This is a genomic window from Blastococcus sp. TML/C7B (assembly GCF_016612845.1).
Classification (GTDB): Bacteria; Actinomycetota; Actinomycetes; order Mycobacteriales; family Geodermatophilaceae; genus Blastococcus.
This window is the reverse complement of sequence record NZ_JAEOAA010000002.1, coordinates 1190524-1247770: the sequence shown is the minus strand read 5'-3', so window position 1 is coordinate 1247770 and position 57247 is coordinate 1190524. Positions and strand designations below refer to the sequence as shown.

Genomic DNA, 57247 nt, shown 5'->3' with positions numbered 1-57247 from the left:
GCGCCTGGTCGAGGACCGGTCGCTGCGGCCGAAGGCGGTCGAGGAGTTCCTCCGGGCCTACGCGCCGGTGACCATGGCCCGCCTGGTCAAGGAGGACGTCGAGCTCGGCGGCGTGCAGATGAAGAAGGAGGACTGGGTCCTGCTGCCGTTCCCGGCCGCCAACCGCGACCCGGAGCGCTTCGAGCGGGCCGACGAGGTGGTCATCGACCGCGAGGTGAACCGGCACGCGGCCTTCGGGCTGGGCATCCACCGCTGCGTGGGTTCGCACCTGGCGCGGATGGAGCTGACGGTGGCGCTGGACGTCTGGCTGGACCGCGTCCCGGAGTTCAGCCTCGAGGACCCGGCCGCCGTCCGGTGGTCGGCGGGCCAGATCCGCGGGCCCCGGGCCCTGCCGCTGCGCATCGGCTGACGGCTCGTCCCTCGCCCGGAGGGGACGCTCACGTGGTGGGCGCCCCCTCCGGGTGGAGCGGGTGGCCGCGGGGGAGGAGGAACCCTGCATGAGGAGCGCGGACGACCACGCCGAGCCCCACCCGGCGGCGGGCGGGGCGCCCAGCCGCTTCCCCCTCGCCGACCCGGCCGGTCTGCCCCCGGACCTGGCGGAGCGCTACGCCGACGTCGAGGAGCGGTCGGGCTTCCTGCCGAACGTATTCGCGGCGCTGGCCTGGCGGCCGGACGAGGCGCGCGCCTTCTTCGCCCTGAACGACGCGCTGATGGACAAGGACACCCCCGGTCTGTCCACCGGTGAGCGTGAGCTGATCGTCGTCGCCACCAGCGCGGCCAACGACTGCGCCTACTGCGTGGTCGCGCACGGCGCGATCGCCCGGATCCGCACGAAGGACCCCACCCTGGCCGACCTCGTCGCGGTCGACTGGCGGAAGGCGCCGCTGGAGGCGCGGATGCACGCCGTGCTCGACGTCGCCGTGCGGCTCGCCGTCGAGCCCGCATCGGTCACCGCTGCGGACCTCGACCGGCTCCGCGGCCACGGCCTGACCGAGGACGACGTCTGGGACGTGGGAGCGATCACCGCCTTCTTCGGGTTGTCGAACCGGCTGGCGCACTTCGCCGCGATCCCGCCCAACCCCGAGTTCCACCTGCTCGGCCGGCTGCCCCGCTCACGCTGACCGGGACCGGTGCTGCGCCAGGCGCTCCTCGCTGACCTGCCGGTTGCCCGGCCCCGCTGTGATCTCGGCGACGCTGGCTTCCGGGCTCAGGTCCAGCCGTCGTAGCAGTTGGGCGTTGGACGCCACGACGACGGTGGACAGGCTCATCAGCAGCGCCCCGACCTCCATCGGCAGGACGAATCCGACCGGGGCCAGCACGCCGGCGGCCAGCGGGACCGCGATCAGGTTGTAGCCCGCACCCGCCCACAGGTTCTGCTGCATCTTGCGGTAGCTGGCCCGGGACAGCCGGATCACCGACACCACCGCGCGCGGGTCGGAGGAGGCCAGGATGACCCCGGCCGAGCCGATCGCGACGTCTGTGCCGGCACCGATCGCCAGACCCACGTCCGCGCGGGCCAGGCTGGGTGCGTCGTTCACGCCGTCGCCGACCATGGCGACAGCGCGACCCTGGGCCTGCAGTTCGGCGACCTTCCCGGCCTTGTCCTCCGGTCGGACGCCGGCGAACACCTGGTCGATGCCGAGCTCGGCGGCCACGGCGCGGGCGACCGGCTCGGCGTCCCCGGTGATCATGACGACGTCGACGCCGAGCGCGTGCAGCGCGTCGACCGCCTGCCGGGACTCCGGCCGGATCTCGTCGGCCAGCGCCAGCGCGCCGGCGAGCTGCCCGTCGACGAGCACGTGCAGCACCGTTGCCCCGTCCTCGGCCCACGGCCGGCTGGCGGGCAACGGGGACAGGTCGTGCTCGGTCAGCAGGTGGGGGCCGCCGACCGCGACCGTGCGCCCGCCGACGGTGGCGGTCACCCCGACCGCGGCCGACGCGCGGAACTGCGTGGCCGGCGGGATGACCAGCTCGCGTTGCCGGGCGGCGGCGACGATGGCGCGGGCCAGCGGGTGCTCGCTGTCGGCCTCCGCGGCGGCCGCGAGGGCCAGCACCTCGTCCTCGGTCCGGTCGACGCCGGCGATGTGGTCGACGGCGGGCTCCCCGCGCGTGAGCGTTCCGGTCTTGTCGAACAGGACCGTGTCCACGGTGCGCATCCGCTCCATCGCGCCGCGGTCCTTGACCAGGACCCCGCCTCGGGCGGCCCGCTCGGTGGAGATCGACACCACCAGCGGGATGGCCAGGCCCAGCGCGTGCGGGCATGCGATCACCAGGACGGTGACCGCTCGGGTCAGCGCGGACTCCGGCGTCCCGTTCAGGCTCCAGACGACGGCGGTGATGATCGCGGCGACGAGCGCGAACCAGAACAGCCAGCCGGCGGCCCGGTCGGCGAGCAGCTGCGCGCGGGTGGTGGAGGACTGCGCGTCGGCGACCAGCCGCTGGATGCCGGCCAGCGCGGTGTCCTCGCCGACCGCGGACACCCGCACCCGGATCGCGGTGTCGGTGGCGACGGTGCCGGCGACGACGGTGTCACCGACACCGCGGCGCACCGGCGTGGACTCGCCGGTGATCATCGACTCGTCCACGTCGGCGGTCCCGTCCACCACCTGCCCGTCGGCCGGCACCCGCCCGCCGGGCCGGACGATGACCACATCGCCGACGGCGAGCTCGGCCGGCGCCACGGTGACCACCTCGTCGCCGACGACCTTCTCCGCCTCGTCGGGCAGCAACGCGGCCAGGGAGTCCAGTGCCGAGGAGGTCTGGGCCAGCGAGCGCATCTCCAGCCAGTGGCCCAGCAGCATGATGACGATCAGCAGCGCGAGCTCCCACCAGAAGTCCACGTCGTGGGCGAGCACGCCGGCGGTGGAGCCCCAGGAGGCGAGGAAGGCCACGGTGATGGCCATGCCGATGAGCAGCATCATCCCGGGCTTGCGGGCCCGGATCTCACCGATCGCACCGGTGAGGAACGGCCGCCCGCCCCAGACGTAGATGACCGTGCCCAGCACGGGGGAGACCCACTCCAGGCCGGGGATGTCGGGCAGCGTGTAGCCGACGATGTCGGCGAACATGTCGCTGAGCAGCACCGTCGGCACCGCCAGCGCCAGCATCAGCCAGAACAGCCGGCGGAACATGGCCACGTGGTCACCGCCGTGGCCGGCATGGCCCGCGTGACCGTCGGGGACGACCTCGGTGGCGCGTAGCGGGTCGGTGACCTCCGGACGGCCGTCGCCGGTGGCGACCGGCAGACCTCGTCCGTGCGTCGGCCCGTGGTGGTCGTGGTGGTGGTCGTGGCCGTGGCCGGGCGCATCCGGCTGCCCCGCGTGGCCGCCCGGGCGACTCGTCGGATCTGGCATGGCCCTCTCCTCTGCTGTGCCCTCCGCCACCGGCCGGCTGCCGTGCCCGTTCACGGCCCGGAGAGGCGGCGCTGGTGGCCTCGTACGGCGCCGAACTTATACCCCCCTGGGGTATTTTTCCAGGGGGTAGGAGGCGGATTCCAGGCGCCGCCGGGAGGCGGGCCGGTCGAGACACGGGGGGCAGCCACCAGTGAGCGCTTGCCGGCTGCACCGGCAGGAATGGCGCGGGTGCGACGAGCGGCGGTGAATCCGCCGCCGGCTTCCTGGGCGGACCGCCAGCCGGGCAGCAGGTCCAGGATCTCTGCCCCACCCGAACGGACCGGCCAGGGCGACGACCCCGTCGCCGCTGCGCACGGGGGCGGAACGGGTGGAGGCCCTGGTCAGCGAACTGACCAGGGCCTCCACCGTGTGGGGTGAGTGACGGGGCTCGAACCCGCGACACCCAGGATCACAACCTGGTGCTCTACCAGCTGAGCTACACCCACCATGTCCGTCCTCCGCGGGCGAGCGCGGAGGGGAACCGGCGCAACGATACCGGAGCGCTCCGCGGACCCGACGAGGCCCGGGGAGCGGCGTTCCTCACGCCTCGTCGGCGACCGGCTCCTGCTCGCCGGCGAGCAGCGCGGCGAACCCGCCGACGACCTGCTCGGCGGCCTTCTTGGCCTCGCTGCTGGTCGGGCCGGGGGTGGCGACGAACACCGTCCGGCGGTAGTAGGCCAGCTCCCGGATGGACTCGATGATGTCGGCCAGCGCGCGGTGCGCCAGGCCCTTCGCCGGCTGGCCGAAGTAGACGCGGGGGAACCAGCGGCGGGCCAGCTCCTTGACCGAGGAGACGTCGATCATCCGGTAGTGCAGGTGGTCGTCCAGTTCGGGCATGTCGCGGGCGAGGAAGCCGCGGTCGGTGCCGATCGAGTTGCCGCACAGCGGGGCGGTCCGGCGCTCGGGCACCCACCGCTTGATGTAGGCGAGGACCTGCTGCTCGGCCTCGGCCACGGTGAGCGTGGAGGCGCGCACCTCCTCGGTCAGCCCCGACTTCGCGTGCATCTCCTGCACGACGTCGTTCATGCCGTCGAGGTCGGCGTCGTCCGCACCGATGATGAGGTCCAGACCCGGGTCCAGGACGTTGAGCTCGGAGTCGGTGATGACCACCGCGACCTCGATGAGCTTGTCCTTGACGAGGTCCAGCCCGGTCATCTCGCAGTCGATCCAGACCAGGTGCCCTGCGCTGTCAGCCACGGCGACCGACAGTACGCAACGCCCCCGACAGGGGCCCCCGGGCGCCGACCGCGTCGCGCCGGGCGGGGCGTGTGATTCGCGCGGGATCCGGCGCGGTCCCCGAGACCGCCCCGTGATGTGACGTAGCGTCGGGGAGGCCGCGATCCGGCGACCGTCGCCGGCGACCGGCGCTGCAACCCCGCCCACCCACCGCCCGGAGGACGACCGTGCTGCCCCTGACCCCGCTGCCGCCGCAGACGGACGGGGAGCGCGCCTTCTTCTCCGAGCTCGTGCGCTGGGACACCGGCAACGCCGTCCGGGGTGCGGTCGTCGCGGCGATCCCGTTCTCCGACGGGCCGCTCCAGCGCCGGCTCTCCGACGCGATCCTCTTCGTGCCCGAGGGCATCGCGGTCATCCGCGTGGCCGAGGTGGCCCGGCAGTCCGGTGTCGTCAACGCCTCGCCGGAGGGGCCGTGGACGATCGGGCCCGCGGGCACCGGGGGAGCGGTGCTCCAGCTGGCCGGCGGCGGGTCGACGCCGCTGGACGGGCTGATGCGCGCCGGGATGGAGACCGCCGTGCGGTTGCGCCGGGCCGGGCTCGAGCCCGGGCGGATCGCCCGGCTGACCGTGCTCTCCGGCGACGTCGACGGCCTCCTGCCCGCCGACGGCGACCTGGGCGAGGGCGACCAGGTCGCGCTGCTCGAGACCCGCTCCCTGCTGCTCGGGTTCGCCCGCGCGAGCCGGTACACCGGCGTGGACAACCCCCGGCTCTGGACGACGGCCGACGTCCGCGCCGCGCTCGAGGCGCTCGGCCTGCAGGGGCGCGGGCCCTCGGTCGAGGAGCTCAACGGCGAGGGCTTCCCCTACTCGCCCTACGTGCTGCGCCGCCCGCAGCTGCTCACCCCGGCGGCGATGGCGGCCTCGCCCGGCTCCGCCGCCCCGACCGCGCCGGCAACCACGCCGGCCACCACGCCGCAGCCGGTGGCGCCCTCCCCGGCGGCGGGCCCGTCCCGCGCCGCCATCGACCAGGCGGTGGCGGCCTCCGTCGCCGCCGCGCACGCCGCGGCCGCCGCGACGGCGCCCAAGGACACCGTCGCCATCGATGGCCCGGCCGCGCCCGGTGGCGACACGGTGGCCATCGACGGCCCTTCGTCGTCCCGCGACACCGTGGCCCGCGACACCGTGGCCGTCGACGGCCCGGCCGACCCGCCCGGCGACGCCGGCATCGGCGGGCTGTTCGCCGCCGGCGAGCCCGACGCGCCGCCCGCGGCGCCCCGCACCAGCGTCCTGCCCGCCCAGCAGCCGGTCGCCCCGCAGGCAGCCGCCCCCGTGGCCGCGCAGCCGGCGCCGCAGCAGTTCTGGGACGCACCGGACCAGGCCGATGCCGGGACGCCGGGCCGCACCCGCCGCACCCTGCTCGTGCTCCTGGCCGTGGTCCTGCTCGTGCTGGCCGGGGTCGGCGTCGGGCTGGCGCTCGCCGGGCGGGACGACGGCGGCACCGGTGGCGCCGCCCAGGCGGAGCAGCCCGCGGAGGAGCCCGGCCCGACCGGTCCCGCCGTCGGCAGCGTCCAGGAGGTGGCGGGCGTGGCCTTCACCGTGGAGGCGGCCCAGGTCGAGGAGAGCTGCGCCGGGCACGCCTACGGCGAGATCGCGGCCTTCCTGCAGGCAGTCGGACTGCACGGGGCTCTCCCGTGCGCTGTACTCGGCGCAGGTCGGCGGGCGGGACGTCGTCGTCTCCGTCTCGCGGGTCCGCATGCCCGACACCGCCGCGGCGCGGGACCTGCGCGGCCGAGCCGACACCAGCGGCAGCGGCAACGTGAGCGACCTGCTCCGCGAGGGCGTCCGTTACCCCGGTGGCCCGGAGAAGCTGCAGAAGGCCGAGTACGCCAGCGCCGTCTCCGGCCCGACGGTCACCATCGTCGAGAGCGCGTGGGTGGACCCGGCCGCCGGCGGCACGGAGGCCGAGGTCGACCAGATCGCCACCGACGCCCTGTCCCTGACCACTCCGCCCTTCCTGGGCTGATCCGCGAGATCTGCACACTCGGGGTCTTCGCGCGCCGGAAAGCCCCGAGTGTGCAGATCTCGCGGCGGCGCTAGGCGGTCGCGGCGGCCTCGGCCATGCCGGTGAGCAGCGCGGCCATCGCGGCGCGGTCGAGCTGCCCCGCGCTGTGCGGGGTGGAGTTGATCAGCCCGAAGACGGCGTGCGCGCGGGCGCGGCAGGCGGCGGGGTCCGCAGTCGGGTGCAGCCGGGCGAGCACCCCGACCCACACCTCGACGTAGCGGCGCTGGAGCCGGCGCACCTGGGCGGCGTCGGCCTCGGCCAGGGAGCCGAGGTCGCGGTCGTGCACCGTGATCAGCGCCGGGTTCTCCAGCGCGAACTCGACCTGGAAGGCGATCAGCGCCCGCAGCTGCGCGCGCGGGTCCTCGCCGGCGGCGGCCACCCGCTCCGTGCCGCCGGCCAGCAGCCGCTCGCTGATCCGCAGCAGCATCTCGGCGAGCATCGCGTCCTTGCCGGCGAAGTGCCGGTAGATCGCCGGGCCGGTCACGCCCACGGCCGCGCCGACATCGTCCACGCCCACCGCCCGGGAGCCGCGCTCGGCGAACAGCTGGGCCGCCGCCTGCAGGATCTGCTCGCGCCGGGAGGGCCGGTCGGCGTCGGCGTGCAGAGCGGTGTCGCGCTGCGCCCCCGAGGTCGTCACGGCCGGATCCTACGGTCGGCGGGTTGGCCGCCGATCCGCACGCGTGTGGGCTGGCTCACGGTGTGAACGATGGTTAACCTGCTCTCGTGGACGCGCCGGTGCTCACCCGTTCGACGTCGCCCGACCCCGCGACCGCGGCCCGCAACGCCGCGGCGCACGCCGCGCTGGCCGAGGACCTGGCCGAGCAGCTGCGCACCGCGGCGCTCGGCGGGGGTGAGCGGGCCCGCGAGCGGCACGTCTCCCGCGGCAAGCTGCTCCCGCGGGAGCGGGTGGACGCCCTCCTCGACCCGGGGAGCCCGTTCCTGGAGCTGTCCCCGCTGGCCGCGCACGGCCTCTACGACGGCGACGCCCCGGCCGCCGGGATCATCACCGGCATCGGTCGGGTCGCCGGCCGGGAGTGCGTCGTCGTCGCCAACGACGCCACCGTCAAGGGCGGCACCTACTACCCGATGACGGTGAAGAAGCACCTGCGGGCGCAGGAGGTGGCGCTGGCCAACCGGCTGCCGTGCATCTACCTGGTCGACTCCGGCGGGGCGTTCCTGCCGATGCAGGACGACGTCTTCCCGGACCGCGAGCACTTCGGTCGCATCTTCTTCAACCAGGCCAACCTGTCCAAGGCGGGCATCGCGCAGATCGCCGCCGTCCTCGGCTCCTGCACCGCCGGCGGCGCGTACGTGCCGGCGATGAGCGACGAGGCCGTCATCGTCCGCGGCCAGGGCACGATCTTCCTGGGCGGCCCGCCGCTGGTGAAGGCGGCGACCGGCGAGGTGGTCACCGCCGAGGACCTGGGCGGGGGAGACCTGCACAGCCGGGTCAGCGGGGTCACCGACCACCTGGCCGACGACGACGCGCACGCCCTGCAGATCGTCCGTCAGATCGTCGGCACCCTCGGCCCGCGCGAGCCCCGGCCGTGGGACGTCGACCCGGTCGAGGAGCCGCTGCTGGACCCCGCCTCGGTCACCGAGGTGGTGCCACCGGACCCGCGCACCCCGTACGACGTCCGCGACGTCATCGCCCGGCTGGTCGACGGCAGCCGGTTCGCCGAGTTCAAGCCGCTCTACGGCCCGACCCTGGTCACCGGCTTCGCCCGGCTGCACGGCCACCCGGTCGGGATCATCGCCAACAACGGCGTGCTGTTCAGCGAGTCCGCGCTCAAGGGCGCGCACTTCATCGAGCTGTGCGACCGGCGGAAGATCCCGCTGCTGTTCCTGCAGAACATCTCCGGGTTCATGGTCGGCCGCGACTACGAGGCCGGGGGCATCGCCAAGCACGGCGCCAAGATGGTCACCGCCGTCGCCACCGCCCGGGTGCCCAAGCTGACCGTCGTCATCGGCGGCTCGTTCGGCGCCGGCAACTACTCGATGTGCGGCCGGGCGTACTCGCCCCGCTTCCTGTTCACCTGGCCCAACGCCCGTATCTCGGTGATGGGCGGGGAGCAGGCGGCGTCTGTGCTCGCGCAGGTGCGCCGCGGACGGCCTGGAGGCCCGCGGCGAGGAGTGGCCGGCCGAGGACGAGGAGGCGTTCAAAGCGCCGATCCGCGCGCAGTACGAGGAGCAGGGGCACCCCTACTACGCGACCGCCCGGCTCTGGGACGACGGCGTCATCGCCCCGGCCGACACCCGCACCGTGCTCGGCCTGGCCCTGTCCGCCTGCGCCAACGCGCCCCTCGAGGAGGTCGGCTACGGCGTCTTCCGGATGTGAGGGCAGACATGGCCATTTCTGCCCCGTCGAGAGGACGCTGATCGTGTTCGGGACCGTGCTCGTGGCCAACCGGGGCGAGATCGCCGTCCGGGTGATCCGGACGCTGCGCGCGATGGGCATCCGCTCGGTCGCCGTCCACAGCGATGCCGACGCCGGCGCGCTGCACACCCGGCTGGCCGACGTCGCCGTGCCGATCGGGCCCGCGCCCGCGGCGCAGAGCTACCTCTCCATCGAGCGGGTGCTCGACGCGGCGGCCCGCACCGGCGCGCAGGCGGTCCACCCCGGCTACGGGTTCCTGTCCGAGAACGTGGACTTCGCCCGGGCGTCCGCCGCGGCCGGCCTGGTCTTCGTCGGGCCGCCGGTCGACGCCATCGAGGCGATGGCCGACAAGATCCGCGCCAAGCAGACGGTCTCCGCCGCCGGCGTGCCGGTCGTGCCGGGCCGCACCGAGCCGGGGATGACCGACGCGCAGGTGGCCGAGGCCGCGGTGGCCGTCGGCTTCCCGGCGCTGCTCAAGCCGAGTGCCGGGGGCGGCGGCAAGGGCATGCGGGTGGTGCGCTCGGCCGACGAGCTCCCCGACGCCATCGCGGCCGCCCGGCGGGAGGCGCGCGGCTCGTTCGGCGACGACACGCTCCTGGTCGAGCGGTACGTGGGCAACTCGCGGCACATCGAGGTGCAGGTGCTCGGCGACACCCACGGCGCCGTCGTCCACCTCGGGGAGCGGGAGTGCTCGCTGCAGCGCCGGCACCAGAAGGTCATCGAGGAGGCGCCCTCGCCGCTGCTGGACGCCGGGATGCGCGACGCGATGGGCCGGGCGGCGGTCGAGGCGGCCCGCGCGGTCGGCTACACCGGCGCCGGCACGGTCGAGTTCATCGTCGACGCCGACAGGGCTGGGCGGGGAGAAGGCATGGACTTCTTCTTCCTCGAGATGAACACCCGGCTGCAGGTCGAGCACCCGGTCACCGAGGCGGTCACCGGGCTGGACCTGGTCGAGCTGCAGCTGCGGGTCGCGGCGGGGGAGCGGCTGCCGATCGCGCAGGACGACGTCGTCCTCGACGGGCACGCCATCGAGGCCCGGCTCTACGCCGAGGACCCGGCGCGCGGCTTCCTGCCGCAGGCCGGCACCGTGCTCGGGCTGGTGGAGGCCGCCGGCCCCGGCATCCGGGTGGACAGCTCGCTGGCGGTGGGCACCGTCGTCGGCACCGACTACGACCCGATGCTGGCCAAGGTGGTCGCCTGGGCGCCGACCCGCGAGACCGCCCGCGCCCGGCTGGTCGCTGCCCTCGGGCACACCGCCGTCCTCGGCGTGACGACCAACGCCGGGTTCCTGCAGCAGCTGCTCGCGGACCCGGACGTCGTCGCCGGGCAGCTGGACACCGGCCTCATCGAGCGGCGCGGCGAGGCGCTGACCGACGCCGGGCCGACGCCGGACGAGGTGTACGCCGCGGCCGCGCTGGCGCTGCTGGTCGAGGCCGAGCCGACCGGCGCCGTCGTCGACCGGTGGGACGTGCCCGACGGCTGGCGGCTCGGCGAACCGGCCTGGACGGTGCGCCGGCTGCAGGCCGCCGGCGGCGAGCCGGTGACGGTGCGGCTGCGGGGACGCTCGGGGGAGGCGCAGGTCGCGGTCGGCGACGGCGACGCGGTGCCCGCGAGCGCGGCCCGCGACGGTGACCGGCTGCGGGTCACGCTGGCCGGGCGGACGTCGTCCTGGGTCGTCGTGCACAGCGCGGGCACGGTGTGGCTGGCCGCCGGCGGGCGGTTGACCGCGCGTGCGCGAACACGAGCGGCTGGGGGCGCACGCCGAGGGCGGCGGGGGTGACGGCGTGGTGACCTCGCCGATGCCCGGCACCGTGACGGTCGTCCAGGCAGCCGTCGGCGACGAGGTGCAGGCGGGGACCCCGTTGCTCGTCGTGGAGGCCATGAAGATGGAGCACGTGCTCACCGCCCCGATCGCGGGCACGGTGACCGAGCTCGGGGTGACGGCGGGCCGGACGGTCGCGCTGGACGAGCGGGTGGCGCTGGTGACCCCGGCAGCCACCAAGCAGGAGGACTAGATGCTGGACTACCGGCTCAGCGACGAGACCGAGGCCCTGCGGACGACGGTGCGCGAGTTCGCCCGCGAGGTCATCGCCCCGCAGATCGGCGAGTTCTACGAGCGCGACGAGTTCCCCGCGCACATCGTGCGGCAGATGGGTGAGCTCGGGCTGTTCGGGCTGCCCTTCCCGGAGGAGTACGGCGGCTCGGGCGGCACCTACTTCGACCTGTGCGTCGCGCTCGAGGAGCTGGCGCGCGTCGACTCGTCGATGGCGATCACGGTGGAGGCCGGCGTCTCGCTGGGCGCGATGCCGATCTTCCGGTTCGGCACCGAGGCCCAGAAGCGCGAGTGGCTGCCGCGGCTGTGCGCCGGGGAGGTGCTGGGCGCGTTCGGGCTCACCGAGGCCGGCGGCGGCTCGGACGCCGGGTCGACCCGGACGACCGCCCGGCTCGAGGACGGCCACTGGGTCGTCAACGGCTCGAAGGCGTTCATCACCAACGCCGGCACCGAGCTCACCGGCCTGGTCACGGTCACCGCCGTCACCGGCACGCGCCCGGACGGCGGCAAGGAGATCTCGGCGATCATCGTCCCGTCGGGGACGCCGGGGTTCGCCGTCGGCCAGCGGTACTCCAAGGTCGGCTGGAACGCCTCGGACACCCGGGAGCTCTCGTTCGACGACGTCCGCGTGCCCGCCGAGAACCTGGTGGGCGAGCGCGGCCGCGGGTACGCGCAGTTCCTCTCGATCCTGGACGAGGGGCGGATCGCGATCTCGGCGCTCTCGGTCGGGCTGGCGCAGGGGTGTGTCGACGAGTCGGTGAAGTACGCGGGGGAGCGCGAGGCGTTCGGGCAGCCGATCGGGAGGAACCAGGCGATCCAGTTCATGATCGCCGACATGGAGGTGCGCGCCTCGACGGCGCGGCTGGCCTACTACCGGGCCGCGGAGAAGATGCTGCGCGGCGAGCCGTTCAAGCGCGAGGCGTCGATCGCCAAGCTCTACAGCTCCGAGGTCGCGATGGACAACGCCCGCTACGCCACGCAGGTGCACGGCGGGTACGGGTTCATGAACGAGTTCCCGGTCGGCCGCTTCTACCGGGACGCCAAGATCCTGGAGATCGGCGAGGGCACCTCCGAGGTGCAGCGGATGCTCATCGCCCGCGACCTCGGGCTGGGCTGACCCGGGTCCCTGCTCGTTCCGCGGTGCGGGTCGGAGATCCGCCCGTTCCCATTCCGAAACCGCTGGTCAGCGGCGAGCGGACGGCCCGCTGCGGTGTGCGTGGGGTGGATGGGGTCGGAGGAGCGGGCGGGTCGGAGTGGCGGGCCGGGACGCGGCACGGCACGCCTCGGACCCGTCCCGCGCAGCGCTAGCGTCGCGCGACGATCCGCTGACCTGGGAGAACATCGCACATGACGCACCCGCCCCGCTCGCTCCTGACCGGGCCTGCCGCCTCCCTCGTCCGACGCCGGTGGTTCTGGCTCGCGTTCGTCGCGGTGCTCGCGGTCCTCGGTGCCACGGCCGGCGGCTCCGCGCTCGCCGCGCGGGGTGGGCTGGCGCCCACGGCGCAGGAGAGCCCGGCGGGCGGCGGAGCAGCCGGGGCCGACGCCGTCACCTCGAGCCGGTCGGTCTCCACCCAGGGCAACGGCAACGGCGCCAACAACGGCAACGGTCCCGGCGCCAACAGCGGGAACGGGAACGGGAACGGGAACGGCCCCGGCACCAACAACGGGAACGGCAACGGGGAACGGGAACGGCAGCAACAACGGGAACGGGAACGGCCCCGGCACCAACAACGGGAACGGCAACGGGAACGGGAACGGCAGCAACAACGGGAACGGGAACGGCCCCGGCACCAACAACGGGAACGGCAACGGGAACGGGAACGGCACCAGCAACGGGAACGGCAACGGCGAGACCCCCGCGGTGACGCCGCCGGTGGTCACCCTGCCGGGAGAGTCCCCGATCGTCGTCGACGGGGATCCGGCCGAGACGCCTGCGACCCCCGACCCGTCCGGAACCCCCGACCCGACCGAGCCCCCGGCCGTCGAGCCCGAGCTGACCCTGCCCGGCGAGACGTCGCCGCCCCCCGTGGAGACGCCGGCGGAGCCGGAGCCCGACGAGGAGCCCACCGCTCCCGTGGCCGAGGTCGTGCCCGCGCCGGCCGCCGTCCCAGTGGTCGCCATCGGCATCGCGCCGGGCTGCGTCGACGGCACGGCCGTCCTCGTGCAGAAGGCGCAGAACCAGGACACCAAGGGCGTGTCGGTGAACTTCCTCGCGAACGCCGACTTCGCCACCTCGGGCTCGCTGGCACTGCTGACGGCGCCGGACGCCCTGGGGCGTGACCAGGTGACCGTCACGTCGACCTCGGGGAAGGCCTACGTCGGCGCCGGGTCCGTCTCGGTGCGCACCTACCGCGCGGGCCAGACGCTCGGCGGCGTCACCTACCCGGCGGTGTCCGAGACCCGGAAGCTCGCCTACGACGCGTTCACCTGCGAGCGGCCGGCCGTCCTCACGAACGTGAAGACCCAGCTGGTCAACGGGCAGGTCCACCTCGCCCAGTACGCGCGGAACACCGGCAACACGACCCTGCAGGTGAAGTTCAACGCGACCGCGCACTTCGCGGCCTCGGTGTCGTTCTCCCTGGCACCGGGTGAGGCGAAGTACTTCCTCGTCCCGACCCAGTCGGCGTCGGTGCCGTCGGCCGTCGTCTCGGTGAACGTCGTGACCAACGTCCAGGGCTCGCGGATCTCGCTCAACCAGAACAACAGGTACGACGCCCTGTCGGTGGCCACCCCGAACTGACCCCGACCGGCACCGCCCGTCGACCCACCGCCTCCGCCCGGAGGCGGTGGGTCGACGGCTTTCCGCCCCCCCCGGGTGTGAGCCGGTCCGGCGCCGGCCGCCTGCTGGGGCGGCTGAGCGGTGCGGGGGCGGGTGGGAATTCGGCCCAGGATCGTCCCGTGTGCCCCGGGACCAGTCGCCGACCAGGGCGTTCTGACTCCGACACAGTCCGTTCCGGCACGTGACGACGGTCGTCACGAGACCGCCGGAGACCCGACGTGACGCACCAGGCCAGATCCCCGCAGCCCCGCCTCCGGCGGCGGGGTGCCGCTCTCGGCGCCCTGCTGCCGGTCGCCGTGCTCGCGTGGGCACTCGGGAGCGCGTCGGCCGCGGCCGGAGCCCCGTCGTCGTCCGTGACGCTGGCGCTGCAGATCGAGGGGCGGGCGCCCGCAGACCTGGAGCCTGTCCGGCGTCCGGTTCGAGCTGACCGGACCCGGCGACGAGCCGACGACGGCGCTCTGCCTCACCGACGCCGCCGGCACCTGCACGGTGCGGGTCCTCCCCGCGGAGCCGGACGACGACGGCGGCACGGACCCCCAGCTCCTGGCGGCGACCCCGGCGGGCGCCGGGCCGGCCGGGGTGCCGTGGGACGGGGGCGCGTCGACCGGGGGTGTCGAGGCCGTCCTCCCGGAGGGGACCTACGCCGTCCGGCAGGTCACCGCCCCCGTCGGGCTGCTGCCGGCCGAGGCGATCGCGCCGATCGAGGTGTGCGCCGCGGGCTGCGCCACCAGCCGGACCGTCGTCAACCGGTCGACCTACCGCACCCGCACCGAGATCCAGGTGCTCTCCGCGGACGGGCCGGTCGCCGGCACCCAGGTCACGCTCAGCGGGCCCGGCTTCCCGGACACCCCGGCAGTCACCGACGAGGACGGCCGGACCGCCTGGGCCGGCTGGTTCCGCCCGGGGGAGTGGTGGTTCACCGTCGCAGGCCGGCCGGCGCCACTGCTGGTGACGATGGACCCCGGGCGGGGCGACACGTCGCTGCCGTGGCGGCTGGAGATCACCCTTCCCGCCGCTGCGCAGCCCGGGGTACCTGCACCTGAGGCGGCGCCCTCCGCCGCAGCCCCCCAGCCCCCGGCGCAGCCGTCGACGTCCCCAGCGGCGGGCGCCCCGGTGGCCGCGGCCCGCGTCGCCGAGGTCGCCGAGGTCCTCGAAGTCGCTGAGGCGCAGCCGGGCGCCGCACCCGTGCCGGCACCGTCCCCGGTCGCCGTCCCGTCGCCGGCTGCCTCCGGGCTGGGCCAGGTGTTCGCCCCCGAGAACGCGCCGGCGCTGGGCACCGAGAGCAGCGAGCAGCGGCTGTCCGCCGGCCTCGTGACCGGTACCGGCCTGCTCTTCGTGGCGCTGGTGCTCGTCGGTTACGGCGTCCTGCGCAGCCGCCAGCGCCGCCGCGCCTGACCCCCACCCGACCGGGGGCGCGGTTGGGGTCAGTCGGCCTGCGGCGCCCGGTCGGGGACGGCGACGCTGAGCAGGATGACGCTGTCCTCGTCGGCGTGCAGGCTGTGCCGCCGGTCGGGCACCGGCGCGATCTGGTGGGCGCCGAGGTCCACCGTCCGGTCGCCGGCGACCAGTCGCACGCGGCCGCGGATCACCATGACCGTGGCCGGTCCGGGGCTCTCGTGCTCGGCCAGCTCGGCGTCGGCCCGCAGCGCGATGACCGTCTGGCGCAGCCCGTCGACCGGGTGCGCCAGGGTGCGGCCGGCCCGGCCGGCGTGCTCGGAGGTCGCCTTCTCCAGCAGCTCGGTGGCGAGGGCGTGCAGATCGGTAGGTGCATCCGTCGTCATGCGTGCCGACCCTAGGCCGCCGGGGCTCAGGCGGTGACGTCGACGAGCACCTTGCCGACGACGCCGTCCTGCACGGCCCGGTGCGCCGCGGCCGTCTCGGCGAGCGGGAAGACGTGCAGCGGCAGCCCGGCCTGCTCGCCGACCCGCACCGCGCCGTCGGCGACCGCCGCGGCGACGTCCTCGACGCCGAGCGACGACGCCCGCTCGGGCTGGGTGTAGAGCAGCACGAACTGCCAGCGGGCGTTGGGCCCCATCTGCGTCCGCACCGGCACGGTCACCTCTGCACCGCCGTCGTCCGCGTACATGGCGACGGCGCCGTGCATGCCGATGACCTGCGCGTCGACGGCGGCGTTGCGGGCAGGGGACACCTCGACGATCGCGTCCACGCCCTTCGGCGCGATCTTCCGCACCTCGGCGACGACGTCCTGCTCGCGGTAGTTGACGACGTGGTCGGCGCCGGCAGCCGCGGCAAGCTGGGCCTTGCGCGGGCCGCTGACGGTGGTGATCACGGTGGCGCCGGCCCAGCGGGCCAGCTGGATGGCGGCGTTGCCGACCGCGCCGGCACCGCCCTGCACCAGCACGGTGTGCCCGGTCAGGGCGCCGGCGCCGAGCCGGTCGGGCAGCGACTCGGCGACGGTCAGGCAGCGGTGCGCGGTGAGGAAGGGGATGCCCAGCGCCGCGCCGAGCTCGAACGACGGGTCCGCGCCGAGGAGGACGACGTTCCGCGCCGGGACGACGATGTGCTCCGCGGCGGTGCCCCAGCGGCGCTGCCAGGCGGCCAGCCAGATCCACACCCGCTCGCCGACGAGCACCGGGTCCACGCCCTCGCCGACGGCGTCGACGGTGCCCGACCCGTCCTGGTTCGGCACCTGGCCGTCGGGTCCGGGCTGCGCCGCGGTGCGCGACTTCCAGTCGGTCGGGTTCACGCCGGAGAACGCCATTCGGACCCGCACCTCACCCGGGCCGGGTTCCGGAGTCGGGGCCTCGAGCAGCTCGAGGACGTCGGGATCGCCGGGCCGGGTGTAGGAGATGAGGCGCACGGGTCGGTCCTACCCGTCCGACCGCACCCGCCGCCAGTGGAAGGCGAAGACGCCGCCGGCCAGGAGCAGCGCCGCGCCCGCCGTTCCGGCGTCCCGGATCGCGGACCGCCGCTCCAGGTCCGATCCCAGCGCCACCTGCTGCTCGCCGCTCAGCGTGTCCAGCGGGGTGTAGGCGGTCCAGCTGAACGTGGGCGCAGGGTCCGGGTAGGCGAGCGCCAGGCCGCTGCGCACCAGGGCCACCGCCGCGAGGACGCCGATCACGAGCATGGCGAGGCACACGACGTACAGGTAGACCGTGCGCGGAGGGACCCGGTCCGAACCGGCCACGGGCGCTCCTCTCGCGGGCGCGGCGTCCTCGCCGCGCGGTGCCGGGCATCCTGCCTGATCAGGCGGGATGCCGGAACGCCCCGGTTCCACCCGAGCGTGTCGGGCGGATCAGCTCGCGTAGCCGTCGGCCTCCGTGGGCCACTCGACCGGCGGCAGCCCGGCCAGGGCGGCGAGCCGGTCGACGGTCAGCTCGACCGCCTCGTCCGTGGGCGGCGCGCCGCTGGGGGAGGCGAGCAGCGGCCGGACCTCGGCCGGATCCAGCTCGGTGCCGGTGGCCTCCTTCGCCCACGCGGCGAAGCCCTCGGCCTCGGCCTCGACGTCGACCGGGTCCGAGGCGTCGGGCTCCTCGAAGTAGATCCGCGGCTCGTAGCCGAGGAAGAACCGGCCGCCGGACGCGTCGGCGCAGCGGTGGTCGACGGTGGCGATCCGGCTGTCGTGCACGTCGACCAGCAGGAAGGGCACCGCCGTCGGGGCGCCCCGGCTCCACCGGCCGTCGGACCAGGTGAACGTTCCGAAGAGACCCACGGGCCGAGGCTAGCGACGCTCCAGGCTCAGCCGGTCAGGCCGCCCGCGGACCCGGGAGCGTGTGCGCCGACGCCCGGTTCCGGCCCGCAGAACCGGGCGTGGGTGCACGTGCTCGCTGGAGGGTCAGCGCGGGGTGATCGACAGGGTGAGCCGGGCGCGGCCCTCCTCGGACCGCGCGGTCGCGATCCGCTCGGCCGACGGCGTGCCGTACTCCGTCGTCCGCTGGCGGGCGGGCCGGCCGATCGCGGCGGCCATGGCCTCGAGCTCGGCGATGGTCTTGAGCGAGCCGTTCTCGCTGCCGGCCATCCGGCTGATCGTCTCCTCCATGAGCGTGCCGCCGAGGTCGTTGGCGCCGCCCTGGAGCACCGCCTTGGTGCCGGCGTCGGCGAGCTTCACCCACGAGGTCTGGATGTTCGGGATCCGCCCGTGCAGAAGCAGCCGCGCGACCGCGTGGATCGCCCGGTTCTCCCGCACGGTCGGGCCCGGGCGGGCGACGCCGGCGAGGTAGATCGGCGAGTTGTGGTGCACGAACGGCAGCAGCACGAACTCGCTGAACCCGCCGGTGCGGTCCTGCAGCGCGGCCAGTGTCCGCAGGTGCCCGACCCAGTGCGCGGGGGTGTCGACGTGGCCGTACATCATCGTCGACGTCGTCGGCAGGCCCACCTCGTGCGCGGTGCCGATGATCTCCAGCCAGGCCGCCGTCGGCAGCTTGCCCTTGGTCAGCACCCAGCGGACGTCGTCGTCGAGGATCTCCGCGGCCGTGCCCGGGATCGAGTCCAGCCCGGCCGCCTTGAGCTCGGTGAGGAACTCGCGGTAGGAGAGCCCGGTCCGGGCGGCGCCGTTGACGATCTCCATCGGGGAGAAGGCGTGCAGGTGGATGCCGGGCTGCCGCTTCTTCACCTCGCGGGCCAGGTCGAAGTAGGCGGTGCCGGGCAGGTCGGGGTGGATGCCGCCCTGCATGCAGATCTCGGTGGCGCCGGCGGCCCACGCCTCGTCGACGCGGTCACCGACCTGCTCCATCGACAGCGTGTACGCGTCGGCGTCGGTGCGCCGCTGGGCGAACGCGCAGAACCGGCACCCGGTGTAGCAGACGTTGGTGAAGTTGATGTTCCGGTTCACGACGTAGGTGACGTCGTCGCCGTTGACGTCCTTGCGGACGGCGTCGGCCAGCCGGGTCAGCGCCTCGAGATCCGCGCCGTCGGCACCGAGCAGCGCCAGGTACTCGGCGTCGGAGAGCCCCGCGGGGTCGGACTCGGCATGCGCGAGGGCGGCGTGCACCGCGGGGTCGCCCACGGTCAGCGCGGTCGAGTGCCCGTCGCGGGCGCTCTCGGTGCGGTCGCGCAGCTCGGACCAGTCGCCGTAGACGGCGTCGAAGTCGCTGCGCCGGTCGCCCGTCCGGCCCACGGTGTCGACCTCGACGTGCAGGTCGACCCGGCCCGAGGAGGTCCACGCCTCGTCCGGCTCCTGCCACGGCAGGCCGACCGGGTTGCGGCCCTCGACGGCCAGCCCGTCGGGGCCGGCGAGCGCGTCGACGTGCGGGCGCACGCGGGGGTCCAGCCACGGCTCGGGCTGCCGCACGTACGGCGGCTGGGCGGCGAGCCGCTCGCGCAGGGTGAAGCCGGCGTCCGCGGTGAGCTCGGCCAGCTTGTCGATGTTCGGCCAGGGCCGCTCGGGGTTCACGTGGTCGGGCGTCAGCGGGGAGACCCCGCCCCAGTCGTCGACGCCGGCGCGCAGCAGCAGCTCCAGCTCGGTGGAGTCGGACAGGTTCGGCGGCGCCTGCACCCGCGCCTTGGGGCCGAGCAGCAGCCGGGTGACGGCGACGGCGGCGACGTACTCCTGCAGCTCCAGGTCGTCGTGCGCCTGCATCGCGGTGCGCGGCTTCGCCCGGAAGTTCTGGACGATGACCTCCTGCACGTGCCCGTGCCGCTGCGCGCTGGCGCGGATCTCGCGGACGGCGTCCACCCGCTCGGCGTAGTCCTCGCCGATGCCCAGCAGCACACCGGTGGTGAACGGGACGGCCGAGCGCCCGGCGTCCTCGAGCACCCGCAGCCGCAGCGCGGGCTCCTTGTCCGGCGAGCCGAAGTGCGGGCCACCGGGCTGCGACCAGAGCCGCGTCGCCGTCGTCTCCAGCATCATGCCCATCGAGGCCGAGACCGGCTTGAGCCGCTGGATCTCCTCCCACGACAGCACGCCGGGGTTGAGGTGCGGCAGCAGGCCGGTCTCCTCGAGCACCCGGATCGCCATGGCCCGCAGGTACCCCAGCGTGGAGTCGAAGCCGTGCGCCTCCAGCCACTCCGCGGCGACCGGCCAGCGGTCCTCGGGGCGGTCCCCGAGGGTGAACAGCGCCTCCTTGCAGCCCATGGCCGCGCCGGCCCGGGCGATGTCGAGCACCTCGTCGGGGGAGAGGTAGGGCGCCTTGCCCTCGGCGCGCAGCTGACCCGGCGTCGTGACGAACGTGCAGTAGTGGCAGCGGTCGCGGCACAGGTGGGTGAGCGGGATGAAGACCTTGCGGCTGTAGGTGACCACGCCGGGGCGCCCCGCGGACGCCAGACCGGCGTCGCGCACCCGCCCGGCCGCGGTGAGCAGCCGGTCCAGCGGCTCGCCTTCGCCCAGCCCGCGGGCGTGCAACAGCGTCTCGGCCTCGACGGCGTCGAGGGGGACCCCGCGCTCGGCGCGGGTGAGCGCGCGGCGCAGGGCGGACTCGGTGGGTGCAGGCAGGGCGCTCATAGCGCGTCCGACGCTAGCCCGCGAAGCGGTCGAGGGGGACCTCCGCCCCTCCGGCCGCACCGCGACCGCCCCCACATCGGCGATCTCGGGGCCATGGGCCGCCCACGAGCCCCACATCGCCGATGTGGGCGCCGAGGGGGCGGTCAGAGGTCGCGGCGGACGAAGGAGACCGCGGCCAGGCCCCACACCATCGCCACCCAGAGCGCGGTCCAGGCGAGGTAGGCGGGGGTCAGCGGGGCGACGCTGAGGAACGGGAACGCCTGACCGTCGGCGCCGCCGAACTGGAGCAGCGCCGACGGGTCCTGGAAGGCGTGCATCGCCCCGCGCCACAGCCCGTCGGTGGGCAGCAGCACGCGCGACACCGTGCCGACCCGGGCGACGGCGTCGTTGTCCAGCGCGGCGCCGATGCCGCCGACCACGCCCGCGACCCAGGTGGTGCAGAACAGCCCGACCGCCACCACGCCCGACGCCATCGGCGAGATGACGGTGGAGAGCAGCACCGCCAGCGTCAGCAGCACGACGGTCTGCCCGGCCAGCAGCGCCAGGGCGGCGACCGGTTCCGGCGGCCAGTAGTCCACCGTGAGCCCGACGACGACGACCTGCGCCAGCCCGGCCAGCGTGACGTAGCCGCTGCCGAACGCCACGAGCCCCAGCCACTTGCCGAGCAGGAACGACGAGCGCCGGATCGGCCGGGCGAGCACGGCCAGTGCGATGCCGGACTCGGTCTCGCCGGACAGCGTCGGCCCGGCGAGGAACGCCGTCCCCAGCGCGGCGATGAGGCTGTAGCCGAACATCACGAGGTTGAGCAGGATCGAGGCGGTCAGCCGCGCCTCGCCGCTGGTCAGCGTGCCGCCGGACTCCGCGGCGAAGCGCGAGAAGCCCCAGCCGCTGAGCGCCAGCAGCACCACGGTGAGGACGGCGAGCGCCATCAGCACCCGCCGCCGGGTGGCCTCGCGCAGCGTCAGCCCGGCGATGGTGAGCGCGACGCGGTTCACGCGTGTCTCCTCGGCGCCGTCGCGGAGGATGCCGAGCAGGCGTTCCTCCAGGCTGATCCGCCCGGGCTCGACGGCGTGCACCCGCACGCCCAGCCCGACCAGGTCCCGGACCAGGTCGGGCACGGTCGTGTCGTCGTCGGCGGGGAAGGCGACGGTGAACCAGTCGCCCTCCCGCTCCACCCGCCCGGCGGCCGCCAGCCGGGCCTCGCCCGTGGCCGGCAGCCCGGTGAGGTGCAGCCGCACCTCGTGCTGACCGAGCAGCTCGGTCAGCGTGCCCGAGGCCGCCACCCGGCCGCGGTCGAGGATGACCACCCGGTCGCAGACCCGCTCGACCTCGCCGATCAGGTGCGAGTTGAGCAGCACGGCGACGCCGCGAGCCTTGAGCGACAGCACGATGTCGCGCACGTCCACCCGGCCGAGCGGGTCCAGCGCGCTGGTCGGCTCGTCGAGGACGACGAGCTCCGGCCGGGCCACCAGCGCGACGGCGAGGCCCAGCCGCTGCTGCATGCCCTTGGAGAACCCCCCGACCCGGTCCCGGGCGCGCTCGGCGAGCCCGACGAGGGCCAGCACGTCGCGCCGCTCGTCGGCGCTCACCGCGGCGCCGGAGAGCCGGACGTGCAGCTCCAGCACCTCGGCGGCGCTGAGCCACGGCTGGTAGCGGAACAGCTCGGGCAGGTAGCCGACGCGGGCGCGGGCGGCCGGGTCGCCGGCGGGCTGGCCGAGCAGCACCACCTCGCCGGCGTCGGGCCGCACCAGCCCGAGCAGCATCTTGATGACGGTGGTCTTGCCCGCGCCGTTGGGCCCGAGCAGCCCGACGACCTCGCCGCGGCCGACCTCCAGGCCGACCCCGTCCACGGCGGTGCGCCGGCCGTAGCGCTTGCGCAGGCCGGTGCACCAGGCGGCGGCCGGCGGCGGGAGGTCGGCGACCAGCTGCGCCGAGGCCCGGAGCGCCGCGTCGCCGGCCGGGGCGCTCAGCGGAGCCCCCGCGCGACGGCGAGGACCTCGTCGGCGTCCAGCGGCCCGGCCACCACGGTCAGCTCGCCGTCGGCGACCCAGACGACGGCGGCCAGCGTGCGGTCGCGGGTGGTGAGCACGGTCGCGCGCTCGCCGGCCACGTCCTCGGTGGCGGTGGTGACGTAGTCCGACGGCACCGGCAGCGGGAGCGTCGACCCGTCGGCGGTGAACGCCTCCAGCTGCGCCGCGACGTCGTCGGGCAGGCCGGGGAGCTCGAGCAGGTAGTCGCGGACCGTCTCGAACGGGATGCCCGAGGACAACGCCGTCGGCGCGACGGCGCGGCCGACGACCAGCCCGGGGGCGCCGGTCGAGGTGCTCCACACCTGGGCGACGCCGGGGCCGGCGACGAGCCGCACCGAGCTGCCGTCGAGCCCCGGCGGCGGGGTCGGCAGCGGCTCACCGGCCGCGGCAGCGGCCTGCGCGGCGCGCTGCGCGGAGAAGGTGAAGGTGGCGGTGACCTGACCGCCCACCTGGTGGACCGGCTCGCCGGTGACGCCGGCGGGCAGCGCGTCGACCTCCGGCACGTCCAGCCCGCTCTCCGCCGCGGCGGCCGCGGCGTCGGCGACCGGGTGCAGGTCGTCCTCGCCGGTCAGCTCCACGGTGCCGTAGGCCTCCAGGTCGGGCAGCGCGACGAGGTCGGCGCCGGTGAGGCCCACCGCGGCGACCTCCTGGGTGCGGAAGATCGGCAACCAGTCGTTGGCGGCCGCGGTGCCGGCCCCGGCGAGGACGACGCCGACGGCGAGGGCGGCGACGGCGGGGCGGCGGACCAGCTCGCCGAACCGGCCCCGTCGGGCGGGAGCGGAGCCGCTGGCCGGAGCCGGGACGCGGGCGGGGGCGGCCGCCGCGGACGACAGCCGGGCCCAGGCGGCGGGCACGTCCACCCCGGCCGGGGCGGTGAGCGCGGTCCCGACCAGGGCGGCGTCCTCGCGGACGGCGGCCAGCTCGGTGAGGCACCGGGTGCAGCCGGCGACGTGCCGCCGGTCGGTCTCGGCCACGCCGGCCGGCTCGTCGACGAGCCGGCGCAGCGCGCCGTCAGTGGGATGACGCATGACGGGTCAACTCCTCGCGCAGGGCGGATTCGGCGCGTCGCACGGTCGTGCCGACGCTGCCGGGGGACAGGTCCAGGGCCGCGGCCACCTCGGCGTAGCTCAGCCCGCTGTGCCGCAGCACCAGGGCGACGGCCTGCTTGCGGGGCAGCCGGGCGAGCGCGGCGCGCACGCGGCCGCGCTCCTCGAGGGTCACGACGTCGTCGGCGACGTCGGGGACGGCGGTCGGTGCGGTCGCGGCGGCGGAGCCCTCGTGGGTGGCCCGCCGGCGGCCGGAGCGGATCAGGTTCAGCGCGGTGTGCGCCGCGGCCACGGACAGCCAGCCGGTCGCCTCGCCGGCCGGCACCGCGGAGCGGTTGAAGGCGAGGAACACCTCCTGGGCGACGTCCTCCGCCGAGTCGCGCGAGCCGAGCACGCGGGCGGCCACGGCGACCACCCGCGGGTACTCCCGGCGGAACACGACGTCCAGGTCGGCGCGCAGGCCACCGCGCGCGGAGGAACCGGGCACCGGCACGCCGTCCCTACCTCCTCCGATCCGCCCGATCGCGCCCACGGGCGCGGCCGGCCCGGCGAGCGCCGTCAGGGGCTGCCGCACGAGGTCCATGCCCAGGGAGCACCGCCGGGACCCGGAATGTGACAGCGGGTGCCCAGTCTGCCGTGCCGGACCCCGGATCAGCCCCTGCCGGCCGCCGCGCCCGTGGGGTCGACGTAGCGGCCGCGGTGGCGCAGCAGCGGCACAGCGGCCGGGTCGCCGGGCAGCACCTCGACGACCTCCAGCAGGGCGAGCACGTGGTCGCCGGCCTCGACCAGCCGGTCCAGCCGGCAGTCCAGCGCGGTGAGCCCGCCGGCCAGGACGATCGCGTCGCTGCCCGGGGCCCGGGTCCACGGCACCGCCTCCAGCAGGTGCCGGGCGCTGGGCCGGCCCGCCGAGGCGAAGCGGGAGGTGCGACGATCGCGTGCGGCGCCGCGAGCACGGTCAGCGCGCAGCTGCCGACCTCCTCGAGCACCTCGGCCGGGTAGCCCGCCGCGGTCAGGCCGACCGCGACCAGCGGCGGGCGGGCCGACACGCTCGTCACCGAGCTGACCGTCGTCCCGACGTCGTCGATGCCGTCGCGGACGGTCAGCAGGCACACCCCCGCGGCGTACTGGCCCAGGGCGGTGGCGTACTCCGCGGCGTCGATCGGCATGGCGGCCAGTCGACCACACGGAGAGGATCGGGGGCATGAGCAGCCAGGAGCGCACGTACGACGTCGTCGTCCTCGGAGCCGGGTCGACGGGCGAGAACGTCGCCGACGTCGTCGTCCGCGGGGGCCTCTCCGCGGTCCTGGTGGAGAGCGAGCTGGTCGGCGGCGAGTGCTCCTACTGGGCCTGCATGCCCAGCAAGACGCTGCTGCGCGGCACCGAGGTGCTCGCCGAGGCGCGGGCGGTCGACGGCGCGGCGCAGGCGGTGACCGGCGAGCAGGACGTCGCCGCGACCCTCGCCCGGCGGAACTCGTTCACCCACGACTGGGACGACTCGAGCCAGGTGAGCTGGGTCGAGGGCGCCGGCATCGACCTGCTGCGCGGCACCGGGCGGCTGGCCGGGGAGCGCACGGTCGTCGTCACCGATGCCGCGGGCCGCGAGACGCGGCTGACCGCCCGGCACGCCGTCGCCGTGTGCACCGGATCGGTGGGCAGGCTGCCGCCGGTCGAGGGGCTGTCCGACGTCCGGCCCTGGGGCCCGCGGGACGCGACGAGCGCGAAGGAGGCGCCGGGCCGGCTGCTGGTCCTGGGCGGCGGCTACGTCGGGTGCGAGATGGCCACGGCCTGGCAGGCGCTGGGCGCGCAGGTCACGCTGCTGCAGCGCGGGGACCGGCTGCTGCCCCGCTCGGAGCCGCAGGCGGGCGACGCCGTCGCCGCCTCCCTGCGCGACCTGGGCGTCGACGTGCGCTTCGGCGTCGACGTCCACCGCCGCCCGCCGCGACGGTGACGAGGTGGTGCTCACGACGTCGGACGGCGAGGTCCGCGGCGACGAGGTGCTGGTCGCGATCGGCCGGGCCGCGCGCACCGGCGACATCGGGCTGGACACCGTGGGCCTGGAGCCGGGGGAGTACCTGCCGGTCGACGACACGTTGCAGGTCGAGGGGCGGCCCTGGTTGTACGGCGTCGGCGACGCCAACGGCCGTCAGCTGCTCACGCACATGGGCAAGTACCAGGCCCGCCAGGCCGCGGCGGCGATCGTCGCCCGCGCCCGCGGCGAGCAGGCGGACGGCGCCCCGTGGTCGGCGACCGCCGCGACCGCCGATCACGCGGCCACGCCCTCGGTGGTCTTCACCTCTCCGCAGGTCGCGGCCGTCGGCCGCACCGCCGCGCAGGCCGCCGAGCAGGGGCTGCCGCACCGGGTGCTGGAGTACCCGATCGGCAGCATCGCCGGGGCCTCGGTGTTCGCCGACGGCTACACCGGCACGGCGATCGCCGTCGTCGACACCGAGCGCGAGGTGCTGCTCGGGGTGACGTTCATCGGTCCCGGCGTCGCCGAGCTGCTGCACGCGGCGACGGTCGCCGTCGTCGGCGAGGTGCCGATCGCCCGGCTCTGGCACGCCGTCCCGTCCTACCCGACGATCAGCGAGATCTGGCTCCGCCTGCTGGAGACCTGGCGCGACGGCGACTGATCGCGACGGCGACTGATCGAGACGGCGACTGGTCGACCTGTCGACACGTCGCCGCATCGACCCGCTCGAGGGGCAGAAATGGCCATTTCTGCCCCTCAGGGCAGGGGGAACGGGGTGTCGTCGGGGGCGGGCAGCTCGCCGGCGGTGGTCGCGGTGACGGTCATGCCCTCGAACCGGGCGACGCCGCCGAGCGTGGTGAGGAAGGCGGTGTCGGCGGCGTCCCGGCCGGCGCAGATGCGGACCAGCGAGCGGGTCGGGGCGAGCCGGGTCGCGTCGACCACGCACCAGGTGCCGTCGACGTCGGCCTCGACGACGGCGTGGAAGTCCATCGGCTGCAGGCCGGGTGCGTAGACGGCGACCAGCCGGGCCGGGACCTCCAGCGCGCGCAGCAGCGTGATCGTCAGGTGCGCGTAGTCGCGGCACACGCCCTGACCGGTCAGCAGCGTGTCGACGGCGGTGTCCACCGGCCGGCTGGACCCGGCGGTGTAGGTCAGCCGCCGGTGCACCCAGGCGGCGACGGCGGAGACCAGCTCGGCCCGCGGCAGGGTCGCGTCGAACTCGCGGTGCGCGAACCCCTCCAGCTGGTCCGACGGGCAGTAGCGGCTGGGGCGCAGCGCGATGGCCCAGTCGGCCGGGGTCACCCGGCGCGGTGCGCCGCCGTCCTCGACCGACGCCGAGTAGGTGATCGTCGTGGCGCCGTCCCGGAGGTCGAGCCGGTGCACGCGCGCGCCGTCGACCTCGACCTCCTCCGGCTCCAGGAACGTGCCACCGGAGACGACGGTGAGCTGCTCGGTGACGGGGGTGGGCACCGCGACCTGCAGCAGCGCGGTCGCCGGGGCGGGGGAGGAGAGGGAGAGCGAGGCGGCGACGTCGATGCGCATGCGGGCATGGTGACCGGTGCCGAGCCGCGCTGCCGGTCGGCAACGCGATCGACCCGGGATCCTCACCTCGCGTTCACGCGCGCTGTGCCCGACGGCACGCCGGTCCGCCGGACCGTCCCGCCGCCGCCCGTGGTGGAGTGGGGAACGTGCAGTTCACCGCCTCCGCCGCCCCCTGGCAGCGCTACATCGCACTCGGCGACTCCTTCACCGAGGGGCTGAACGACGCCGATCCGGAGCGCCCCGACCACTACCGCGGCTGGGCCGACCTGCTCGCCGGGCACCTGGCCGCCGCGACCGGGGTCGACGTCGAGTACGCCAACCTGGCGATCCGCGGCCGGCTGCTGCGCCAGGTCGTCGAGGAGCAGGTGCCCGTCGCGCTGGAGGCCCGGCCGGACCTGGTCAGCATCGTCGCCGGCGGCAACGACCTGATGCGCCCGGGTGCCGATCCCGACGAGCTGGCCGCGACCCTCGAGGCGGCCGTCGTCCGCTTCCGGTCGGCCGGCGCCGACGTGCTGCTGGCCACCGGCGTCGACACCCGCAACACCCCGATCCTGCGCCGGGCGCGCGGCAGGATCGCCGTCTTCAACGCCGACATCTGGTCGATCGCCGCCCGCACCGGCGCCGCCGTCCTCGACCAGTGGGGCGCGGGCTGGATCCAGGACTCCCGGCTGTGGGACGCCGACCGCATCCACCTCACCACCGAGGGGCACCGCCGCATGGGCCTGGCCGCGGCGGCCGCGCTCGGCGTGCCGGTCGGCGACGACGGCTGGCGGACGCCGCTGTCCCCGCAGCCACCGCGCGCGTTCCGCGTGGCGGTCGCCGAGGAGGCCGCCTGGGTGCGCGGGTACGTCGGCCCGTGGATCGGCCGGCGGCTGCGCGGCACCTCGTCCGGGGACGGGCGCGAGCCCAAGCGCCCCGTGCCGCTCGCGCTGCCCCGCCCCTAGGGATCAGTCCTCGGGGTCCTCGGCGAACTCGTCGAACAGGCCGAACTTCCCGGTGTCGTCCGTCGCGAGCACGACGCGGCGCGGCGGGTCGACGTCGGCCGACCGCTGCTGCGGCACGATCGGCGTCTCCAGGGCGTCGGGCAGCAGCGCGCCGGCGACGTCCTCCGCCGGGGTGTCGGTGACCTCGCCGATGAGCACCGCGGCCGGGCTCGGCAGCGGCGCGGGCCGGCCGAAGGCGTAGCCCTGGGCCATGGCGCAGCCGTGGTCGAGCAGCCAGGCGGCCTGGTCGAGGTCCTCGATGCCCTCGGCGATGACCTGGAGGCCCATGCCGCGGCCGAGCTGGAGCAGACCCTGCACCAGCGCCGCGGTCGCGGGCTCGGCGACGACGTCGGCGACGAACGAGCGGTCGATCTTCAGCGTGTGGATCGGCAGCCGGTGCAGGGCGGTGATCGCCGAGTAACCGGTGCCGAAGTCGTCGAGGGCCAGGGTCACGCCCTGGTCGGTGACGACGGCGACGGAGTGCAGCGTGGCCTCGGCGGCGAACAGCGCCGTCGACTCGGTGATCTCCAGCTCCAGCCGCTCCGGCGCCAGCCCGGACTCCTCGAGGGCGGCGGCGACGAGCTCGCTGAAGCCGTCCTCGGCCAGGTGCCGCGCCGACACGTTGACGTGCACCCGCAGGTCGTCGGGCCAGGTGGCGGCGTCGTGGCAGGCGCGGCGGAGCACCCACGCGCCGAGCTTGGAGGTGAGCCGGTTGTTCTCCGCGGCGTCCAGGAAGGCGCCCGGCGGGAGCAGCCCGCGGGTGGGGTGCTGCCAGCGGATGAGCGCCTCGTAGCCGAGCAGCGACTCGTCGGCCAGGTGCACGATCGGCTGGTAGAACAGCCGCAGCTCGTCGTTGTCGAGCGCGTGCCGCAGGTCGACCTCGAGTTGGAGGGCGTCGACGTCGCTGTCGCTGAGGGCGCCCTCGTGCACCTCGACGCGGGCGCGGCTGCCGTCGACCTTGGCCCGGTTCAGCGCGCTCTGCGCCTGGCGCAGCAGGTCGTCGGGGGTGAGGTCGGAGCCCAGGGTCAGCCCGACGCTGGCCGAGAGGGTGATCTCGCGGTCGAGGACGACGAAGGGCTCGTCGAGCACGCTGAGCAGCCGCTCGGCCAGCGCGCGCAGGCCCTCGAGGTCCTCGACGTCCTCGGCGACGACGAGGAACTCGTCGGCCCCGAGCCGGACGGCGGTGTCCTCGACGCGGGTGCTCCAGCGCAGCCGGTCGGCGACCTGGCTGAGCAGCATGTCGCCGGCCTCGTGGCCGAGGGTGTCGTTGACCGCGCGGAAGCGGTCGAGGTTGAGGTGCACCAGCCCGACCTGCAGGCCGCGGCGGCGGGAGAGCGCGACCGCGTGCCGCAGCCTGTCGGTGAGCGCGCGGCGGTTGGGCAGCCCGGTCAGCGGGTCGGTGAACGCCCGGCGGACGAGGTCGTCCTCGGCGCGGCGGCGGTCGGTGACGTCGACCAGCGAGAGGACGACGAACTGCGGGACGCCGTTGTTGTGCCGGACCACCTCGTGGGCCTGCACGACCCACAGCTCGGTGCCGTCGGAGCGGCGCAGCCGGCGCTCGCCGTCGAGGAGCAGGTTCGGGTCCAGCGGCGGCTCACCGGGCGCCGGCTCGATCCCCAGGTCGCCGACCGGGGGGTCGTCGGGGTGGGCCAGGAGGTCGACGTGCCGGCCGGAGAGCTCGTCGGCGCTGCGGCCGGTCAGGGCGCACATCACCGGGTTGGCGACCAGCACGTGACCGTCGAGGTCGACCAGCGCCTTGGCGATCGGCGCGGACATGAACAGCGCCTGGAACAGCTGGCCGCGGTCGGCGAGGAGCGTGTCGATGGCACGCATGCGCTGCCGGGTCGCCGCGTCGGGAGTGCCGGCGGGCTGCCGCGGCGTCTCGTTGGCGGGGAGGCTCACCGGAGAAGGGTCACGCATGGCCAGCGGTAAGTGACGGAACTCGTGCACGGAGAGTCGTGATCGTGCCGTCACGGTGCGTGAGAAAGTCGGGGTTGTCCGGCAGTACTTGCCGAAGCTCGCCCGCGTCCTCCGGCAGGTGGTGGTGCACGGCCGCGTCCCGGGCCGCGTCGGCGCGACGGCCGGGACGTGGGTCGTGCGTCAGTCCCCGACGGTGACCCCGGGCGAGAACGCGACATAGCCGGCGAAGTCCGTGCCCACCCGCTCCACGGCCGACGGGAAGAGGTCGGGGTAGCTCCAGGCGCCGTCCGAGGCCGTGCCGGAGGGGGTGACGACGTCCCAGTACTGCGCGGCGCCCTTCCACGGGCAGGTGTAGGCGGTCGGGCTCTTCGCGAGCGCTCCGTCGACCACCGCGGACGGCGGGAAGTACCAGTTGCCCTCGATCCGGACGAGCTCGGACTCCGGGGCCTCGGCGACGACGGTGCCGTTCACGGTGGCGCGCATGGGATCCCCTCCCACCAGGACCGCCCGATGCGGTCGCTCGGAGGCGGAACGTCCCGGCCGGCCCCGGTCATCCCGTGCCCGTCATCCCGGGAACACGGTGGGCCGCGTCGGCGCTGAGGACGGCGTGGAGAAGCGGATCGGATTTCTGTCCTTCGGGCACTGGCAGCCCATCCCGGGGTCGCAGGTGCGCACCGGTCGGGACGCGCTGGTGCAGAGCGTCGAGCTGGCGGTCGCCGCCGAGGAGATCGGGCTGGACGGCGCCTACGTGCGGGTGCACCACTTCGCCCGCCAGCTGGCCTCGCCGTTCCCGCTCCTGGTCGCCATGGCCGCCCGCACCTCGCGCATCGAGCTGGGCACCGGCGTCATCGACATGCGCTACGAGAACCCGCTGTACATGGCCGAGGAGGCCGCCGCGACCGACCTGCTCAGCGACGGCCGGCTCCAGCTCGGCGTGAGCCGCGGATCGCCGGAGACGGCGCTGCGCGGCTCGGAGGCCTTCGGTTACGTGCCCGGCCCCGGCAGCACCGACGCCGACCTCGCCCGGCAGAAGACGGCGCTGTTCCTGGCCGCGATCTCCGGGCAGCCGGTCGTGGACGCCGATCCGAAGATGACCGGTGGGCGGGCCGGGCAGCTGCCCGTGCTGCCGCAGTCGCCGGGCCTGGCCGACCGCATCTGGTGGGGGTCGGGTACCCGTGCCACCGCCGAGTGGACCGCGCGGCAGGGGATGAACCTGATGAGCTCCACGCTGCTGGTCGAGGACACCGGCGTCCCCTTCGACGAGCTCCAGGCCGAGCAGATCGCCCGGTTCCGCAGCACCTGGCGCGAGGCCGGCTGGGAGCGCGAGCCGAGGGTGTCGGTGAGCCGCAGCGTGGTCCCGGTCGTCAGCGACCTGGACCGGCAGTACTTCGGCGGCGACAGCGGCGAGGACCAGGTCGGCGTCCTCGAGGGTGTCCGCGCCCGCTTCGGCAAGAGCTACGTCGGTGAGCCCGACCAGCTCGCCGAGGAGCTGGCCAAGGACGCCGCCGTCCGCGAGGCCGACAGCCTGCTGATCACCGTGCCGAACATGCTGGGCGTCGACTACAACGCCCGGCTGCTGCAGAACGTCGTCGAGCACGTCGCGCCCGCCATCGGCTGGGTGCACCCCGACCGCCGCCCCGCCTGACCCCCTCGGCGGACTTTCGGTACCGAAAGTCCCCACCCCCTCGGGACTTTCGGTACCGAAAGTCCCGAGGGGGGCGTCAGCGCAGGTCGAAGCCGAGGTCGAGGACGGCGGCGCTGTGCGTGAGCCCGCCGACGGCGAGGTAGTCGACGCCGGTCGCCGCGACCTCGGCTGCGCGGTCCAGCGAGAGCCCGCCGCTGGCCTCCAGCCGCACACCCGTGCCGCGCACCAGCTCGACGGCCGTGCGGGTGTCGGCGGTGGAGAAGTTGTCCAGCAGCACGAGCTGCACGCCGGCCGCGATCGCCTCGCGCACCTGGTCGAGGGTGTCGCACTCGACCTCGAGCGCGATGTGCGGCGCCGTCGTCCGCACCGCCTCCACCGCTGCGGCGATGCCGCCGGCCGCGGCGACGTGGTTGTCCTTGACCAGCGCGGCGTCACCGAGCGCCATCCGGTGGTTCACCCCGCCGCCGCAGCGGACGGCGTACTTCTCCAGCGCGCGCAGCCCGGGCGTCGTCTTGCGGGTGTCGCGGACGGCGGCGCCGGTGCCCGCGATCGCCTCGGCCCACTGGTGGGTCAGCGAGGCGATCCCGGACAGGTGGCAGACCAGGTTGAGCGCGGTCCGCTCGGCGGTGAGGAGGGCGCGGGTCGGGCCGGTGACGGTGAGCACGGGCAGCCCCGGCTCGGTGGTCGCGCCGTCCGCCTCGTGGACCAGAGTCTCCACCGCCGGGCCGCCGACCAGGTCGAACACGGCCGCGGCCACGTGCACCCCGGCGAGCACGCCGACGCTGCGCGGCGTGACGTCCCCGGTGGCGACGGCGTCGGCGGGCACGGTGGACTCCGTCGTCACGTCCGGGCCGAAGGCGAGGTCCTCGTCCAGGGCTGTGCGGACGACGCGCTCCACCTCGGCCGGGTCCAGCCCGGCGGCCCGCAGCGCGGCGGCCACGTCTTCCCGGAGCGCGGTCACGCGACCACCAGCTCGCCGGCACCGGTCCGCACGGGCACGGTGCGGGTGCGCAGGTGGCCGGCGCGGTCGAGCCGGTGCACCAGCCGCACCTGCCACTCCGCCCGGGTCTCGGGGGTGTCCACCCGGCGGTGGCAGCCCCGGCTCTCGGCGCGGGTCAGGGCCGCGGCGGCGAGCAGGGTCGCGACCGTGTGCAGCGCCGTCGTCTCCAGCGCGGCCAGGTCGAGCGGCGCGGTGCTCCGGTCGACCGCGGCCAGGGTGCGGGCCAGCTCGGTGAGGCCCTCGGCGTCGCGGAGGACGCCGGCGTGCCGGGTGGTCGCCGCGGTGACGACGGCGCGGGCGGCGGGGTCGATGGCCGCGTCACCCCGGCGGGGAGCCGCCGGGGCGGCGAGCGGGGGCAGCTCGACGGCGAGCAGCGCGGCGCAGCGGCGGGCGGCGACGAGCCCCTCGGTGATCGAGTTCGACGCCAGCCGGTTCGCGCCCTGGACGCCGGTGCAGGCGACCTCGCCGATCGCGAACAGCCCGGGGACCCCGGTGCGGCCGTCGAGGTCGGCGAGCACGCCGCCGCAGGAGTAGTGCGCCGCGGGCACGACCGGGATCGGCTCGTGCGCGAGGTCCAGTCCGGCGTCGCGGCAGGCGCGGGCGATGCCGGGGAAGCGGCGCTCGAGGAACTCCGCGCCGAGGTGCCGGGCGTCGAGGAAGACGTGGTCGGCGCCGGTGGCACGCAGGTGCGCGGCGATGGTCGCCGAGACGACGTCGCGCGGGGCGAGGTCGGCCAGCGGGTGCGCGCCGGCCATGATCCGGTGTCCGTCGGTGGCGACGAGGACCGCGCCCTCCCCGCGCACCGCCTCGGAGACCAGCGGCTGCTGCCCGGAGGCGCCGGCGCCGGTCCAGAGCGCGGTCGGGTGTGGAACTGCACGAGCTCGACGTCGGCGAGCTCGGCCCCGGCGCGCAGGGCGAGGGCCAGCCCGTCGCCGGTGGCACCGGCCGGGTTGGTGGTCGCGGTGAACACCTGCCCGGCGCCACCGGTGGCCAGGACGACGGCGCGCGCCCGCAGGTCGGTGACGTCGACGAGTGCGCCGCCGTCGCCGATCCCGGCGGTGCGCACGCCGGCGACCCGGCCGTCGGTGGTGAGCAGCGCGTCCAGCGCCACGGTCTGCTCGAGGACGGCGATGCCGCGGGCCCGCAGCGCGGCGGCCAGCGTCCGGGTGACCTCCGCGCCGCTGGCGTCCCCGCCGGCGTGCACGATCCGGTCGCGGCTGTGCCCGCCCTCGCGGGTGAGCGCCGGCCGCCCGTCGGCGGCGAGGTCCAGTCGTGCGCCGAGCAGCCGCAGCTCGGCGACGGCGCCCGGTGCCTCGGCGACCAGGGTCCGCACGGCCGGCTCGTCGCAGAGCCCGGCCCCGGCCACCAGGGTGTCCTGCACGTGCAGCTCGGCGTCGTCGTCCTCGCCGAGGACGGCGGCCAGCCCGCCCTGCGCCCACGGCGTGCTGCCGGCGCCGAGCTCGCCCTTGGTGACGACGGTGACCGCGCGCCCGGCCTCGGCCAGCGCGACGGCGGCCATCAGCCCGGCGGCACCGCTGCCCACCACGACGACGTCGGTGACCCGCTCGTCCGTCGCCGCCGGCAGCGGCAGGGCGGCGACGACGGGCGGCGCCAGGGTGGCGACCCCGGGGCGCACCTCACTCACCGACCGGCGAGGGCGTGCCGATGGCGACCATGGCCTCGACGGCGGCGCGGGCGCGGGCGGCGACCTGCGGGTCGACGGTTACCTCGTCGCGGCCCTCGCGCAGCGCGCGCAGCAGCTTCTCCGGCGTCGACATCTTCATGTAGGGGCAGGCCGCCCGGGAGTTGACCGGCTCGAACGCCGTCGTCGGGTTGGCCTGGCGGAGCTGGTGCAGCATGCCGATCTCGGTGGCGACCAGCACCCGCTTCGCCGTCGTCCTCCGGGCCTCGTCGAGCATCCCGCCGGTGGAGAGGATGTGCACGCGCTCCTGCGGCAGCTGGCCGTCCGACACCATCCACAGGGCGCTGGTCGCGCAGCCGCACTCGGGGTGCACGAGCAGCTCGGCATCGGGTGCGGCCTCGACGCTGGCGCGCAGGTCGGTGGGGGAGATGCCGGCGTGCACGTGGCACTCGCCCATCCAGATGCGCATGTTCGCGCGTCCCGTGACCCGCTGGACGTGCGCGCCGAGGAACTGGTCGGGGAGGAAGAGGATCTCCCGGTCGGCCGGGATCGACTCGACGACCTCGACGGCGTTGGACGAGGTGCAGCAGATGTCGGTCTCGCCCTTCACCTCGGCCGAGGTGTTCACGTAGGAGACGACGACGGCGCCCGGGTGCTCGGCCTTCCAGGCGCGCAGCTGGTCGGCGGTGATCGTGTCGGCCAGCGAGCAGCCGGCGTTCGCGTCGGGGACCAGCACGGTCTTCTCCGGCGCCAGGATCTTCGCCGTCTCGGCCATGAAGTGGACGCCGGCGAAGACGATCGTGCTCGCGTCGCTGGAGGCGGCGAGGCGGGAGAGGGCGAGGGAGTCGCCGACGTGGTCGGCGACGTCCTGGATCTCCGGGGCCTGGTAGTTGTGCGCGAGGACGACGGCGTCCTTCTCGCGGGCCAGCCGGCGCACCTCCTCGCGCCAGTCCTGCCACTGGTCGGGCGTCCAGGCGGCGGTGGTGGGGGTGGGCAGCGTCGCGGTCACGCGGGCCTCCGGAGGAGTGGGTTTCCTACTATGAGGCGAAAACCTCGTGGGAAGACCCTAGCATTCCCGGCATGGGATCCGTGTGGTCGTCGCCCGAGCGGCCGGCCTATCCGCACCAGGCGCTGGCCGTGGTGCTGCAGGTCCGGGCGCGGCGGCTGCACGCGATGCTGTGGCAGCGGCCGAACGACCCGTTCGCCGGGGCGTGGGCGCTGCCGGGGCGGGCCGCTGCTGCCGGAGGAGACTCTCGGCGCCTCCGTGGCCCGGCAGCTGGCGGCCAAGGTGGAGGTCGCGGCGCTCGGGCACCTGGAGCAGCTGGAGACGCGCAGCGACCCCGACCGCGACCCCCGCGGCCGGACCGTGGCGACGGCCTACCTGGGGTTGATCCCCTCGCACGTCGACCCGGCGCTGCCCGAGGACACCGCCTGGCACCCGGTCGAGGCACTGCCGGCGACGGCGTTCGACCACGGTTCGATCGTCGGCTCGGCGCTGCGCCGCCTGCGGTCCAAGCTCTCGTACACCAACGTCGGGTTCGCCCTGGCCCCGCCCGAGTTTACCGTCGCCGAGCTGCGCGAGATCTACGTCGCCGCGCTGGGCTACGACGTCACCGCGACCAACCTCCAGCGGGTGCTGCTGCGCCGCGGCGTGCTCGAGGCGACGGGGGAGCAAGCGCCGCCGGGGCGCTCCGGCGGGCGGCCGGCGGCGCTCTACCGGTTCGCAGCACCGGAGCTGGAGGTCACCGACCCCTTCGCGGTCTTCCGCCCGCCGGCCACCCGTCCGGCCGGACCGCGCGGTTCATGATCACGAACGGGTGACACCGCGTGCGGCGGCGCATGATCACGCTCAGCCCGGGAAGTGTTCGCCGCGACCCACTGCGGACACCGATTGGAGACCCACGTGCTCATCCTCGGCTTGATCCTGCTGCTGATCGGCATCTTTGCCAGCATCCCGATCCTCACGACGATCGGGATCATCCTGCTGGTCGTCGGCGCGGTCCTCTACGTCCTCGGGGCGACCGGCCGCGCGGTCGGCGGACGAAAAGTCTGGTACTGACCGCCCCGTGACCCCGACCTCCCGCTGAGGTCGGGACGCCACGGGCGCTGACCCCACGAGCCCCCGGCCGCATCGCGCGGCCGGGGGCTCGTCGTCGTCCGGGGCCTCGTGGTCCGGAGGTCAGGTCGGGCAGACGGGCAGGCTCGGCAGGAGCTTGACGCCGAGGGGGCCGAGCAGGGTGCACGTGAGGCCCGGGACGAGCTCGACGACCTGCGGCGGCGCGGGCGTGGCCGTCGGGGGTGGGGGTGGCGTGGGGAGCGGGAGGGTCGGCAGGCCCGGCAGCGGCAGGCTGGGGAGCGGCAGCGCCGGGGCCGCGGGTGCCGCCGGAGCCGGTGCGGGAGCGGGCGCAGGAGCCGATCCGGGGGCGGGAGCCGGTGCGCTCCCGTTCCCGCCGCCTGCCGGCGCCGGGGAACCGCCCCCGCCGCTGCCGCCGGCGGGCGCCGGAGGGGCGGCGCTGCCGTCGGCTGCCGCAGGTGCGGCCGCTGCGTCCGCGGGCCCGGGGGACGACGCCGCGGGGCCCCGGTTCGGCAGGACGGTGTCGCCCGAGGCCGGGGTGGTGTCGCGGACGCCGAGCGCCGGTCCGGGCGCGGCCGGCCCGCGCACGCTGCCGGACGGCGCCGGGACGGGGCTGGTGGTGTCGCCGCTCAGCGGCAGTGCGTCGACCGGGACGCCGGTGGCGTAGGAGCGGGCCAGCGCCAGCACCTGGGCCACGTAGGCGTCGGAGTGGTTGTAGGCGAAGACGGCCTTGCGCTGGCCGGCGTCGGTGCGCAGGTCGCCGCCGGCGGTGCACAGGTAGTTGGCCGCCCCGAGCGCGGCGTCGTCGATGTCGAAGGGGTCGGTCGTGCCGTTCCCGTCGCCGTCCACGGCGTAGGCGCGCCAGGTGGTCGGGATGAACTGCATCGGCCCGACGGCGCGGTCGTAGGTCGGGTCGTGGTCGAAGGCGCCGTCGTCGGAGTCGGCGATGAAGGCGAACTGCACGCCGTCGAGCGCCGGGCCGCGGATCTCCGGGGTCGAGGTGCCGTCGGGCCCGAGCGTGGCGCCGCCGAACCGCCCGTGGTTGGACTCGACCCGGCCGATGGCGGCCAGCAGTGACCAGTCGATGCCGCACCCGGGCTTCGAGGCGTTCATCCGGGTGGCGGCGACGCGGTAGGCGTTGAGCGCCACGTTCGGGATGCCGTTCTCGGCCAGGCCGGTGATGACCGCGGGCGTGGCGGGCTGGGGCTGCGGCACCGCGACGGGCAGCGGCGGCAGCGTGATCGCGCCCTCCGGGGCGCCGCGGGACAGCGGCGAGGCGGCGGGCTCCGCGGTGCTCGTGCGGGCGTCGGCCTCCTGCAGGCCGCCGTCGCCGGTCGAGGCGCTCACGCCGCTGAAGAAGCCGGCACCGCCGACCACCACGGCCGCCATGAACAGCGCCCGGTGCCGGCGGTTCGTGCCGGGCGGCAGTGCTCGTGCCGCGCCGCGCCCCCGTGTGGGCTTCCGCATCCTCACTCCTGGTGCAGGTCCGACCACGTCTCCTCGGGCGGGCCGGTAACCCGTGACCTGCGGTCGCAACCACGGAGGAGCGGACGGTTCTGTACCGATGAGGGGGAGCGGAGCGCGCCCGGCAGGATTCGAACCTGCGACCGTCGGATTAGAAGTCCGGTGCTCTATCCGCTGAGCTACGAGCGCGTTTCGGTGGCCGATCATCGCACCCGGCGTGAGCGGCCCCCGTGCCGCGCCGTGCCGCTGACCGTTGTCCGGGCGGGCGCCCCGCAGGACGATGGTCGCGGGAGGGGGTCGGTCCGTGACCAGTCCGGGCTCTCCGCTCGACCGGTGGGCGAGCGGCGAGCGGTACGAGGCCTACGTCGGCCGCTGGAGCCGTGCGGTCGCGACGACCTTCGTGCACTGGCTGGAGGTGCCTCCCGGCGCACGCTGGCTCGATGCCGGGTGCGGCACGGGCGCACCGACGACCGCGATCCTCGAGCTGGGTTCGCCCGCCGCCGTGCTCGGGGCCGACACGTCGCCGGACCTCCTCGCCCGTGCGGCGGGCACCGTGCACGACGCGCGCGCCCGGTTCGTGCTGGCGGACGTCGCGCACCTCCCGGTGGACGACGGCTCGGTCGATGCAGCGGTCTCCGGGCTGGTGCTGAACTTCGTGCCCGACACCTCCACCGCGCTCGCCGAAGCGGTGCGGGTGACCCGGCGGGGCGGCGCGGTCGCCGCCTACGTCTGGGACTACGCCGAGGGCATGGAGCTCATCCGGTACTTCTGGGACGCCGCGGTCGCCCTCGATCCCGGTGCCGCGCAGTGGGACGAGGGGACCCGCTTCCCGCTCTGCCACCCGTGGGCCCTGGCCGGCGCGTTCGACCGGGCCGGGCTCGCCGGGGTGGTGGTCGAGCCGATCGTCGTGCCGACCGCGTTCCACGACCTCGAGGAGTACTGGCACCCCTTCCTGGGCGGGACGGGCCCGGCACCGGCCTACGTGGCATCGCTGCCGGAGGAACGGGTGACGGCCCTGCGGGACCGGCTGGCCGAGCGGCTGCCGGCATCCCCCGACGGCGGGATCCGGCTCTCGGCCCGGGCGTGGGCGGTACGCGGCGAGGTGCGGCACCCCCGCAGCTGATCAGGCGGGCACGACAGGGCGGCCCGGCCCGTCCACAGGCGGGGGCGTCGTCCACAGATCGGTGCGCGGGCCCGTGCGAGCGGGGCGGCGGACGCAGGGTTCCAGCAGGTCGGCACCGCGCCGGCCGCGCCGTCCGGCGCAGCACCTCCGAGGAGCACCGTGAACGACACCACCGTCACCGTCGTCGGCAACGTCGTCGACGCCCCGCGTCGCACCAACACCCAGAACGGCGCGGTGACCAACTTCCGCATCGCGTCCACCGCGCGGCGCTACGACTCCGCCACCGAGCAGTACGTCGACGCCGGCACCCTCTGGATCGACGTCGAGTGCTGGAACGCGCTGAGCGGCAACGTCGCCGCGAGCATCAGCAAGGGCGACCCGGTCATCGTCCACGGGGCCCTGACCACCCACAGCTGGGAGTCCGACGCCGGCCCGCGCAGCAAGGACCGCATCAAGGCGTTCGCCGTGGGGCCCAACCTGCAGAAGGGGCGGTCGTTGTTCACCCGGGACAGGGCCGGTCGGGCCCCCGACGAGTCCGCGGCGGCGCAGCCGGGCCCCGACGCGCCGGACTTCCCGGGCCCGGACGTCGAACCCCGGGCCGGCCGGGACTACGTGGACGCCGGGGACGCGTTGGACTCCGTGGACGCCGCCGACCTCACCGCGCAGCCCGCGCACGCCTAGTTGCCCCGGGCTGGGAGGATCGGAGGTGAGAACGCATGGGGGCCGGGCCGGGCACGCCGGCCCGCCCCCGCTCGCGAGACGACGGAAGGCTCCGAAGCCCAGTGGCTCAGTACATCTACACGATGGTCCGCGCGCGCAAGGCACACGGCGACAAGGTGATCCTCGACAACGTCACCCTGTCGTTCCTGCCCGGCGCGAAGATCGGCGTCGTCGGCCCCAACGGCGCCGGCAAGTCGACCGTGCTCCAGATCATGGCCGGCATGCAGCAGCCCTCCAACGGCGAGGCCTCGCTCGCGCCGGAGGCCACGGTGGGGATCCTGCTGCAGGAGCCGCCGCTCAACGAGGCCCTCGACGTGCGGGGCAACGTCGAGGAGGCGGTGAAGCCGCTGCGCGACGCGCTCACCCGCTTCGAGGAGGTCAGCGCGGCGATGGGGGAGCCCGACGCCGACTTCGACGCGCTCCTCGCCGAGCAGGGCGAGCTCATGGAGGTCATCGAGAACCAGGACGGCTGGGAGCTCGACGCCCGCATCGAGCAGGCCATGGACGCGCTGCGCTGCCCGCCGGGCGACGCCGACGTCACCGTCCTCTCCGGTGGTGAGCGCCGCCGCGTCGCGCTGTGCAAGCTGCTGCTCGAGGCGCCCGACCTGCTGCTGCTCGACGAGCCCACCAACCACCTCGACGCCGAGAGCGTGGCCTGGCTCGAGCAGCACCTCGAGAAGTACGCCGGCACCGTCGTCGCCGTCACCCACGACCGGTACTTCCTGGACAACGTTGCCGAGTGGATCCTCGAGCTCGACCGCGGCCGGGCCTACCCGTACGAGGGCAACTACTCCACCTACCTCGAGACCAAGGCCGCCCGCCTCCAGGTCGAGGGGGCCAAGGACGCCAAGCGCGCCAAGCGGCTCAAGGAGGAGCTGGAGTGGGTGCGCTCCGGCGCCAAGGCCCGCCAGGCCAAGAGCAAGGCGCGCCTCGCCCGGTACGAGGAGATGGCCGCGGAGGCCGACAAGTTCCGCAAGCTGGACTTCGAGGAGATCCAGATCCCGCCGGGTCCGCGACTGGGCAGCGTCGTCGTCGAGACGCGCAACCTGACCAAGGGCTTCGGGGACCGGCTGCTGATCGACGACCTGTCGTTCACCCTGCCGCGCAACGGCATCGTCGGCGTCGTCGGCCCGAACGGCGTCGGCAAGACCACGCTGTTCAAGATGCTGGTCGGCGAGGAGAAGCCGGACGACGGCGAGATCAAGGTCGGCGAGACGGTCAAGCTCTCCTACGTCGAGCAGAACCGCAGCGGCATCGACCCGAAGAAGACGCTGTGGGAGGTCGTCTCCGACGGCCTCGACCACATCAAGGTGGGCAATGTCGAGATGCCCTCGCGGGCCTACATCGCCGCCTTCGGCTTCAAGGGCCCGGACCAGCAGAAGCCGGCCGGCGTCCTCTCCGGCGGTGAGCGCAACCGGCTGAACCTGGCGCTGACGCTCAAGCAGGGCGGCAACCTGCTGCTGCTCGACGAGCCGACCAACGACCTCGACACCGAGACGCTCACCAGCCTGGAGAGCGCGCTGCTCGAGTTCCCCGGCTGCGCCGTCGTGGTCAGCCACGACCGGTGGTTCCTCGACCGCGTGGCCACCCACATCCTCGCCTACGAGGGCGAGTCGAAGTGGTTCTGGTTCGAGGGCAACTTCGCCGACTACGAGAAGAACAAGGTCGAGCGCCTCGGCCAGGACGCCACCCGTCCGCACCGGGCGACCTACCGGAAGCTCTCGCGCGACTGACCGGCGACCAGCACGTGGCGACGGCCGGCAAGGAGCACCCGCTCCCCGCCGGCCGTCGTCGTCCGTGCCGTCGTCGTCCGTGCCCGGGTCAGGCCGTCGTGGCGCGGCCGGGCAGCTCGTCGTCGTCGAAGTGCAGCACCATCCGGCGCTGCCGCCAGGTCTCCACCGCCCGCCACCGGTAGTGGTGCCGGACGAACGCCACCGCCTCGTCCGCCGGAACCCCGTCCAGCACGGCCAGGCAGGCCAGCGCCGTGCCGGTGCGCCCGGTGCCCCCGCTGCAGGCCACCTCCACCCGCTCGTCGGCGGCCCGCACCCACGCCGACGCGAGCGCCAGCCGCAGCTCGGACAGCTCCGCGGGCAGCCCGAAGTCGGGCCAGCGCACCCACTGCTGCGCCCACGCGGTCCCGGGCGGCCGGCGGGCGGTCAGGTACAGACCGAACTGCGGCGCGGGGGACGACGGCGTGTCGCGCAGCCCGCGACCGAGCACCCGTCGTCCCGATGGCAGGGTCAGCACGCCGGGGAGGTCCGCCGGCCAGGGCGTGTCCACCGGGCCACGGTAGGGCTCCGGGGCGTTCCGCGCGCCCTCTCGCTGCGCGGTCCGCGAGGACGCACGCCGACGCCCCGACCGAGGGCCTGGTCGAACCGCGCCGCGGCGTACGGCAGGGTGGCGGTGTGAGGCACACCGCGGCGGTCCCCATGCGCTGGTCGGACATGGACGCCTACCAGCACATCAACAACGTGGCCTTCCTCGGCTACTTCGAGATGGCGCGGATCAGCCTGTTCCGCGAGCAGCCCACGCACGACCTGCGCACGGGGCAGCGGCGGGGGCTCATCGTCGCCGCGCACGAGATCGCCTACAAGCGCCAGGTCGTCTACTCCTCGCAGCCGCTGCAGGTCGACGTCTGGGTCACCGACGTCCGGGCGGCGACCTTCCTCTGCCGCTACGAGCTGTTCGACCACGGGCAGCTCGCGGTCACCGGCAGCACGAAGATCGTGCCGTTCGACTTCGCCATCGCCCGGCCGCGCCGCCTCACGCCGGAGGAGAAGGAGTTCCTCGCCCGCTGGGCCGACGAGCCCGCGAACTGAGCGGACCGGCACCCGCCCCGGAACGCGACGACCCCCGGACGCCGAGGCGTCGGGGGGTCGTGTGCGAGGGGGATCAGGCCCGGCGCGCGGCCTTCCAGGCGGTGCCGAGCACCGCGGCGGCGACACCGGCCTTCACCAGCCCGCCGAGGATGAACGGGTAGAAGCCCTTGTCCAGGGCCTGGGCCGCGGTCATGTCGGCCGAGACGGCCAGCCACGGGACGCCGACGGCGAAGACGACGGCCTGACCGGCGATGAACAGCGGCACGGCCTTGAGCGGGTTGCGGTCCATGGCGTGGCGCGCGCCCAGGCCGATGAGGATCGCGGCCGGGATGAAGCCGACGACGTAGCCGCCGGTCGCACCGAAGACGACGTCGACGCCGCCGCTGGCCTCCGAGTAGAAGGGCAGGCCGACCAGCGCGCAGGCGATGTAGGCCACCTGCACGGCGACGCCCCGCACCGGGCCCAGCGCGGCAGCGGTCAGGACGAGCGCCAGGGTCTGACCGGTGATCGGCACCGGCGAACCGGGGACCGGCACCGACACCTGCGCCAGTGCCGCGGTCAGCAGCACACCGAGCGCCACGAGGACGACGTTGCGCGCGCGCACGGCGGGCACCAGGTCGGCGAGAACGAGCGGGCGCAGCGGGTGCGCGTGCATCGAAGCGGTGGCCACGAAACCTCCTGAACGGCGGGCGAGCCCGGCCGCACGGCCGGGCTCTGGATCATCGGAGAGTCTGCACTACGGCGATCCCGTGCGCGGCACCCACCGGGTGACCCGGCTCAGGCCACCACCCACGCCGCGGCGTCCGTGGGCAGCTCGCCGCCGGTGACGTCCGTGCTGGCCAGCAGCACGGTGCCCTCCGGCAGCGGCACCGGGGCGCTCGAGAGGTTCAGCAGGAACACGAGCCCGCCCGGCCGGCGGAACGCCAGACATCCCTCGGGTGACGGCAACCACTCCAGGCCCTCGCCGGAGAACGCGGGCGAGCCGGCCCGCAGCGCCAGCGCCGCTCGGTACAGCGACTGCATCGACGCCGGGTCGGCCGCCTGCGCCTCGGCGGTGAGCGCGGTCCACCCCTCGGGCATGGGCAGCCAGGTGCCCGAGCCCGACGAGAAGCCGTAGGAGGGCTCGCTGCCCGACCACGGCACGGGGATGCGGCACGCGTCGCGCCCGCGCTCGGCACCCTCGGAGCGGAACCAGATGGGGTCCTGCAGCGCGGCGTCGGGCAGGTCGACGTCGGGCATCCCGAGCTCGTCGCCGTTGTAGAGGTAGGCGACCCCGGGCAGCGCGAGCTGCAGCAGCGCGGCCGCACGGGCCCGGCGAGTGCCGAGCTCGCCGTCGCCGTACCGGGTCACGTGCCGCGGCCGGTCGTGGTTGGAGAGCACCCAGCACGCCGGCGCGGGGGTGCCGTCGACGGCGGCCAGCGAGTGGACGACGGCGTCGCGCAGCGCGGTCGGTTCCCACTCGGCGGTCAGCAGCTTGAAGTTGAAGGCCAGCTGCAGCTCGTCGGGCCGCAGGTAGCGGGCGAGGCGGTCGTCGTCGGAGACCCACACCTCGCCCACGGCCATGGTGCCGGGGTAGCTGTCGAGCACCGCCCGGATCCGCCGGTGCACGGCGTGCACGCCGTCCTGGTCGAAGCGGTGGTCGCCCGGGCCGTGGTCGTCGAGCAGCCCGGTGTCGTCCATCGGCACCATGTCCGGGAGGCCGGCGGGCTTGGCCATGCCGTGGGCGACGTCGATCCGGAAGCCGTCGACCCCGCGGTCCAGCCAGAACCGCAGCGTCTCCTCGAGGTCGGCCACCACCTCCGGGTTGCCGAAGTCCAGGTCGGGCTGCTCCGGCGCGAAGATGTGCAGGTACCACTGACCGTCGGGGACGCGGGTCCAGGCCGGCCCGCCGAAGACCGAGGGCCAGTTGTTCGGCGGCTCGGCGCCGTCGGGGCCGCGGCCGTCGCGGAACACGTAGCGCGCCCGCTCCGGCGAGCCCGGGGCCGCGGCCAGCGCCGCCCGGAACCAGGCGTGCTCGGAGGAGGTGTGGTTGGGCACCACGTCGATCGTGATCCGCAGCCCCAGCGCGTGCGCGTCGGCCAGCAGCGCGTCGAACTCGTCGAGGTCACCGAACACCGGTTCCACGTCGCGGGGATCGGCGACGTCGTAGCCGTGGTCGGCCATCGGGGAGGGGAAGAACGGGGTGATCCACAGGGCGTCGACACCCAGGTCGCGGAGGTACCCGAGCCGGCCGCGCAGCCCCCGCAGGTCGCCCACGCCGTCGCCGTTCCCGTCGGCGAAGCTGCGGATGTAGACCTGGTAGAAGACCGCGTCGCGCCACCAGTCCGTGCCGGTGGTGCCCATCACGCGTCGTCGGCGGGGAAGCGGTTCTGCATGCTGCCCGCGGCGTTGGCGAGGTAGGTCCAGAGCGTGGCGTCCTGGTCGGCGGGCAGCTCGAGGGAGTCGACGGCGTCGCGCATGTGCGACAGCCAGGCGTCCCGCTCGGCCGGGCCGATGGCGAACGGCGCGTGCCGCATCCGGAGCCGCGGGTGCCCGCGCTCGTCGGAGTAGGTGGTCGGGCCGCCCCAGTACTGCTCGAGGAACCGGCGCAGCCGGAGCTCGGCGCCGTCCCAGTCGTCCTGCGGGTAGAGCGGCGCGAGCACCGGGTCGGTGCGGACGGCGGCGTAGAAGCGGGCGACGAGCCGCTCGAAGGTCGCCTGCCCGCCGACCTCGTCGTAGAAGGTCCGGGCCGACGGCAGTCGCCTCGACTCGCTCATTCCCGCGGTGCTCCCTCGGCGTCGGTTGCGGCGGACGCCCGGTGCTGCGTCCGTCCGTAGGCGACCAGCGCCGGGGCGACGACGATCATTCCGAGACCGCCGCACAACGCGAGCACCGTGCTCGGTGCCACACCCTCCGCGCCGAGCCCCGCGGCCAGCGCGCCGATGCCCTGCACGCCGTACAGGCCGCTCACCGCCACGCCGAAGGCGCGACCCCGCAGCGCGGCCGGCGTCGCCTGCACGAAGGAGATGTTGAGCGGGATGAGCCAGGAGGCGCCGAGCCCGGAGACGAACAGCAGCGCCAGCACGGTCGGGAAGGTCGAGGCCTCGACGCCGCCCACGCCGGTCACCACGCCGGCGGCGAGCAGCGGGAGGAGGGACAGGATCACCAGCGGCACGACCAGGCGCTCCCGGCGCTCGGGCGGCACGAGCCGGCCCAGCAGCAGCCCGCCGACGACGACGCCGGCCGGGTTGGCGGCCAGCAGCACGCCGATCGCCGCGCTGCCGCGGCCGAGCTCCGCGCCCAGCGGGGCGGCGATGCCCTCCCACGCGCTGCCGAACAGCGCGCCCAGCCAGGTGACGGCGATGATCGCCAGCATCCGCCGCGTGCCCAGGAGGAAGCGCAGCCCGGTGGCGGCGTCCTGCCACAGCGAGGTGCCGGCCTCCGGGGGCGCGGGTGCCGGACGCCGCTGCAGGCGCGCGGAGAGCCAGACCGCGGAGAGCGCGAAGGTCGCCGCGTCGATGCCCAGGGCCAGGGACGGGTGCAGCGCGACGAGCGCGCCGCCGAGCAGGAAGCCCGCGACCTGGGCAACCTGGAGCGTCACCGTCGTCAGCGAGATCGCCACGGCGTAGCGCTCGCCGTCGAGGACGTCGGCCATGAGCGCGGAGCGGGCCGACTCGAACGGTGGCGCGCACAGCGAGACCACCAGCAGGAGGCCGAGCAGCACCGGCAGCGGTACGCCGGGGATCGCCATCACCGCGAGCAGGACGGCGCGGGCGACGTCGGTCGCGATGAGCACCCGGTGCCGGGGCAGCCGGTCGGCCAGCGTGGAGAGCAGCGGGCCGCCGATCAGCCACGGGAAGTGGCTGATCGCGAAGGTGAGCGCGGACAGCAGCGGCGAGCTGGTGCGCTGGTAGACCAGCACGGTCAGCGCGACGCGGGCCAGCTCGTCCCCCGCGGTGGAGAGCAGGAACGTGCCGAACAGCGGCCGGAACTCCCGGACGGCGAAGACCTCGCGGTACGTGGCCGGACGGGTGGGGGCTGCCGCGTCCGGCGTGGTCGCGGTCAGCGGAGGCCGACCACGGTCAGTGACCTGTTCATCACCGAAATCCTCTCAGGCGCGAGCCGCCCTGTCAGCGACGGCCGTCGTCGGAGTTTGCGGGTCCCAGGCCGGTGTACCGCGCGAGGAAGCCGAGCTGGTCGGCCGCGAGCCCGACGGTGCGGCTCACCGCCCGCGCGCCGTGGCCCACCGACACCTCGCGGCGCAGCACGACCGGCGACGACGACGCGGTCGCGTGCTGCAGGGCGGCGGCCAGCTTGCGGCCGTGCATCGGGTGCACGCGGGTGTCGGACTCGAACGTCGTGATCAGCACCGCCGGGTAGGCCGTCCCCTCCCGGACCGCGTGGTACGGGGAGTAGCCCAGCAGCCAGCCGAGCTCGGTGGCGTCGTCGGCGGTGCCGTACTCGTCGTTCCAGGTGCGGCCGAGGCCGAACAGCTCGTACCGGACCATGTCCAGCAGCGGTGCGCTGCAGACGACCGCGGCGGCGAGGTCGGGCCGCTGGGTGAGCGTCGCGCCGACCAGCAGGCCGCCGTTCGAGCCGCCGAAGATCCCGAGCTGCGCGGGCGTCGTCCAGCCGGACGCCACCAGGTGCTCGCCGGCGGCGGCGAAGTCGTCGAAGACGTTCTGCTTGCGCTCGCGCATCCCGGCGCGGTGCCACTCCTCGCCGTGCTCGGAGCCGCCGCGCAGGTTGGCCACCGCCCAGACACCGCCCGCGGCGACCCAGGCAAGCGCCGGCGCGCTGTAGGCGGGGGTGAGCGAGACGTTGAAGCCGCCGTAGCCGTAGAGCACCGCCGGCCGCGGGGTGTCCGGCGTGCCGGTTGCCGACAGCACGAACAGGTGCACCGGCGTCCCGTCGGCGGAGGTCGCGTGCGTCTCGACGACGGTCAGCTCCGGGACCGCGCCCGCGACGGCAGCCCGCTCCCAGTCCGCCAGGGTTCCCGGGTCGGCGGCGTCCCAGCGCAGCACCGACGGCGGGGTGGCGTAGTCGGTGTAGCCCACCCACGCCTCCGGGCCGCCCTCGGGCCGGGAGACGACGCCGGAGATGCTGCCGGCGCCGGGCGCGGGCACCTCGCGGGTGCGGCCCGAGCCGTCCGCGGCCCACACCGACAGCCGGTCGGTGGCGTCCACGGCGTGCACGGCGAGCACCTGCAGGCCGCCGTCGGGCCCGTCGACCAGCGTCACGTCGGAGAGCACGGCGTCCGGCTGTTGGGGGACGACGTCCCGCCAGTTCTCCGGCGCCCAGGTGGCGGCGTCGGCCGGGTCGGCGACGGCGAGCCGCCAGCGGGGGGCATCGCGGTCCGAGAGCAGCCACAGCCGGCCGTCGCGGGCGACCCACGCCGAGGTCTGCGCGTCCACCCCGACCTGGAGCTCGCGAAGCGCGCCGTCCCCGGTGAGGTCGGCCAGCCACACGTCGTCCCGGGGCGCGGTGCCGACCGAGCGGGAGACGACCAGCCAGCGGCCGTCCCGGCTGGTGTGCACGCCGAAGTAGCTGGCCGGGTCGCTGCCCTCGCCGTGCACCAGCACGTCGCCGGCCGGGTCGGCGCCCACCCGGTGGCGCCACACGCGGCGGTGGAACTGCTGCTCGTCGGCCGGCACCAGCTCGGGCGCCAGGCGACGCACGTAGAACAGCTCCCCGCCGCCGGGCAGCCAGGCCACGGGGGAGTACCGGCAGCGGTCGACCGGGCCGTCGAGCAGCTCGCCGGTGGCGACGTCGAGCACGTACAGCTGCGACTCCTCGTCGCCGCCGACGGAGACCTGGTAGGCCAGCCGGTCGCCCTCGATCGACGGCGACCAGGCGTCCAGGGTCGTCGTGCCGGCCCGGTCCAGCGCCATCGGGTCGACCAGCACCCGCACCGTGCCGTCGGCCTCGGTCACCCGCAGGACGGCGTGCTCCTGGCCCGGGTCGCGGCGGGTCGAGAAGGCGCGCGCCCCGCGCCACACCGGCAGCCCGACCGCGCCGGCGTGCACCAGCTGCTCCAGCCGGTCGGCGAACGCCGCGCGCAGCGGCAGGCCGCCGAGCACCTCGGCCGACAGCGCGTCCTGCGCCGAGCTCCAGGCGACCGTGCGCGGGTCCTCGGCGTCCTCCAGCCAGCGGTAGGGGTCGGCCACGGCGTGCCCGTGCAGGTCCTCGACGAGGTCGAGCCGGGGGGCGTCGGGATAGCGCATCCGGTCACGGTAGAGCGCCCGCGCGGCGAAGCAGCGGGCGCGAGGGCGGCGTGCGCGCCCGCGCCGGGTCAGAATGGGGGTCGCCCGCGGGTCTCGGAGCCACCGGCGGTCCGGGGCGACCGGAGGTGATCCGTGCCGCGTTCCGTGCCCAGGTCGTCGACCGCAGGTCATCCAGGCCCGCGCCGCGACCCCGCCCCGACGGTCCTGCCCGTGCCCTCGCCCGGGACCACGGGCGCATCCCTGCTGCTCAACGCCACCTTCGAGCCGTTGTGCGTGGTCTCCAGCCGCCGGGCGATCGTGCTGGTCCTGGCGGAGAAGGCCGTGGCCGTCGACTCGACCGACGACGTCGTCCACGCTTCGACGGTCAGCCTGCCGGTGCCGGTCGTCGTGCGGCTGACCCGGTACGTGCGGGTGCCCTACCCGTCGTCGGTCCCGCTCTCGCGGCGCGCGGTCTTCACCCGCGACGCCCAGACCTGCGTCTACTGCGGCGGGTCGGCGACCAGCATCGACCACGTCGTCCCGCGCAGCCGGGGCGGGACGCACACCTGGGACAACGTCGTCGCCGCCTGCCGCCGGTGCAACCACACCAAGGCCGACCGGTCGCTGGCCGAGCTCGGCTGGAAGCTGCCGCACCCGCCGCGCACCCCCACCGGCGCCGCCTGGCGGCTGCTCGGCCACCGCACCGTCGACCCCCGCTGGCGCGAGTGGCTGGGCATACCTGAGAGCGTCAGCGCGTGACGTCCCCGGGTACCGCGCGGCTGCTGTGGAGCCTCGCCGAGCCGTTCCACGCGCTGACCTACTTCGCCGCGGAGGCGACCGCGGCCTTCGAGGAGGCCGGGCTGCGGGGCTTCTGGTCGGGCTACTTCGCCGGCCGTGCGGCGCCGCTGGGTGCCGTCGGGGCCGAGGTCGTGACCGCCACCTTCGTCAACTTCGCGCCGGAGTTCGTCGCCCGCCGCGTGCCCGCGGTGTGGGACCAGGCGACCCCGGCGGCCGCCCTGGACGCGCGGCTGGCCGGCGTCGACGCGGCGGTGCATCGGGTGCTCGGAGCGGGCTGGACGGCGTCGGACGAGGTGCGCGAGCTGCGCGACCTGGCGGCCACCGCCGCGGCCGCGGTCGACCTGCCCGGGCGCCCGCTCGCGGCCGCCAACACCGGCGTCGCCGTCCCCGACGAACCGCACCTGGCGCTGTGGCAGCTGCTCACGACGCTGCGCGAGCACCGCGGGGACGGGCACACCGCCGCGCTGGTCGACCGCGAGGTCGACGGCGTGCAGGGGCACGTGCTGGCCGTCGCGGCCGGGCGCGCCGACCGCGCCTGGCTGCAGAAGGCGCGCGGCTGGGACGACGAGGCCTGGGACGCCGGCGCCGCCCGGTTGGCACGCCGCGGCTGGCTGGCCCACGGCGAGCTCACCGCGCAGGGCCTGGCGGTGGTCACCGCGATCGAGGCGGACACCGACCGGCTGGCCCTCGGCCCGTGGCAGGCGCTCGGCTCCCGCGGCTGCGACCGGTTCGCCGAGCTGATCCGGCCGGTGCGCCGCGCCGTCGTCGCCGCCGGCGAGTGGCCGGCAGGCAACCCGATCGGCGTGCCCGAACCCGCCTGATCTCCGCGAGATCTGCACACTCGGGGGATTCGGCGCCCGGAAAGCCCCGAGTGTGCAGATCTCGTGGAGGGGGTCTCAGGTGACGCGGGCGCGCTCGGCCGGGAAGGCCTCGTAGGAGCGGTCGGCGAGGATCGCGCGGAACCGGTCCATCGCGTCCCAGACGTCGACGAACCGGGTGTACAGCGGCGCCGGCCCCAGCCGCACGCGGTCGGGGGTGCGGAAGTCCGGCACCACGCCGCGGTCGACCAGCGCCTGCGTCAGCTGCCAGGCCTGCGGGTGGGCGAAGGTGACGTGCGAGCCGCGCCGGGACTGCTCACGGGGCGAGGCCAGCGCCACCCCGGCCGGCACCAGCCACTCGTCGCCGAGGGCCACCACGAGGTCGGTCATCGTGCGGCCCTTCGCGGCCAGCGCCCCGATGCCCGCCTCGGCGACCAGCCCGGCGCCGACCTCGACCGCGGCCATGCCGATGACCGGCGGCGTCCCGACCCCGAAGCGCTCGATGCCCTCGGCCGGCTCGTAGGCCGGGCCCATCTCGAACTGGTCGCGCTGACCGAACCAGCCCTGGATGGGGGAGCGCAGCTCCTCCTGCAGGTCGCGGCGCACGTACAGGAACGCGGGGGCACCGGGCCCGCCGTTGAGGTACTTGTAGGTGCAGCCCACGGCCAGGTCCGCCCCGGTGGCGTCCAGGTCGACCGGCACGGCGCCCACCGCGTGCGAGAGGTCCCACAGCAGCAGCGCGCCGGCCTCGTGCACCAGCCGGGTCACCTCGGCGACGTCGGCCAGCGCGCCCGACCGGTAGGCCACCAGCGACAGGACGACGACGGCAACCCGCTCGTCCAGCGCCGCCGCGAGCGCCGACGGGTCCAGGCCCTCGTCGATGTCGGCGTCGATCTCGCGCACGGTCATGCCCCGGGCCTCGGCGACCCCGGCCACGACGTAGCGGTCGGTCGGGAAGTCGTCGGCGGTGCAGACCAGCACGTCGCGGCCGGGTCGGGCGGCGGCGCCGGCGACCAGCAGCTTGTAGAGGTTCACCGTGGTGGAGTCGCCGACCAGCACCTGTCCGGTGCCGGCACCCAGCACCCCGGCGCCGAGGGCGTCGCCGAGCCGCGTCGCGTGCCCGATCCATTGCGACCACGAGCCGACCAGACCGCGCGCCCACTCCTGCTCGACCACGCGGCTCACCGCGGCGGGGGTGTCCAGGGGCATCCGGCCCAGCGAGTTGCCGTCCAGGTACAGCAGCCGGTCGGGGCCGTCGTCGGCGGCACCGGCGAAGCGGGCGCGGAACCCGGCGAGGGGGTCGGCCGCGTCGAGGGCCTCCGCGGCGGCACGGGAGAGGTCCATGGCTCCTTGTGTACGGGACCGCCGGGCCGCGGTGCTGCCGGGGGTCGGCGCGCCGGCGGCTAGCGTCGCCGCCCGTGACGCAGCTGCACGACCTGACCGCGCTGGAGCAGGCCGCCGCCGTCCGGTCCGGCGAGGTGAGCCCGACCGAGCTGGTGCGCCACGCGCTGGACCGCATCGCGGCGTTCGACGCCGGGCTCGGCGCCTTCGTCACGGTGACCCCGGAGCGCGCGCTCTCGGCCGCCGCCGCGGACGAGCAGCGGTTGCGGGACGGCGGACCGCTGCCCCCGCTGCTCGGGGTGCCGACCGCGATCAAGGACCTCACCCGCACCGCCGGCGTCCGGACGACGTCCGGCTCACGCGTCACCGCCGGCACCGTGCCGGACGCGGACGACGCCGTCGTCACCCGGCTGGCCGCCGCGGGGACGATCAGCGTCGGCAAGACCAACACCCCCGAGTTCGGCTTCCCGGCCTACACCGACAACGACCTGGTCGGCCCGGCGCGCTGCCCCTGGGACCCGGCGCTGCTGGCCGGCGGCTCCAGCGGCGGCGCGGCGGTCGCCGTCGCGGCCGGCTTCGTGCCGGTGGCCCACGGCAGCGACGGCGGCGGCTCGATCCGCATCCCGGCGGCGGTCAACGGCCTGGTCGGCATGAAGCCCACGCGCGGGCGGGTGAGCAACGCCCCGCTGGGCAGCGAGATCACGGGGCTCGCCACCCACGGCCCGCTGGCCCGGACGGTGCACGACGCCGCCGCGCTGCTCGACGCGATGGCCGGCCCGGAGCTCGGCGACCCCGCCTGGGCGCCGCCGCTGCCGCCGGGGGAGACGTTCCTGGCCGCCGCCGGCCGGGGGCCGGGCCGGCTGCGCATCGGCGTCGTCACCGAATCGCCGCCGCCCGGCGTCCCGCTCGAGCCGGCGATCGCCGCCGCCCTGGGCGGCACCGCGCGGCTGCTCGCCGACCTGGGGCACGACGTGGAGGAGGCGCCGGCCGGGCTGATCGGGCCCGAGGTGCTGCCCGCGTTCGAGCGGGTGTGGGCGCTGTCGGCGACGACGCTGCCGGTGCCGCCCGAGCGCATCGGCGAGCTGCGGCCGCTCACCCGGGAGCTGCGCGCCCGCGGCCTGGCGCTCTCGGCCCGGGACGCGATGCTCGCGCTGGGCACCCTGCGGTCGTTCGCCCGCGGCTACCTGCGGGCCACCGCCGGCTACGACGTGCTGCTCGCCCCGGTGGTCACGATGGCGCCGCGCCCGGTCGGCTGGTTCACCGACGACGGCGCCGAGGACTTCGCCCGCAACGAGCGCTACGCCGCCTTCCCGGCGCTCGCCAACATCACCGGTCAGCCGGCCGTCAGCCTGCCCCTGCACTCCGACGCGCGCGGGCTGCCGATCGGCAGCATGCTGGTCGGCCGGCCCGCCGACGAGGTCACGCTGCTCGCGCTGTCCGCCCAGCTGGAGGCCGCGCGGCCCTGGGCGTCGCGGCACCCACCCGTCTGGGGGGAGCGGGCGGCCTGACCGGGGTGCGGTGCCGGTAAGTTGTGCCCCGTGACCGTTGCCGAGACCATCCTCGTCTTCGCCGGGGGCCCGCTGGTCGTGATCCTCGTGCTCGCGCTGCTGACCCTCGGGCCGGGGGTGCGCCACCGGCGGCCCCGCTACAAGCCGGGCCAGGCCTGGGACCACGCCCCGGTCTGGTACGAGCCGCACCCCGACGGCGGCGGGCACGGGGACGGGCACGCCGCGATCGCGGCCGCCCCCCAGGCCGCCGGTCCGCTCGGTGGAGCCCGGGGCACCTGGTGAGCGCCCTGATCCCGACTCCCGCACCCGCGATCGACCTGCCCGGAGGCCCGCGATGACCCGCGCGCTCGAAGTCGAGTCCCACGACACCGCTACGTCCTCGACCATGTCGTCGCGCACCGACGAGCCGCTCGACCAGATCTTCAGCTTCCGCGAGCTGGCCCGCCTGGACGAGGCGCTGACGCTCTCCTCCCGGGAGACCGGCCTGCGCTTCACCCTGTACGTGGGTGACCTGGGCACCCCGACCCGCGCGCGGGCCGAGGAGATGCACGCCTCCTCCGGCGGCGCCACCGCCGAGGCCGTGCTCATCGCCGTCTCGCCGGGGCAGCGCGTCGTCGAGGTCGTGACCGGTTCCGCCGCGGCCCGCCGGCTGCCCGACCGCGCCTGCGCGCTCGCCGTGCTGTCGATGACGACGGCCTTCGCCGGGGGCGACCTCGTCGGCGGCATCGTCAACGGGCTGCGCCAGCTCGCCGACCAGGCCGGCCGCCCCACGCACAAGCACTGAGTCACTGCGGTCCTCCGGACCGCACAGCAACGCGAACGAGGCCCCGCCCACCGATCCGGTGGGCGGGGCCTCGTCGTGTCGCTGCCTACTCGAGGCCGGCTTCCCCGTCGCGTTCACGGGCGCGCAGGGCGCGGGCGATGCCGTCCCGGCCCTCGAAGACCAGCCGGCGCAGCGCCGCCGGCTGCGAGGCGTCGGCCAGCCAGGCGTCGGCCGCGGCGATCGTGCGCGGCTCGACCACCGACGGGAACAGGTACTGGACGGCGTTCTTGGCGATCTCGCCGGGTCGCCGGTCCCAGATGGGGCGGACGTCGGCGAAGTACCGGTCCACGTACTCCGCGGTCAGCTCGCGCTGGGCCGGGTGCCAGAAGCCCGCGACGATCGCCTCGTGCACGGCGTTGGGCACCTCGTCGTCGTGGAAGGCCTGGCGCCACGTCTCGGCCTTGGACTCCGCGGTGGGCCGCAGCGCCCGCGCCGTCGCCGCGCGCCGGATGCCGGTGGCGGTCGCGTCGCGCTCCTCCTCGGCCGCGATCTCCGCGTCCCCGGCGGCGCCGACGGCGACCAGCCCGTGCAGGAACGCCCAGCGCGCGTCGGCGTCCACCTCCAGGCCCGCGACCGTCCGGGAGCCGTCGAGCAGCCCGCGCAGCGCCGCGACGTGCTCGTCGGTGCGCGCGGCGCTGGCCAGCGTCCGCGACCACAGCAGCTGCTGGTCGCTGCCCGCGGGGGCCGCCTCGAGCGCAGCCAGGGCGTGGTCGCCCAGCCGCGCCCAGCCGGTGGGCGCCCAGGTCGGGTCGGCGAAGCTGGTCAGCGCCGTCTGCACCCGGGCGAGCAGCGACTGCACGACGCTGCTCTCGGACTCCGCGCCGATCCCGGCCAGCACCAGCTCCACCCACTCGCGGGCCGGCAGCTCGGCGTCGCGGGTCATGTCCCACGCCGCCGACCAGCACAGCGCGCGGGCCAGCGGGTCGGGCATCGCGCCGATGCGGGCGCGCAGGGTGGCCAGCGAGCGCTCGTCGAGCCGCAGCTTGGCGTAGGTCAGGTCGTCGTCGTTGACCAGCACGAGGTCCGCCGCCGGGTGGCCGACCAGGTCGGGCACCTCGGTGCGCGCGCCGGCGACGTCCAGCTCGACCCGCGCGGTGCGGGTGAGCCCGTCGGGGCCCTCGCTGTACAGGCCGACGGCCAGCCGGTGGTTGCGCAGCACGGGGTGCTCGGCGACGGCGGTCTGCTCGATCGCGAAGCTGCCGTACCGGCCGTCCTCGGTCAGCTCGAAGAGCGGGCGCAACGTGTTCACCTGGCTGGTGCGCAGCCACTGGTCGGCCCACTCGGACAGGTCGCGGCCGGAGCTCTCCGACAGCGGGCCCAGCAGGTCGGCGAGCGTGGTGTTGCCGTACTCGTGCCGCCGGAAGTAGCGCCGCACGCCGGCCAGGAACTCGTCCCGGCCCACGTAGGCGACCAGCTGCTTGAGCACCGAGGCGCCCTTGGCGTAGGTGATGCCGTCGAAGTTGACCTCGACCGCGGCGACATCGGGGATGTCCGCGGCGATCGGGTGGGTCGAGGGCAGCTGGTCCTGCGCATAGGCCCAGGCCTTCTCGGTGTTGGCGAACGTCGTCCACGCCGTCGTGTACTCGGTGGCCTCGGCCTGGCACAGGGTGCTGATGTAGGTGGCGAAGGACTCGTTGAGCCACAGGTCGTCCCACCAGCGCATGGTCACCAGGTCGCCGAACCACATGTGGCCCAGCTCGTGCAGGATCGTCTCGGCCCGGCGCTCGTAGCGGGCCCGGCTCACCTTCGACCGGAAGACGTAGTCCTCGAGGAAGGTGACCGCGCCGGCGTTCTCCATCGCCCCGGCGTTGAACTCGGGCACGAACAGCTGGTCGTACTTGTCGAACGGGTACGGGTAGTCGAACACCCGGTGGTAGAAGTCGAAGCCCTGCTTGGTGACCCGGAACAGCTCGTCGGGGTCGAGGTGCTGGGCGAGGCTGGCCCGGCAGTACAGCCCCAGCGGGATGCCCTCGTGCGAGTCGGTGACCTTGGCGTAGGGGCCGGCGATCAGCGCCACCAGGTAGGTCGAGATGCGCTTGGTCGTGGCGAAGTGCACGAGCTGCGAGCCGCCCTCGCCGGCCTCGATGGTGCGGTCGCCGCTGTTGGAGATGACCTGCCAGTCGAACGGCGCGGTGACGTGCAGCGTGAAGGTCGCCTTGAGGTCGGGTTGGTCGAAGCAGGCGAACATCCGCTTGGCGTCGGCCGGCTCGAACTGCGTGTAGAGGTAGACCTGCTGGTCCTCGGGGTCGAGGAAGCGGTGCAGGCCCTCGCCGCTGTTGGAGTAGCGGCAGTCGGCGGTGACGACCAGCGTGTTCTGCTCGGCCAGGTCGGGCAGGGGGAGGCCGACGGCCTCCTCCCACGTGCTGACGTCGAGCTCGACGCCGTTGAGCGTGGCGGAGCGGAGGGAGTCGGCCACCAGGTCGATGAAGGTCGAGGCGCCGGGCTCCCGGCAGCCGAACTCGACGGTCGTCGTCGAGACGAAGGTGCGCTCGCCGGGGTGCCCGGCGCCGTCGGTGACGTCGAGGGCGATGTCGTAGCTCTCGACGGTCAGGATCTCGGCGCGGGCGGCGGCATCGATGCGGGTCAGGTTGGGTGCGGCCACGCCCCGGAGCCTGCCACGGGGTGACGACGGCCCGCGCGACCGCGGTGTCCGGGAACAAGCCGCCCCCCGTGCCGCTTGGCACCTCCCGAGACCCGGTGGCAGCTCCCCGGGGCCCCGACCACGAGGAGAACCCGCATGACCGAGGCAGTGCAGAGCGCCCCCGTGAAGGCCCGCGTCGACTTCTGGTTCGACCCGCTGTGCCCCTGGGCCTGGCTGACCAGCCGCTGGGTGCTCGAGGCCGCCAAGGTCCGCGACATCGACCTGCACTGGCACGTCATGTCGCTCGCCGTCCTCAACAGCGGCCGGGACCTGCCCGAGGAGTACCAGGAGATGATGAAGAAGGCGTACGGCCCGGTGCGGGTCGCGATCGCCGCCGCCCAGCAGCACGGCGAGGAGATCCTCGGCGACCTCTACACCGCCATGGGCACGCTCCGGCACCACGAGAAGGTGGAGCTGGAGGACCTCATCGCCCCCGCCCTCGAGCGCGTCGGCCTGCCCGCCTCCCTCGCCGAGGCGGCGACCTCCACCGAGTACGACGAGGCGCTGGAGAAGAGCCACCACGAGGGCATGGACCCGGTCGGTGAGGACGTCGGCACCCCGGTCATGCACATCGACGGCGTCGCCTTCTTCGGCCCGGTGATCAGCAAGGTGCCCACCGGCGAGGACGCCGGCAAGGCCTTCGACGGCGCCGTCCTGCTCGCCAACCTCCCCGAGTTCTGGGAGCTCAAGCGCACCCGCACCGCCGGCCCGGACATGGCCTCCGTCCCGGCCGACACCCTCGAGATCACCCGCCGCTGACCTCACCCCCCGAGGGCAGAAATGGCCATTTCTGCCCTCGGGGAGGGGTGCGGCAGGATGGCCGGATGCCGCACCCCGTCCGCCAGCGGATCTTCATCTCCGGCGCCAGCGCCGGCCTCGGCCAGGGCATGGCCCGCCGGTTCGCCGCGATGGGCCGCGACC

The 57247-nt window shown here is 75.2% G+C and carries 52 protein-coding genes, 2 tRNA genes and 3 pseudogenes (2 of these 57 running past the window's edge); 26 read left to right on the top strand and 31 right to left on the bottom strand.

Annotation, left to right across the window (positions count from 1 at the left end):
* Together JKP76_RS23670 and JKP76_RS18920 are read left to right on the top strand one after the other, a co-directional pair.
* Positions 1-409, top strand: the final stretch of a protein-coding gene (locus JKP76_RS23670) for a cytochrome P450 (RefSeq protein WP_200492297.1). 866 nt of this gene lie to the left of the window's left edge; 409 of the gene's 1275 nt are visible here — the last part of the coding sequence; the start codon falls outside the window, past its left edge; it ends in the stop codon at positions 407-409.
* 88 nt (positions 410-497) lie between these two features.
* Positions 498-1121 (top strand): peroxidase-related enzyme, encoded by a 624-nt coding sequence (locus JKP76_RS18920; RefSeq protein WP_200492293.1) that lies wholly within the window; start codon positions 498-500, stop codon positions 1119-1121.
* On the opposite strand, the gene JKP76_RS18915 is transcribed toward JKP76_RS18920, so the two are convergent.
* From JKP76_RS18915 to orn, 3 genes are all read right to left on the bottom strand, one after another.
* Entirely contained in the window at positions 1113-3353 is a 2241-nt protein-coding gene (locus tag JKP76_RS18915) for a heavy metal translocating P-type ATPase (protein ID WP_242472018.1), read from the bottom strand. The two genes, JKP76_RS18920 and JKP76_RS18915, sit on opposite strands and share 9 nt — an antisense overlap.
* 409 nt (positions 3354-3762) lie before the next feature.
* Positions 3763-3838: transfer RNA gene (locus JKP76_RS18910), tRNA-His, on the bottom strand.
* Positions 3839-3932: 94 nt separating this feature from the next.
* Complete coding sequence (gene orn, locus JKP76_RS18905; protein WP_200492292.1) at positions 3933-4589, bottom strand: oligoribonuclease; 657 nt, start codon at positions 4587-4589, stop codon at positions 3933-3935.
* 206 nt (positions 4590-4795) lie between these two features.
* Here orn and JKP76_RS18900 point away from each other — a divergent pair, with 206 nt between their 5' ends.
* Positions 4796-6664: a hypothetical protein gene (locus tag JKP76_RS18900; protein WP_242472017.1), complete on the top strand. Its 1869-nt coding sequence runs from the start codon at positions 4796-4798 to the stop codon at positions 6662-6664.
* On the opposite strand, the gene JKP76_RS18895 is transcribed toward JKP76_RS18900, so the two are convergent.
* Complete coding sequence (locus tag JKP76_RS18895; RefSeq protein ID WP_200492291.1) at positions 6661-7266, bottom strand: TetR family transcriptional regulator; 606 nt, start codon at positions 7264-7266, stop codon at positions 6661-6663. The genes JKP76_RS18900 and JKP76_RS18895 overlap by 4 nt on opposite strands.
* 86 nt (positions 7267-7352) lie before the next feature.
* On the opposite strand from JKP76_RS18895, the pseudogene JKP76_RS18890 reads away from it, so the two are divergent.
* The 6 genes and pseudogenes from JKP76_RS18890 to JKP76_RS18870 all read left to right on the top strand — a co-directional run bounded on the left by JKP76_RS18890 (position 7353) and on the right by JKP76_RS18870 (position 15233).
* A pseudogene (locus JKP76_RS18890) lies at positions 7353-8967 on the top strand (carboxyl transferase domain-containing protein).
* 43 nt (positions 8968-9010) lie between these two features.
* Positions 9011-10786 (top strand): biotin carboxylase N-terminal domain-containing protein, encoded by a 1776-nt coding sequence (locus JKP76_RS18885; RefSeq protein ID WP_309233056.1) that lies wholly within the window; start codon positions 9011-9013, stop codon positions 10784-10786.
* Positions 10737-11021, top strand: coding sequence for a biotin/lipoyl-containing protein (locus JKP76_RS21825; protein WP_309233055.1), 285 nt, complete (start codon positions 10737-10739; stop codon positions 11019-11021). The genes JKP76_RS18885 and JKP76_RS21825 overlap by 50 nt, the downstream gene beginning before the upstream one ends.
* The gene (locus JKP76_RS18880; RefSeq protein WP_200492289.1) at positions 11022-12176 is read left to right on the top strand and encodes an acyl-CoA dehydrogenase family protein; all 1155 of its coding nucleotides are present in this window, start codon (positions 11022-11024) and stop codon (positions 12174-12176) included.
* A gap of 744 nt (positions 12177-12920) precedes the next feature.
* Positions 12921-13799 (top strand): hypothetical protein, encoded by an 879-nt coding sequence (locus JKP76_RS18875; RefSeq protein ID WP_200492285.1) that lies wholly within the window; start codon positions 12921-12923, stop codon positions 13797-13799.
* A gap of 528 nt (positions 13800-14327) precedes the next feature.
* Positions 14328-15233, top strand: coding sequence for a hypothetical protein (locus JKP76_RS18870; protein ID WP_200492284.1), 906 nt, complete (start codon positions 14328-14330; stop codon positions 15231-15233).
* Positions 15234-15262: 29 nt separating this feature from the next.
* On the opposite strand, the gene JKP76_RS18865 is transcribed toward JKP76_RS18870, so the two are convergent.
* From JKP76_RS18865 to JKP76_RS22810, 10 genes and pseudogenes are all read right to left on the bottom strand, one after another.
* A complete protein-coding gene (locus tag JKP76_RS18865) occupies positions 15263-15619 on the bottom strand; it encodes a hypothetical protein (protein ID WP_200492283.1) in 357 nt (118 codons plus the stop codon).
* 26 nt (positions 15620-15645) lie between these two features.
* The gene (locus tag JKP76_RS18860) at positions 15646-16659 is read right to left on the bottom strand and encodes an NADPH:quinone reductase (protein ID WP_200492282.1); all 1014 of its coding nucleotides are present in this window, start codon (positions 16657-16659) and stop codon (positions 15646-15648) included.
* A gap of 9 nt (positions 16660-16668) precedes the next feature.
* Positions 16669-16986, bottom strand: a complete 318-nt coding sequence (locus JKP76_RS18855; protein ID WP_200492281.1) for a hypothetical protein — start codon at positions 16984-16986, stop codon at positions 16669-16671.
* A 108-nt stretch (positions 16987-17094) separates the two neighbouring features.
* Positions 17095-17511, bottom strand: coding sequence for a hypothetical protein (locus JKP76_RS18850; protein ID WP_200492280.1), 417 nt, complete (start codon positions 17509-17511; stop codon positions 17095-17097).
* 123 nt (positions 17512-17634) lie between these two features.
* Positions 17635-20238 carry a bifunctional FO biosynthesis protein CofGH gene (locus tag JKP76_RS18845; protein ID WP_200492279.1) on the bottom strand — a complete coding sequence of 868 codons (2604 nt, stop codon included), beginning with the start codon at positions 20236-20238 and terminating at the stop codon, positions 17635-17637.
* A gap of 143 nt (positions 20239-20381) precedes the next feature.
* Positions 20382-22088: an ATP-binding cassette domain-containing protein gene (locus tag JKP76_RS21820; RefSeq protein WP_309233054.1), complete on the bottom strand. Its 1707-nt coding sequence runs from the start codon at positions 22086-22088 to the stop codon at positions 20382-20384.
* A 116-nt stretch (positions 22089-22204) separates the two neighbouring features.
* The gene (locus tag JKP76_RS18830) at positions 22205-23296 is read right to left on the bottom strand and encodes a hypothetical protein (RefSeq protein WP_200492278.1); all 1092 of its coding nucleotides are present in this window, start codon (positions 23294-23296) and stop codon (positions 22205-22207) included.
* On the bottom strand, positions 23280-23897 hold the full coding sequence (locus JKP76_RS18825; protein WP_200492277.1) for an RNA polymerase sigma factor: 618 nt from the start codon (positions 23895-23897) through the stop codon (positions 23280-23282). The genes JKP76_RS18830 and JKP76_RS18825 overlap by 17 nt, the downstream gene beginning before the upstream one ends.
* Before the next feature lie 68 nt (positions 23898-23965).
* Positions 23966-24184: a flavin reductase gene (locus tag JKP76_RS22815; protein WP_309233053.1), complete on the bottom strand. Its 219-nt coding sequence runs from the start codon at positions 24182-24184 to the stop codon at positions 23966-23968.
* 116 nt (positions 24185-24300) lie between these two features.
* Positions 24301-24480 (bottom strand): annotated as a pseudogene (locus JKP76_RS22810) (flavin reductase); the annotation flags it as partial.
* 35 nt (positions 24481-24515) lie between these two features.
* On the opposite strand from JKP76_RS22810, the gene JKP76_RS21815 reads away from it, so the two are divergent.
* Entirely contained in the window at positions 24516-25262 is a 747-nt protein-coding gene (locus tag JKP76_RS21815; protein ID WP_242472016.1) for an FAD-dependent oxidoreductase, read from the top strand.
* A 4-nt stretch (positions 25263-25266) separates the two neighbouring features.
* On the top strand, positions 25267-25944 hold the full coding sequence (locus JKP76_RS21805; protein ID WP_309233052.1) for a hypothetical protein: 678 nt from the start codon (positions 25267-25269) through the stop codon (positions 25942-25944).
* 95 nt (positions 25945-26039) lie between these two features.
* Here JKP76_RS21805 and JKP76_RS18810 read toward each other — a convergent pair whose 3' ends face one another.
* Positions 26040-26825: a transglutaminase family protein gene (locus JKP76_RS18810; RefSeq protein WP_200492276.1), complete on the bottom strand. Its 786-nt coding sequence runs from the start codon at positions 26823-26825 to the stop codon at positions 26040-26042.
* A 146-nt stretch (positions 26826-26971) separates the two neighbouring features.
* On the opposite strand from JKP76_RS18810, the gene JKP76_RS18805 reads away from it, so the two are divergent.
* Positions 26972-27769: an SGNH/GDSL hydrolase family protein gene (locus JKP76_RS18805; protein WP_200492275.1), complete on the top strand. Its 798-nt coding sequence runs from the start codon at positions 26972-26974 to the stop codon at positions 27767-27769.
* A gap of 3 nt (positions 27770-27772) precedes the next feature.
* On the opposite strand, the gene JKP76_RS18800 is transcribed toward JKP76_RS18805, so the two are convergent.
* Positions 27773-29710, bottom strand: a complete 1938-nt coding sequence (locus tag JKP76_RS18800; RefSeq protein WP_309233051.1) for an EAL domain-containing protein — start codon at positions 29708-29710, stop codon at positions 27773-27775.
* A 198-nt stretch (positions 29711-29908) separates the two neighbouring features.
* Positions 29909-30211: a DUF427 domain-containing protein gene (locus tag JKP76_RS18795; RefSeq protein WP_200492273.1), complete on the bottom strand. Its 303-nt coding sequence runs from the start codon at positions 30209-30211 to the stop codon at positions 29909-29911.
* Between the two features lie 124 nt (positions 30212-30335).
* Here JKP76_RS18795 and JKP76_RS18790 point away from each other — a divergent pair, with 124 nt between their 5' ends.
* Entirely contained in the window at positions 30336-31373 is a 1038-nt protein-coding gene (locus JKP76_RS18790; protein WP_200492272.1) for an LLM class flavin-dependent oxidoreductase, read from the top strand.
* Positions 31374-31449: 76 nt separating this feature from the next.
* Here the strand turns inward: JKP76_RS18790 and nadC are convergent, their stop codons facing one another.
* The 4 genes and pseudogenes from nadC to nadA all read right to left on the bottom strand — a co-directional run bounded on the left by nadC (position 31450) and on the right by nadA (position 35024).
* Positions 31450-32334, bottom strand: a complete 885-nt coding sequence (nadC, locus tag JKP76_RS18785) for a carboxylating nicotinate-nucleotide diphosphorylase (protein WP_200492271.1) — start codon at positions 32332-32334, stop codon at positions 31450-31452.
* On the bottom strand, positions 32331-33191 hold the full coding sequence (locus JKP76_RS22805; RefSeq protein WP_255522792.1) for an FAD-binding protein: 861 nt from the start codon (positions 33189-33191) through the stop codon (positions 32331-32333). Before JKP76_RS22805 ends, nadC begins: the two co-directional genes overlap by 4 nt.
* Before the next feature lie 110 nt (positions 33192-33301).
* Positions 33302-33892: pseudogene (locus JKP76_RS22800) on the bottom strand (FAD-dependent oxidoreductase); the annotation flags it as partial.
* A gap of 118 nt (positions 33893-34010) precedes the next feature.
* Complete coding sequence (gene nadA / locus JKP76_RS18775) at positions 34011-35024, bottom strand: quinolinate synthase NadA (RefSeq protein ID WP_200492270.1); 1014 nt, start codon at positions 35022-35024, stop codon at positions 34011-34013.
* A gap of 255 nt (positions 35025-35279) precedes the next feature.
* On the opposite strand from nadA, the gene JKP76_RS18770 reads away from it, so the two are divergent.
* Both JKP76_RS18770 and JKP76_RS18765 read left to right on the top strand, forming a co-directional pair.
* Positions 35280-35822 carry an NUDIX hydrolase gene (locus JKP76_RS18770; protein ID WP_309233050.1) on the top strand — a complete coding sequence of 181 codons (543 nt, stop codon included), beginning with the start codon at positions 35280-35282 and terminating at the stop codon, positions 35820-35822.
* Between the two features lie 96 nt (positions 35823-35918).
* On the top strand, positions 35919-36074 hold the full coding sequence (locus JKP76_RS18765; protein ID WP_097193998.1) for a DUF6131 family protein: 156 nt from the start codon (positions 35919-35921) through the stop codon (positions 36072-36074).
* Positions 36075-36194: 120 nt separating this feature from the next.
* Here the strand turns inward: JKP76_RS18765 and JKP76_RS18760 are convergent, their stop codons facing one another.
* Complete coding sequence (locus JKP76_RS18760; protein ID WP_200492269.1) at positions 36195-37556, bottom strand: lytic murein transglycosylase; 1362 nt, start codon at positions 37554-37556, stop codon at positions 36195-36197.
* A gap of 113 nt (positions 37557-37669) precedes the next feature.
* A tRNA-Arg gene (locus JKP76_RS18755) sits at positions 37670-37742 on the bottom strand.
* A gap of 115 nt (positions 37743-37857) precedes the next feature.
* Between JKP76_RS18755 and JKP76_RS18750 the strand changes: the two genes are divergently transcribed.
* The 3 genes from JKP76_RS18750 (at position 37858) to ettA (ending at position 41129) form a co-directional block, all read left to right on the top strand.
* On the top strand, positions 37858-38676 hold the full coding sequence (locus JKP76_RS18750) for a class I SAM-dependent methyltransferase (RefSeq protein ID WP_200492268.1): 819 nt from the start codon (positions 37858-37860) through the stop codon (positions 38674-38676).
* Positions 38677-38835: 159 nt separating this feature from the next.
* A complete protein-coding gene (locus JKP76_RS18745) occupies positions 38836-39357 on the top strand; it encodes a single-stranded DNA-binding protein (protein WP_200492267.1) in 522 nt (173 codons plus the stop codon).
* 101 nt (positions 39358-39458) lie between these two features.
* On the top strand, positions 39459-41129 hold the full coding sequence (gene ettA / locus JKP76_RS18740) for an energy-dependent translational throttle protein EttA (RefSeq protein WP_200492266.1): 1671 nt from the start codon (positions 39459-39461) through the stop codon (positions 41127-41129).
* 88 nt (positions 41130-41217) lie between these two features.
* Here the strand turns inward: ettA and JKP76_RS18735 are convergent, their stop codons facing one another.
* On the bottom strand, positions 41218-41676 hold the full coding sequence (locus JKP76_RS18735; RefSeq protein WP_200492265.1) for a protein-tyrosine phosphatase family protein: 459 nt from the start codon (positions 41674-41676) through the stop codon (positions 41218-41220).
* A gap of 125 nt (positions 41677-41801) precedes the next feature.
* Between JKP76_RS18735 and JKP76_RS18730 the strand changes: the two genes are divergently transcribed.
* Positions 41802-42215, top strand: coding sequence for a thioesterase family protein (locus JKP76_RS18730; RefSeq protein WP_200492264.1), 414 nt, complete (start codon positions 41802-41804; stop codon positions 42213-42215).
* A 73-nt stretch (positions 42216-42288) separates the two neighbouring features.
* Here the strand turns inward: JKP76_RS18730 and JKP76_RS18725 are convergent, their stop codons facing one another.
* The 5 genes from JKP76_RS18725 to JKP76_RS18705 form a co-directional block, all read right to left on the bottom strand.
* Positions 42289-42885 (bottom strand): biotin transporter BioY, encoded by a 597-nt coding sequence (locus JKP76_RS18725; protein WP_200492263.1) that lies wholly within the window; start codon positions 42883-42885, stop codon positions 42289-42291.
* 107 nt (positions 42886-42992) lie between these two features.
* Positions 42993-44558 carry a glycoside hydrolase family 13 protein gene (locus JKP76_RS18720; protein ID WP_200492262.1) on the bottom strand — a complete coding sequence of 522 codons (1566 nt, stop codon included), beginning with the start codon at positions 44556-44558 and terminating at the stop codon, positions 42993-42995.
* Complete coding sequence (locus JKP76_RS18715; protein WP_200492261.1) at positions 44558-44971, bottom strand: globin; 414 nt, start codon at positions 44969-44971, stop codon at positions 44558-44560. Before JKP76_RS18715 ends, JKP76_RS18720 begins: the two co-directional genes overlap by 1 nt.
* Entirely contained in the window at positions 44968-46176 is a 1209-nt protein-coding gene (locus JKP76_RS18710) for an MFS transporter (protein ID WP_200492636.1), read from the bottom strand. Before JKP76_RS18710 ends, JKP76_RS18715 begins: the two co-directional genes overlap by 4 nt.
* A gap of 148 nt (positions 46177-46324) precedes the next feature.
* Positions 46325-48418: a prolyl oligopeptidase family protein gene (locus JKP76_RS18705; protein ID WP_200492260.1), complete on the bottom strand. Its 2094-nt coding sequence runs from the start codon at positions 48416-48418 to the stop codon at positions 46325-46327.
* Positions 48419-48628: 210 nt separating this feature from the next.
* Between JKP76_RS18705 and JKP76_RS18700 the strand changes: the two genes are divergently transcribed.
* Together JKP76_RS18700 and JKP76_RS18695 are read left to right on the top strand one after the other, a co-directional pair.
* On the top strand, positions 48629-49156 hold the full coding sequence (locus tag JKP76_RS18700) for an HNH endonuclease (RefSeq protein WP_309229531.1): 528 nt from the start codon (positions 48629-48631) through the stop codon (positions 49154-49156).
* Positions 49153-50016 carry a hypothetical protein gene (locus tag JKP76_RS18695; protein ID WP_200492259.1) on the top strand — a complete coding sequence of 288 codons (864 nt, stop codon included), beginning with the start codon at positions 49153-49155 and terminating at the stop codon, positions 50014-50016. Before JKP76_RS18700 ends, JKP76_RS18695 begins: the two co-directional genes overlap by 4 nt.
* 75 nt (positions 50017-50091) lie before the next feature.
* Here the strand turns inward: JKP76_RS18695 and kynU are convergent, their stop codons facing one another.
* Positions 50092-51357 (bottom strand): kynureninase, encoded by a 1266-nt coding sequence (gene kynU / locus JKP76_RS18690; protein WP_200492258.1) that lies wholly within the window; start codon positions 51355-51357, stop codon positions 50092-50094.
* A 74-nt stretch (positions 51358-51431) separates the two neighbouring features.
* On the opposite strand from kynU, the gene JKP76_RS18685 reads away from it, so the two are divergent.
* Genes JKP76_RS18685 through JKP76_RS18675 form a run of 3 tightly spaced genes read left to right on the top strand, consistent with a single transcriptional unit; the run spans position 51432 to position 53646 of the window.
* Positions 51432-52862, top strand: coding sequence for an amidase (locus JKP76_RS18685; protein WP_200492257.1), 1431 nt, complete (start codon positions 51432-51434; stop codon positions 52860-52862).
* A gap of 30 nt (positions 52863-52892) precedes the next feature.
* Complete coding sequence (locus tag JKP76_RS18680) at positions 52893-53144, top strand: hypothetical protein (RefSeq protein ID WP_200492256.1); 252 nt, start codon at positions 52893-52895, stop codon at positions 53142-53144.
* Between the two features lie 52 nt (positions 53145-53196).
* On the top strand, positions 53197-53646 hold the full coding sequence (locus JKP76_RS18675; protein ID WP_200492255.1) for a DUF5130 family protein: 450 nt from the start codon (positions 53197-53199) through the stop codon (positions 53644-53646).
* Positions 53647-53731: 85 nt separating this feature from the next.
* Here the strand turns inward: JKP76_RS18675 and pepN are convergent, their stop codons facing one another.
* Positions 53732-56287, bottom strand: coding sequence for an aminopeptidase N (gene pepN / locus JKP76_RS18670; RefSeq protein WP_200492254.1), 2556 nt, complete (start codon positions 56285-56287; stop codon positions 53732-53734).
* Positions 56288-56422: 135 nt separating this feature from the next.
* Here pepN and JKP76_RS18665 point away from each other — a divergent pair, with 135 nt between their 5' ends.
* Together JKP76_RS18665 and JKP76_RS18660 are read left to right on the top strand one after the other, a co-directional pair.
* Positions 56423-57085, top strand: coding sequence for a DsbA family protein (locus tag JKP76_RS18665; RefSeq protein ID WP_200492253.1), 663 nt, complete (start codon positions 56423-56425; stop codon positions 57083-57085).
* Positions 57086-57150: 65 nt separating this feature from the next.
* Positions 57151-57247, top strand: partial view of an SDR family oxidoreductase gene (locus JKP76_RS18660; RefSeq protein ID WP_200492252.1) — the 5' end (the start) only. The gene runs 665 nt beyond the window's last position; 97 of the gene's 762 nt are visible here — the first part of the coding sequence; its start codon is at positions 57151-57153; its stop codon lies beyond the right edge, outside the window.

What these genes read in the sequence shown, in the direction of transcription:
- JKP76_RS18830 (WP_200492278.1), bottom strand. Translation starts at nt 23,296, where the DNA reads ATGCGTCATCCCACTGACGGCGCGCTGCGCCGGCTCGTCGACGAGCCG.
- JKP76_RS18845 (WP_200492279.1), bottom strand. Translation starts at nt 20,238, where the DNA reads ATGAGCGCCCTGCCTGCACCCACCGAGTCCGCCCTGCGCCGCGCGCTC.
- JKP76_RS18795 (WP_200492273.1), bottom strand. Translation starts at nt 30,211, where the DNA reads ATGCGCGCCACCGTGAACGGCACCGTCGTCGCCGAGGCCCCGGAGTCC.
- JKP76_RS18825 (WP_200492277.1), bottom strand. Translation starts at nt 23,897, where the DNA reads ATGGACCTCGTGCGGCAGCCCCTGACGGCGCTCGCCGGGCCGGCCGCG.
- JKP76_RS18865 (WP_200492283.1), bottom strand. Translation starts at nt 15,619, where the DNA reads ATGACGACGGATGCACCTACCGATCTGCACGCCCTCGCCACCGAGCTG.
- JKP76_RS18915 (WP_242472018.1), bottom strand. Translation starts at nt 3,353, where the DNA reads ATGCCAGATCCGACGAGTCGCCCGGGCGGCCACGCGGGGCAGCCGGAT.
- kynU (WP_200492258.1), bottom strand. Translation starts at nt 51,357, where the DNA reads ATGGACCTCTCCCGTGCCGCCGCGGAGGCCCTCGACGCGGCCGACCCC.
- JKP76_RS18675 (WP_200492255.1), top strand. Translation starts at nt 53,197, where the DNA reads ATGACCCGCGCGCTCGAAGTCGAGTCCCACGACACCGCTACGTCCTCG.
- JKP76_RS18920 (WP_200492293.1), top strand. Translation starts at nt 498, where the DNA reads ATGAGGAGCGCGGACGACCACGCCGAGCCCCACCCGGCGGCGGGCGGG.
- JKP76_RS18880 (WP_200492289.1), top strand. Translation starts at nt 11,022, where the DNA reads ATGCTGGACTACCGGCTCAGCGACGAGACCGAGGCCCTGCGGACGACG.
- JKP76_RS18720 (WP_200492262.1), bottom strand. Translation starts at nt 44,558, where the DNA reads ATGGGCACCACCGGCACGGACTGGTGGCGCGACGCGGTCTTCTACCAG.
- JKP76_RS21815 (WP_242472016.1), top strand. Translation starts at nt 24,516, where the DNA reads ATGAGCAGCCAGGAGCGCACGTACGACGTCGTCGTCCTCGGAGCCGGG.
- JKP76_RS18715 (WP_200492261.1), bottom strand. Translation starts at nt 44,971, where the DNA reads ATGAGCGAGTCGAGGCGACTGCCGTCGGCCCGGACCTTCTACGACGAG.
- JKP76_RS18665 (WP_200492253.1), top strand. Translation starts at nt 56,423, where the DNA reads ATGACCGAGGCAGTGCAGAGCGCCCCCGTGAAGGCCCGCGTCGACTTC.
- JKP76_RS18760 (WP_200492269.1), bottom strand. Translation starts at nt 37,556, where the DNA reads ATGCGGAAGCCCACACGGGGGCGCGGCGCGGCACGAGCACTGCCGCCC.
- JKP76_RS18705 (WP_200492260.1), bottom strand. Translation starts at nt 48,418, where the DNA reads ATGCGCTATCCCGACGCCCCCCGGCTCGACCTCGTCGAGGACCTGCAC.
- JKP76_RS18810 (WP_200492276.1), bottom strand. Translation starts at nt 26,825, where the DNA reads ATGCGCATCGACGTCGCCGCCTCGCTCTCCCTCTCCTCCCCCGCCCCG.